Source organism: Dysgonomonas sp. HGC4 (genome assembly GCF_001261715.1).
Taxonomy (GTDB): domain Bacteria; phylum Bacteroidota; class Bacteroidia; order Bacteroidales; family Dysgonomonadaceae; genus Dysgonomonas_A.
Window position 1 is genome coordinate 1 of record NZ_CVRU01000015.1, and the last position, 49,509, is coordinate 49,509.

The window sequence follows — 49,509 nt, forward strand, 5'->3', positions numbered from 1 at the left end:
GTAGTGTAAGAATATAATCAAACCAACAACGATGTTTACCACCTAAAGTAGATATGGTTATTGGGGCTTGTAGAAATGATATAATATAGATTCTGAATAGTTTATAATAGTTTAATATAGATTTAGATAGATATGAAAATAGCACTTATTGGTTACGGAAAAATGGGTAAAGAAATTGAACGAATTGCCCAAGATCGTGGACACTCTATAGTTTCAATTGTAGATGAGAATAATCTTGCGGAATTTGATTCGCCTGCATTTAAGAGTGCAGATGTTGCAATTGAGTTTACAACTCCTGCAAGTGCTATGAATAATTACAGAAAGTGTTTTGCTGCCCAGGTTCCTGTTGTTGCTGGTACTACCGGATGGCTTGAGCACTTACCTGAAGTAAAAGAGGCTTGTGAGAAAAATAGTCAAACATTCTTTTATGCTTCAAATTATAGTTTGGGTGTTAATATCTTTTTTGCTGTAAATAAGTACCTTGCGAAGATTATGAATCAGTTTCCTGATTATACAGTGAGAATGGAGGAAACTCATCATATCCACAAATTGGATGCACCTAGTGGAACTGCTATTACTCTAGCCGAAGGTATTATCGAAAATGTCGATAGAAAGAGCGATTGGCACCTGGAAACGGAAATGAAACCAACTGATCTGGCAATACATTGTATTAGAGAAGGTGAAGTTCCTGGTATTCACGAAATATTTTACGAGTCGGAAGCCGATATAATCAGTATAAAGCACGATGCCAAAAACCGTAAAGGATTTGCTTTGGGCGCTGTTTTAGCCGCAGAATTTACATGTGGTAAAAAAGGATTTTTAGGAATGGAGGATATGCTTAATTTTTAAGGTCGGAGACCTTTTATTACTTTGGCAGAATATATTAACTAGTGATCTTGATCACGTAATAAATATTTTATATTGCTTAATATGGGAACAACAAGTAACCAGAATAACTCTTCAGCAAAGAAAAGTTTCAATGAGAGGCTTTCGGGTGCTACGCGGAAGCAATGGGTCAAATTTTTATTAATAACGCTATTTTGTATTGCCTTTACCATCTGGACTGGTTATTACCTTGTTTTGTTATTAATTCTCCTTTTCTTCGATAGTTACATTTTAAAGTATATTCCATGGGCTTTTTGGAAAACTAGTGGAAACGGACCTTTTCGTAAATTTATGGAATGGGCAGATGCTATTGGTTTTGCTTTAATTGCGGTGTATATTATTAATACATTCTTCTTTCAGAATTATCAGATTCCATCGTCTTCTTTAGAGAAGTCTCTTTTGGTTGGTGATTTTCTGTTTGTGAGCAAAATGAGCTACGGAACTCGTTCACCAATGACACCCTTGTCTTTTCCTTTAGCTCAACATACTTTACCTATTTTAAATTGTAAGTCTTATTTAGATAAGCCACAATTAAAATACCAACGCTTTGCCGGTTTTGGAACGATTGAAAGAGGCAATATTGTTGTTTTCAATTTTCCCGCAGGTGATACTGTGGCGTTGAATATGCAACAAGCCGATTATTATAGTTTGTGCAAATTAGATGCTAGGGGACGCGAGGGACTTTGGTCTGACAAAGCCAGATATGGAGAAATAGTTTATCGTCCTGTAGACAGGAGAGAAAATTATGTAAAACGGTGTATGGGACTTCCGGGCGAAACTTTAGAAATAAAGGATGATGAAGTTTATATCAATGGCGTAAAGGTAGCAGATCCTGAAGATATGCAATTGAGATATTTCGTTCAAACGGATGGTACTGCAATTTCTGAGCAGGTATTCGATGAATTAGGAATCAGTAAAGATGACTATGCTGTTATGAACGAAAGAGGTCAATTATCTGCAAACTATTTTGATCCATTAAATGAATTGAGAAGAGCTAATCCTCTTTTAAATAAAAGCCTTCCAGAGGAAATGAAATATACTTCGGATAGCTTACAATTAACTCAACTGGGTTTTGTGGCAAAAGGTAAAACTTTTGGTTTGGTTTATACATTACCTCTTACTAAACAAATGGTGGAAACTTTGAGATCGAAACCTTTTGTTATTAATATTTTCAAGGAGAAAGAGCGTATTGAAAGAAGAGAAACTGCTGATGGAAAGATTATAGATTATCCGTTTTATTATCCGATTAATTATCCTACAAGATGGACTCGTGATTCATTCGGACCTCTCTGGATTCCTAAAAAAGGCGAAACGATTACTTTCGATAAAGATGTAGATTATAAGGTGGCTGCTTATGAACGTGTAATTAAAAACTATGAAAATAATCAATTTGATTATAAGGATGGAAAAGTTTACATCAATGGTCAGCAAGCAGATTCTTACACCTTCAAGTTTGATTATTATTTTATGATGGGCGATAATCGTCATAATTCTGCGGATTCCCGTTCATGGGGTTTTGTTCCCGAAGATCATATTGTAGGGCAACCTTTGTTTGTTTGGTTATCTTTAGACAAAGATAAAGGCTGGTTCAATGGAAAAATCCGTTGGAATAGAATCTTTACAAGTGCCAAAAAGAAATAAGATATTAAGCTTATTTTATAGCTTTGACAATAAGGTCTAATAATTAGATTTATTGAAAAGGAAAAATTAATGGGCGAATATATATTCGCCCATATTCTAAGAGTCTGATATTATTTTATTTATAATTAAATTAGCGTATGTTCCAGAAGAAAGCACAGATATTGAAGTGGTGGGGCAAGGTATTCCTTATCGCTTTATTGATCGTTTTTATTATTAGGGCTTTCTTTATTCAGTCTTATACAGTCTCTTCTTCTCAGATGGAGACTGCTTTGCTTAGAGGCGACAGGGTTTTGGTTAATAAGGTTTCTTATGGTATAAGAATGCCAATGACTCTGTTATCTATACCTTTTACTTTTGATACATTTCTAGGATTTAAATCGTACTCCGATTTAGTCCAATTAGGATATCATCGTTTATTCAGTAAAATGGTTGATCGAAATGATGTTGTCTTATTTAATAATCCGTTGGAATCTGATAAACCTTTAGATAAACGAAGTTTGTATCTGAGTAGATGTGTAGCCGTGGCAGGCGATACCATCATAGTGAAGGGTTCCGATTTTTACTTGAATGGTATAAAATCGGTTTCTTCTCCCGATCTATTACAATCATTCCGATTCGAAAGAAGTTCAAGAGATACAATTCTAGCCGTTGTAAATTCATTGAAGATATCTCCACGTGATATTTCTATGGACTCACTTTCGGTATATTCTACTCTTAGCAGATATGAAGTATTTCTTATTAATCAGAAATTACCGGATAGCCTTCAATTAAAATTGAATGTTCAGGAGGTGTTGTCTTATGATTTAATTATTCCTGCTTCAGGTATGACTATTACCCTTACTGAATTTAATAGACCTTTATACAATCAGATAATTAATGATGAAGTGGGAGAGACGGTGAAGATCGAAGATCTGAAATCCTATACTTTTCTCTATAATTATTATTGGTTTTTGTCGGATAATGCTGATGATGCTATTGATTCTCGATCGTTAGGTTTTATCTCGGAAAGAAACATTATAGGAAAGGCTTCTGTTATCTGGTATAGTTCGAGTGATGAAGACGGTTCAAGATGGAATCGTTTATTCTCATGTGTAAAGTAGAACTATGATTATTATTTTGATTCTAATTGCACATAATTTTTATCGCTAGAAAAACCTCTGGCTTTTTATCTTCCAAAGCAACAAAAAAGCTTTGAAACCTCAATTACAAATGAGTATATATTTATCTACTGCCTATCTTGCTCCAATCGAATATTATTCGAAGCTGCTTAATGACGATGTTATTATCGAGCAACATGAGAATTATATTAAGCAGACTTACAGAAATAGGTGTACTATTCTTTCAGCAAATGGTCCTATGACTCTTTCCATCCCAATAGAGAGTTCTGGAGGCAAAAAATGCTTGATAAGGGATCTTTGTGTTGCTGAACATGGAAATTGGCGTCATTTGCACTGGAATGCGCTTATTTCGGCTTATAATTCGACTCCATTCTTCGAATATTATCAAGATGACTTTCGTCCCTTCTATGAAAAGAGCTATAAATACCTTTTTGATTTCAACGAAGAGTTGAGAGATCTTATATGTAGATTAATTGATATAGATACTTCTAATTTAAAATATACAGATGAATTTACATTAGAGTTGGGAAGTGAAGATTTCAGATCAAAAATTTCGCCAAAGATAGATTGGAGACGGGTTGATTCTGATTTTCAGTCCGTTCCTTATTATCAGATTTTCGATCAGCGATTTGGATTCACCGAAAATCTGAGTATTGTGGATCTACTTTTCAATATGGGTAATGAAAGTTTGATAGTATTGAATAAAAGTATAAAAAAAACCTCTTGAAATTTCAAGAGGTTTTTTTGTATTTGATTATATGATCAAATTAGAATTTGAAGTTAACTCCTAATTCAATGTTTCTCATGTCAAAATCAAAACCGAAGCTGTTAGTTTCATGTTTTACTGTTTCTCCATTAACCTCTGCAGGATAATCTTGTTTCTTATTTTGGTATCCTAAGAATCCAAATTTGCCAAGTAAAGCAACTTTGCTTGATACATTAAGAGCAATCCCTGGTCTTAAACCTACTTCTATACCAGATCCTTTAAGTCCTCCAGCAGTTCCTTTTGACCATTCATAAGCTACACCTCCATCAAAGAATAAACCTCCTAAATCACTTTTTAGAAAAGTATAACGAAGGAAAGGATTAACGATATATGAATTCAATGATCCCTCTGATGTAAGAGCGTTTCCATCAAAATCAAGAGTTGCACCATGAGTATGAGATCCACCAAGAGCGATACCAATACCTACGTTGTTATTTAATATATATCCGAATTCTGGCATAACTTTGAAGCTAAGTTGGCTGTCACCACCTTTTACTTTGCTAGACCAAATTCCTGCTGTTCCTCCAACCCACATGTTGCTTTGAGCGCTTACTGCAGTGAACATACCTAGAGCTACTGCAATTGTTAAGAATAATTTTTTCATAAACACTAAATTTTTAATTATTATTTTTCTATTAACCAAAAACGGCACAAATTTATCCTTAATTTTGAGATTTAGAGCCAAAACAAGAATTATTTATGTTAAATAATTAAAATAGTGTAAGAGGTTTAATGGTTTTATAGTTAAATAAGAGTTTTTATTTATTTAAAATGGTTGTTTGATAGCTTATTGGGTATCATTATGGTATTTTAACTAAAATGCAACTGTTAATTTATTTTTCTGTAACTTATCCCTCCAATTGATTACTGATAAATTAAAGAACTAAGCCTATCCCTATCAAAAACTTCGTTTGCAACTTCTAAAAGATCTGAAGCTGATATCTGTTCTATCTTTTTTATGGTCTCTTCCATATTATTGAAGTGGTTGTAATGCATGAAGCTTTTACCTAGACTCAATGCTAAATTTTCGTGACTATCACCCGAAATTGCAATTTGTCCGATCATTTGTTTTTTGGCAGCAGCCAGTTGAGATGTAGTCAATTTGTTATCTCGTAGATTTTTGAGTTCGGCATGTATTAGTTTCATACATTTTTCGGCATTGCGTTTATCGCAGCCAAAGTAAATGGAAAAAATTCCAGTGTCTGAATAACTGGTAACATTAGAATCTACATTGTACACATAGCCCCTTTTTTCGCGTAGAGATATATTTAACCTGCTATTCATGCCTGGTCCTCCAAGAATGTTATTTAGTAGGTGTAATGCTTTTCGTTTAGGATGATGTAGGTTGTAGCATTTACCTCCGATCAATGCATGCGTTTGTGAAGTTTCTTTTACTGTAATCTGCTCTATTCTGTCTATTGAATCGGGAGCTATTCTTATATGTTGGTGATTTGATATGTTTATATCTGCCAAATATTTTTCCGCCAGTTTTATGATTTTCTTTATGTCGGTATTTCCCAAAGAAAAGAATACCATATTCTCTGGAAGATAGTGTTGTTGTACAAAAGACCTGGCCTTAATTGTATCGAATTTAGTCAGCAATTCGGGTTCTCCGAGTATATTGTGACCTAGCTGAGAATTACGGAAGATGATATTTTCGAATTCATCGAATATCAATTCCGAAGGGCTATCTTCATATGAATTTATTTCATCGAGTATTACATCTATTTCCTTTTCTATTTCTCTCTCTGGAAAGACAGAATGAAAAGTCAAATCGGTAAGCAGTTCGAATGCACGCGTAAAATGTTCTTCGAGAAATATCGAATAAATCACTGTTTCTTCCTTATTCGTATAAGCATTGATTTCTCCGCCTACACTCTCCATGCGATTTATAATGTGATGCGAACGGCGTTTTTCTGTGCCTTTAAATAGCATATGCTCTACGAAATGAGCCATACCATATTCGGTTGACTGCTCGTCTCGTGTTCCCGCATTTACTATAAATCCGCAATATGAAACTTTTCCTGCTAAAGGTTTGTGTATAATACGTAAACCGTTTTTTAATGTATGCGATTGATATTCCTTCATCTACTGTTTTGGTGTAGCCTCTATCAGGCTAATAATAATTTCTGTTGATTCTAATTTACTTTTTACCGTATAGCCATCAGAGAGTTGTGTCGTATCATTAACTGATTGGACTAGGATGAACTGACCTATACTAGGGAGTTGCTCTTTTTTCTTAATTTCAAAAGGCAGATAATTTGTATTATCATTTGGTGAAAACAATAAATATTCTTTTCTGGGGAAAAGGATCGATAATTTAGCCAAGCTTGGATATGATTCTAAAGGAGCTATTACTTTAAGTGGCATATCTTTCGTTTGAATATATGATTTCATTTCAGCAAACTCTTTGTTTTGTGATATATAGTACGCTCTTTCCGAAAAAAGGCGGGCAATGCTCAATATTACGAGCATCACGAGTATTGCGATGATAATTGGTTTTGCCTTAGTCTTATATAATTCGACTCCATAAATAGATATTCCCAAGACTAGCGAACCTAGCATGCAGCTGGCATAACGCGGAACGCTAATTGGTTTTATGATAAATGTGATTGCAAAGGTAATGATTATTGTGGAGATGAAGATGAGAATGAAATATGAGGCGGCTCTTAGCTTTTTATTGGGTTTGTCTTCCATATGTAATCGTACGGTAAGAACAATTACACTTAGTATAAGCCCTAATGTTATTAGTAGTGTAGCCGACATGCTCCATATCGAGAAGATGGTGTAAGGATGCGATGGTTCTTTCGGAGAAAAGAAGTAATAGCAAAATAAAAGGATGTCTTTGGATGTTGGTATCTCAACCCAAAAACTTTGGTGGACATTGTATACTTGCGAAGCAAATATAGGTATCCAGGGGATATAAGCCAGTAATAAAATAATGGCAAAAAGAAGAGGTCTAACAATGGTTTTCTTTCTTCTTAACAAGTATATAATTAATATGAGGAATATAGAGAAAATAGCGATTAATGCATAGTAATGGGTATAGGCTGCACAAATTGCAAAGAATGTCATTTTTGAATAAGAGATAAGCATTTTTTTCTGAAAGGTTTCGTAACCATATATCGAACTTGCCAATACAAAAAACATAGCCCATGAATACATTCTTATTTCTACACCCAAATATTGATTAATAGGCATCAACACCATGAGGAGAATGAATGTGAATGATACCTTGTCTCCGAATAAACGTTTTATGGGAAATATTCCGAGAAGGTAACAAGCTATTATACCCAGGTTGGAAAATATACGCATTGTAAACAACGAATCACCGAATAGTTCGGTGAATAGCTTCAACATAAAATAATAGAGGGGGGGATGAACATCCATAGCTGTAATTTTCCAAATATCGGAAAACGAATGTTGCATCATTGCTATTGTATATGCTTCATCATACCAAAATGTTTGGTTGATAAAGTTGTTATATAATAGGCTGAGAAACCCGATAAGAATAAATGCTAAGGTTGCCAGCCTGCTTATATTTTTTGTAAATGTCATAAACAAAGTTTATTGAGATGATATTTAAACTATATTTAATAGCTTATTGTTTAGTGCGGATGAATAATTTATCACGAATCTCTCGCTATAATAATTATTCTACCTTGTAATCTGAGTTCAGAGAAGGTGCAGATTCTTCTTAATCTTTTTTCATATAATATGTTTTTTCTTCCGGCATTAGTTTTTCTATTGAATACCTAAGCATAGTTCGGGGCATTTCTCGATAATGTTTATCCAGAAAAGCTATAAGTACATCTTTATCTCTTTTTCCCGCTTCTCGCAGCATCCAGCCAGTTGCTTTGTGCATGAGGTCATGCTTATGAGCTAAAAGCTCTTCTGATAGGCGTAGAATGTCGTTAAAATCATTCTTTTTTATAAAAGCAAAAGTAGCTATTACTGCGATACGCTGATTCCATAGCAAATCGCTTTTAACTAGTCTATATAAAATACTACGGTCTTTCTTATCTAGTAAGTATTCTCCGAGAATATCTTTGGCACTCAAATCAACCAAATCCCAATTATTGATACGGTGTGAGTGGTCTAAGTAAAAATCAACTAATAATTTTCGATCTTCTTCTTTTGCTTTTTTGTATTGCTCAATCAATATAAATAAAGCACACATTCTGCACTCATGGTATTCGTTATTCAATAATTTGGTGACTTCGTCAAAAGAGAGCGTTTTATTTGCTTTTGCAATCTTTCGAATATCGGGTACTACTACTCCGATAAACTTATCACCCTCTCCGTATTGCCCTTTTCCTGTTTTAAAGAAATAAGGAAAGAAGTCCCTTTTTTCGGGGGAAAATACATTTTCAAGCTCCTTCTGTATATCTTTTGCAGTCATACATTTATTGGTCTGTTATTTTTTACAAACAAATATACAGATAAGTCGATTGCCTGCTATTAATTCTAAATATAATTGATGGTAAAATATTAAGCTCTTGGTAATTTTTCTCTTGGTTTTGGTATTTGCATTTTGGTAAATAAACCTCTTGAAAAGTACTGAAAGACTTTCTTTAGAATATAAAGAGTATATTTGTCTTGCCATTAGGCATAGTGCACTAACTAATTATTTAATTTTCTTGGACATGAAAAAAATGTTTTTAATCGGTTTATTAATGACCGGCTTGGCTACGACATATGCAAGTCGTACTTTTATTTCGGATAATACTTTAGAGCAAGATCAAGGGAGAAGATATAAGAAAGGGGATTATAAAGGAAATGTAACACTAGAAGATCTTCCTTCTTCAATTACTCAATATTTGAAGAAACATTATTCTGATTATGAAATTGTAATTTCGAAGAGAAAGGGAAATGGCTATTATTATCTGAAAATAGTTCATGGTGAAAATAGATACAGATCCAATTACAGAAGTTTAGTTTTTGATCAAGACGGAGATATTGTAAAAGGATAAAATAAAAGCCCTTAGCTTATTAGCTAAGGGCTTTTATTTTAGATTGTATAGAGGTATTTATATCACGCTCTTTGAATCACTATGAACTATAGTTTCAATTTCCATTCAGCACCGTCTTTGCCATCTTTTATATCGAATCCGATTTGATTAAGCTCATTCCGAATTTTATCAGAGGTTGCCCAATCTTTATTTGTTTTGGCTTCATCACGTATCTGAAGAAGCAAATCTACAGCCTTACCAAAAGCTTCTTGTCCGTTTTGGTTTGAAGTTGATTCGTTCTTAATTCCCAAAATCTGAAATAAAAACACATCAAACAAGTTTTTTATTTCATTAATATCGGCTTGGCTAAGACTTACAGTTCCTCCAATAGCCGAGTTTATAGTAGTTGCTACATCAAACAGATAAGATATTACTATTGCTGAATTCAGATCGTCATTCAGGGCATCGTAACATTTTTGACGTATTGCTGTTATATCAGTCGATGAAGTTTCCGATACAGGTATTTTCTCGATTCTCGCATATGCATCCAATAATCTGTTTAGTCCCTTTTCAGATGCTAATAAGGCTTCGTTACTAAAATCTACAGTACTGCGATAATGAGCCTGTAAAATAAAGAAACGAATAGTCATTGGCGAGAACGGTTGAGAAAGCAGTTTGTGCGATCCTGCGAAAAATTCGTCAAGTGTAATAAAGTTGCCTAACGATTTACCCATTTTCTGACCTCCAATGGTTATCATATTGTTATGCATCCAGTATTTTACTACCTGCTTCTTTTCGGCAGCTGTATTCTGTGCTATTTCGCATTCGTGATGAGGAAACATAAGATCGAGTCCACCTCCGTGAATATCGAATTCTGTTCCTAAATACTTCATACTCATAGATGAACATTCTATATGCCACCCAGGGAATCCATTGCTCCAAGGCGAAGGCCAACGCATGATATGTTCGGGTGATGCTTTTTTCCAGAGGGCGAAATCAACTTTGCTGTGTTTCTCGTCTTGTCCATCCAAATCGCGGGTGGTGTTGAGCATCTCTTCTATATTTCTGTGGGATAATATGCCGTAATTGTGATCTTTATTGTATTTCACAACGTCAAAGTAAACAGATCCGTTACTTTCATAAGCATATCCGTTTTTCAATATTTCTTTAATTGTTTCGATCTGCTCTATTATGTGACCAGAGGCATGAGGCTCGATAGATGGAGATAAAACATTCAAGTCATCCATTGCCTTATGGTACTTGTTGGTATAATATTGCACCACTTCCATAGGCTCAAGTTCTTCTAATCGTGCTTTTTTTGCAACTTTATCTTCTCCTTCATCAGCATCATTTTCTAAATGACCTACATCTGTAATATTGCGTACATATCTTACTTTATAACCTATATGAGTAAGATAGCGGAACAATAGATCGAAAGTTATTGCAGGGCGGGTATGTCCTAAATGGGCATCACCATATACTGTCGGACCACATACATACATCCCTACGTGTGGGGCATGAAGTGGTTCAAAAACTTCTTTTTCTCGTTTAAGTGTGTTGTAAATCACTAATTTTTGTTCCATATACAGACATTTTTAAGGTCGCAGACCTATTTTATTGAGTGAGTCAGCAAGATAAAAGAGTTGTTGACTTCGTTTCACAAAAATACAAATAAATGTTTAATGTGTATTCTGTTGTTTTTCTCTTTCTCTATGTATTGTTTTCATTAAGAAAATTTCTTTCCCTTCAAATTTCTGGGGGTGCGTTAGTTGTATTAACGAATCCGTAATAATGTAATTGGGTCTCACTCCGTCCATGAAATGATTATTGGCTCTCGTCTGTATTACATTCTCATCGAATGATTGAGTATAATGAAAGTCAAAATCGTGAGGTAAGGTGTTTACTTCTATTAATTTAAATGGTTGGTAGCTAACCGGTGTTTTCTTCTCGCTGTAGACAAAATATAAATTGTTGTCGTTCGGATACATTATAGAGAGCATGCCCAACCATCCACAAGCGCTGAATGTTGAGATAAAGACTGTTTTATCGGTGTTTTTGCCTTCAAAATATTTCTGGATTTCTGCATATTCGTTATTCGTTTTCTCCATGTGCTCTTTTTCTGAAAAAAAACGTGCAACAGAAAGAATTAATAACATCCAGATACTTGTGGTTATAAGTATTCTGGCTCTCTTAGCTCCTGATCCATACAATTCGGCCACTAATATTGATATTCCTAAGGCTAAACAACCTAGTAGGGTAGTCATATATCTGGGAATCATAATGGGTTTCATTATATAAGATATAATAATAGCTGAAATAACGGGAATGAAGAATGCAGCTATAAATGCCAAAGCGGTTATAACTTTAGTCCGATTTAGTTTTTTATATTCCTTTACTATTGCTCCCGCCAAAGCTGCTAATAATAGCAGCATGAACGATAATGCTACTGCCATTACAGGAAGTGTAAATATGGTGTAAGGGTGTGTAGGCTCTTTGGGAGAAAATAGATAATAAGAGAATAACAAAAGATCTTTCAATGTAAGTTTTGTAATCCAATAGTTATGATTAACGGCTGTTACTTGACTGATTAACTCAGGAATCCAAATAGCATATCCAATCATAAATGCAACAATAGCAACTATGGTGTAACTTAGTTTTTTCTTATTGATAATTAAAAAGAATAGGAGTATTCCAAATATGGTGGCAGATCCCATCAACGAATAGTAGTGAGTATAGGAAGCGCAAAGAGCTGTAAATAATAAAAGGAGATTATTTAAAAGGCTCGAGTTTTTAAATACTTTGTAGGCTGCCAGAGCATTTGCCAAAGTGAAAAACATGGTCCATGAATACATGCGTATTTCATCGGCTAAATATTGTGTGACAGGTAGTAAGGTAACTATCACGATAAAGACCAGAGAAACGCTTGCTCCAAAATATCGTCGAATAGGGAACATTGCTAATAAGAAGACTCCTAATATTCCCAACACTGAAAATATCCTGAGAGTGAGTAAAGAGTTACCAAATAGAAAGGCAAAGCTCTTCAACATAAAGTAATAGAGTGGGGGATGAACATCGGCGGCTGTTATTTTCCATATTTCAAAAAATGAATGTTGTATCATAGCCATTGAGTATGCTTCATCAAAAACGAACGAATCGTTATAAGCGGCAATAAATAGGAACAAAGAGATAGCCATTAAAGCGATCATAATGCTGGTCATTCTCTTTGTCGATGAACAGAAGGCTGCTAATCGGTTTTTAAAATCCATAATTTATGTAGTCTGTTTATTAGAGATATATGCTAGTTATTAATTTATATTATACGATCATAAATATAAATTGGTTTGAATACAAAACTAATTGAAAAAAGAGAAAGAAACTATGGTTAAAATTATTATTTAGAAACTATTTATAACTTATTCTATGTAAACTTAGACTTTTAATGTTTCTATTTTTGCTAAATTCATAAATTTAGCCTTAAATATGTATAGATATCAGCCTTTAAATTGTGTATTATGAGAAAATCGATGTTCAGAGAAGTTACACCACTTTCAGAGGGAGATTGCTTCGTGGTTTTTTCACGTATTAAATCCGAATTTTCATTTCCTATACATGCACATACAGAATATGAGTTGAATTTTATTGAAAATGGAAAGAATGCTCAACGCGTTGTGGGTGATAGTGTTGAGCTAATTGATGATCTGGAGTTAACTCTCATAACAGGACCTGATCTTGAACACGCATGGTTGAACCATGAATGTACTTCCCGAAAAATAACAGAGATTACAATACAGTTTCACCCCGATTTGTTGAGTGATCAGCTATTGATGCGAAATCAGTTTAAGTCGGTGAAGGAGATGTTTCAAAAAGCCATTCATGGAGTAACCTTTTCACGTGATATTATCTGCCAGATTATGCCACGTCTCAAAATGTTGGCAGAGAAGCCTCAGGGAGCACACTCAGTCTTACAATTGTTTTCTATACTTTACGATTTATCTCTGTCATTAGATATGAGGGTTCTTTCGAATGAGTCTTTCTCGGTAAATTCTCAACATTTTGATAGTAGGAGAATCGAAAAGGCATATGTTTATATGCATAAGAATTATGACCAACAAATAATGCTTGCTGATGTAGCATCGCATATTGGAATGAGTGAAGTTGCATTTAGCCGGTTTATGAAGAAATGCACAGGCAAAAATTTTGTAGATGCACTCAATGATATTCGTTTAGGTATTGCCTGCCAAAAGTTGGTAGATACAACTCATAGTGTTTCCGAAATCTGTTTTGCCAGTGGTTTCAATAATTTGTCGAACTTTAATAGAATATTTCATCGAAAGAAAGGGTGTACTCCCAGAGACTTCAGAGCCAGCTACTGGAAGAATCGTATTATGTTATGAAACACATTTCTTGTAAGCCTCAATAATGATACTTTTCATACTTTCCTTTATATTGTATCTTGTTTTTAATGAGATGAATATACAAATTTTTACAAATGTTATATTTTTTAATGGTACAAAAAGTATCATTATTGAGTAAAATACTACTTGTTTCCTCTTCTTGACTCCTCTACTTTTACCTCCGTCAACCAAAGTCTTATTTTAAAATAATTTATACTGCGAAGTGTGATTTTTTAATTATTTAAAGACCACAATCTTGGTGAAAACCTAATACCATTTATTTGTATGAAAAACAAGATCATTATTTCATTAGTATTTTTTGTGACTTCCTTTTCTTTATTATTTGCTCAAGGGACAATGGTAACTGGAAATGTGAAGGAAGCATCAACAAGCGATCCTATGCCTGGCGTAACGGTACAGCTGAAAGGCAAAAATCTGGCTACTTCTACTGATTTGGATGGTAATTATTCTATTGCCGCTCAAAAAGGTGATGTCTTAGTATTTTCTTTTTTAGGTATGAAACCCCTGTCGGTTACTGTAACGTCTGACTCTCCTCTTAACGTAAAACTCGAAGACGACAATGTGAGTCTCGATCAAGTAGTAGTTATTGGATACGGTACTGTCAAGAAAAGTGATTTGACAGGAGCTGTTTCCTCTATTTCGGCTAAAGATATGCAAGCTGATATTGCGCAGAATACGGCAAGTGCTTTGCAAGGCCGTATACCGGGAGTATCGGTTTCGAATACAAGTGGTCGTCCCGGAGCAGGGATGAATATTAATGTCAGAGGAGTATCGTCTCTGACCAATAATACACCTCTTTATGTGATTGATGGTGTGTATGGAGACATTAATATGCTTGATCCTGCTGATATAGCTTCTATAGAAGTATTGAAGGATGCCTCGGCTGCTGCGATATATGGATCGAGGGCTGCCAGTGGGGTAGTAATCATCACAACTATTGCTGGACGAAAAGATACACCTAGTAAAATAAGACTAAATGTATATGCCGGTATTCAGCAATTACCCAAGAAAATGGATGTTTTGAATGGACCTGAATGGCTTTCTGTGGTGAATGCTCCTTCTGATTCAAAATATGCAGCAAATCTTTCTGGCAATGGTACCGATTGGCAAGATGAAGTGTATAGAACCGGAACTATTTATAAAGCGAATCTTGGAATAAGTGGAGGTTCTAAAACATCTGTTTACAGTACATCTTTAGGCTATATAAGTCAAGAAGGTATTATGATTAATAGTAAGTACGAAGCCTTCAACATGAGAACCAAAAATCAGTACTCTTTCTTGAACAATAAGCTGAGACTTGGAGAATCTTTGATTTTAAAAATAGCCAAAGATAAAGGTGTCGATAATCCGGCAGTCGTAACACAAACATTACGTATGTCTCCAATTGTTCCGGTGCATGATGAAACAAGATTGGGAGGATGGGCGTCTACTGAAAGCTGGATGACAAATGTGGCGAATCCTGTAGGAGATATTCATGCCAATAGTAGTTGGGATAATAATTTTTCACGACTAACTCAAATCCTGATAAATGCTTATGCTGAGGCAGATCTTTATAAAGGCTTGCGTTATAAACTGAATTTGGGTATAAACCAAGATAATGGAACAACTAAAGCATTCCGAGATATATATAATTTCGGTAATGCGGGTATGAACGAACTTCCTGACTTGAAAGAGGGTTCATCGGAATCACATTCATGGCTTTTAGAGAATACTTTAAACTATGACAATACATTTGGCAAACACACTGTTTCCGGATTATTAGGATATTCGGCTCAACGATATAGATACCGTGTTATTTCAGCCGGTCGTGAAGAATTACCTATTGGTGTAAGTACAATAAACGGAGGTAGTGCCGATAGTCAATCTGCAAGTGGTTCTGCTAACGAAAACTCGATAGTGTCTGCATTCGGGCGACTTATGTATAGTTATGATTCTCGTTATATGTTTTCGTTCTCTGTTCGTCGTGATGGATCTTCACGTTTTGCAGACGGTCATCGTTACGGAACATTCCCTTCAGCTTCTGCCGGATGGAATATCCAGAATGAAAAATTTGCCGAACCTTTGAAAAAGGTTTTCGATGAGCTTAAATTAAGAGCCAGTTATGGTAAATTGGGTAATCAGGAAATCGGAAATTACCTGACTCAAAGTACGGTTAGAAGAGGTATAAACTATGTACAAGGGTCTTCTTGGTGGATGGGTGGAATGCCCGGAATCAATTGGGTATCTCCACAGGATTTGACATGGGAAGAAACGGCTACTTCAAATATCGGACTCGATGCTAGTCTTTTCAATGGCAAATTAGCTTTTACAGCAGATGCATTTATACAAACAACTGATGGTGTATTGTTGGGTATAAATATGCCTTCATCAACAGGTCTTACTGGTAGCCCTATTTTGAATGCCGGTCAAATAGAGAATAAAGGATTAGAATTATCTCTTACTCATCGCAACTCTGTAGGTAAAGTATATTATAGCTTAACCGGTAATATCTCGACTATACAGAATAAGGTGAAAAAGATTACAATCGGAAATCAGCAAGAATTTCCCGGATATAGCCCTCAAGGATTGGGTACAGTTACATGGGCAAAAGTTGGAGATCCTATAGGCTCTTTCTATTTGGTGAAAACAGACGGAATTTTCCAAAGCAAAGAAGAAATTCAGGCTTATAAAGATAAGAATGGTAATCTTATTCAACCCAATGCCGAGCCCGGAGATATTCGTTTTGTAGATGCAAATGGCGATGGTTCTATTACAGATGGCGATGCGCGTTATGCAGGAAGTCCTTTCCCCGATTTTAGCTTTGGATTTAGAGCCAATGCCGAGTGGAATAATTTTGATATAAGTTTCTTCTTTGACGGAATGTCGGGTAATAAAATCTTCAACTTTACCCGTTATAGAATGGAGTCAATGATTGATATTACAAATTATGGAAGCAGAGTATTAGATGCGTGGACTCCTACCAATACACATACAAGCATGCCTCGTTTCGAGATTACAGACCCGAATAAAAACTCACGCGTGGCAAGTGATCGCTGGCTCGAAGATGGTTCTTTCATTCGTTTGAAGACTTTCGAATTTGGTTATACTCTGCCTAAAGCCATGTTGAGTAAATTAAATATTGAGCATTTAAGAATCTTCTCCGCTTGCGAAAACCTATTTACTATTACAGGCTATAAAGGTTATACACCTGATTTAGGAGAAAATAATCATAGTAATACGGGAACAAGCTCTGCTTTAACCAGAGGAACAGACCATGGACGTTATCCTATACCTCGAGTTATATCTTTCGGTATACAGTTCTATCTCTAAAACAATATTTCCCTATCTATTTAATAAATAGAAATACATAATGATATATTTCAGAGTTATAGCATTTTATAGATGTTATACTCACCTAAATTTTAAATAGGTCTGAGACCTTAACTGATAAAATAACATAGAATGAAAGCAAATATATTGACAAAAATAGCCTTATCTGCATTATTGGGATGTTCGGTTATTGCCTGCGATGAAGCAAGTTTTCTGGATACATCAAATCCCAATGAAGTAACTAATGATAACTTCTGGCGGGATGAGGCAGACGCCAATTCGGCTATGGCTACAATCTATTCTCCTATCAGGGGACAGATGTATGGTTACTTTGGAGCTTTTACTGGTTTTCAGAACCAAAATGTAAGAGCTGACGATGTGTGGACAATTTATGATGACCTGCAAACATGGGATATCGCTGTATTTCAAAATGATCCGAATACAGACCGTTATGATTTTGGAAGTTTTTATTCATCCATAAACAGAGCAAATGTCTTTTTGGAAAATATTGACAGAGTTCCTATGGACGATGCCAAAAAAGACCAAATGATTGGAGAGGCACATTTTCTTCGTGGATTTAATTACTTCTTATTGGTAACCAATTATGGTGAAGCTCCCTTACGCCTAAAACCAGTTGTATTTACTGCAGATGCTATGGCGCCTAGCGCTTCGTCTGAAGAGTTGTGGAAGCAAGTGATGGCTGATATGACCGAAGCTAAAAACAGACTACCTATCGATCGTCCCGCAGAAGAAGCAGGACGTGTAACAAAAGGTGCTGCAATTGCTTATCTGGGCAAATCGTATATCTATCAGAAACAGTATAAAGAAGGAAAACAAGAGCTTGAAATCATAATGAAAAGCCCCTATAAGTATGACCTGATGGCTAATTATGAGGATAACTTTACTCCCAACTTTAAGTTTAATAAAGAATCGATCTTTGAGCTTAATTACGCCAAATATGGTAGTGGAAGTTGGGGCGCAGAAGGTGCAAACGATACTCAGGGAATGGTATTACCCAACTTTATAGGTGCTCCGCTTACAGGAGGTTGGTTTAAGATGATGCCTACTGCATCGGTCATCGATGAATTTCTGGTAGAAAAACGTCCTAATGGATCAGAATCACTTTTCGATAAGCGAATATATACCAACTTCTTCTTTAAATATTCGGATTACGGAGATGTGAAAGCAGACGAAAAATGGTATGGAAATCGTTATAGCTTCGATCAGCTATGGAAATCGACTGAGGGTAAAAGATCGGGAGGAAAACAACCCATCTATTCTGAAATTAATGGAAAAGAAGGACGCTTTTTGCCTAAAAAATTTACAGCTTTCTGGCTTGATAAGGAAAATGGCGATAGCATGTATAATCCTGAGCCAATAGATAATAATTACCGAGTTATGCGTTTTGCCGAAATTCTATTACTGCATGCAGAAGCTGCAATCAATAGTGGAAATTTAGCAGAAGCTGCAACAGATCTTAACCGCATAAGAAATCGAGCAGGCTTACCCAATAAAACATGGGGTGGAGCAAGTGAGCTAATGGCAGAAATACAACATCAAAATTTACTTGAGTTTTGGTTTGAAGGACATCGTTTCTTCGACTTACAACGCTGGCATACAGCTCCCGAAATCAAAGATATTTTCGTGAAAAACAAAAAGCAAGGAGCCGATAAATTCAAAGAAAAATATACGGTATACCCACTACCTCAATCAGAATTAAATACTAATACAGAAATCCAACAACACCCGTTGTGGAGATAATATGAAAAACACGCATATTTGGGAATAGAAGGGGAGAGGATGATTCCTTCATCCCTCCCTTCTCTATTAAAGGGAATGATTGAATTTTAAATTGGATAGTATGAAAAATACAAGAATGAAAATTACTAAACAACTATTTAGTAAGATATTAATATTCATATTGGTTACAGTGTTTGTTTATTCTTGTGATAAAGATGATCATTCAGGTGGTTTACCAACTTCGCCTTCTGGTGAAGTTTTGAAATCGCTTATTTTGGAAGGCAGCTTGCTTATAGAAGCTTCAAAGCAAGGGGATAAAACTCATTTTGTTTTTGAGACTGATACTTTAGATATTCCTTCAGTTGAAATACGGTCATTGGAGATGGATAAGGAGAAGTGGAATACCAAACTAACTTTTTCTGATAATTCGGTTCTGGAAATTCCGACTCTCGGAAATGCTATAAAGATTGATAAAAGTCAGGTAAAGCTTAATCCTACGGGTTATGCACCGCTTTCGGCTCAGTTAACTTACTCGGCACCGGTTGAGGGAAAGATTAAGATGAGAATAAAGAGTAAGAATAAAAACGTTGAAGATATAACACATCTTTTTACAAAATACGGATATAATCATCAAGTCTACTTACATGGGTTATATGCCGACTATAACAATACAGTTTATATATCGCTTACAGATAAAAAAGGAAATGAACGAGCTACAGATTCTGTAACAATAAAAACAGAACCTATATCTATTGCTATGCCCGAAATAAGGGTTAGTAAATCCGATGCTTCTAAAATGGAGGCAGGGCTCACATTAGTCAGTTATATTGGAGATCATGAGTATGATACATCTCGTCCTTTTATGATAGATGCAGTAGGTGAAGTTAGGTGGTTTCTGTCGTTGAAAGGTCATCCTTTATTACAATATTTTGCTGCTTGCTCGGGGCTTAAACGTCTAAAAGATGGTAATTTTTTAACTGCTGGATTAGCTTCTGGTTTGATATATGAACTGAATATGGTAGGTGAAGTTATCAAAACATGGGACATCGGAGCAAAAGGGTATGATTTCCATCGCGATATTATAGAGATTCCCAATGGTAACTTTATTCTTGCAGCAACCAACAAAAATAGTGTTGGTGGTTATGTTTTCGATGAAATGATTGAAGTAAACCGCGAAACAGGGGCTATTGTTACTGTATGGGATTTCAAGCAATCTTTGGATGAAAACAGAAAAGAATATACCGACCATTTTAGTCCGAAAGATTGGGCTCATCAAAACGGTATTGCATATTCAGAAAGCGATGATGCAGTTATAGTTTCTCATCGTTTTCAAGGAGTAGCCAAGTTGGATCGTAATAATCGTGTGAAATGGATACTATCATCCCATAGAGGTTGGACTAAAAATAGAAGGAATGAAATGCTAGCTTCTTACTTGTTACAACCATTGGATGGTGCAGGCAATAAAATACAAGATGAGGATGTTAAAAATGGATACCGTGGCTCTGATTCGTTCGATTGGTCATGGGGACCTCACTGTCCTGTACTCCTCTCAGATGGTAAGTTATTACTTTTTGATAATGGATATTACAGACATTATGGTGTCGAAAAAGATAAACCGTATAGTAGAGCTGTTGAATATAAGATCAATGAATCGGGAATGACAATACAGCAAACCTGGGAATTTGGTAAAGAACTCGGAAAGAATGGCTATTCATCCATTGTTTCTTCTGCTCAATATTTGCCTCAGACCGATCATATATTATTCGGATCGGGAGCAATAGGCTTCGTAGGTAAAGAGGTAAATGCACAAGGGGGAGGACGCATTGTTGAGGTTGACTATAAAACAAAACAGATAGTGTTTGATGTAGAAATGCAAGTGCCTAACTTTTATGTTTTCCATCGAGTGATGCGTATAGCTTTGTATCCCGACAATGAATAAATAGAATATTATATTTTAAAACAACTATAACTGGCAAACTTAACAAGGAATATTATGGCAGATTTTTTTAATAACAGACTAGATGTTATAAATGAGCGATATAGAGAATTAATTGAACGTAAGAATGAAAAAATATTACCGGGCAATGGAATTTTCGAACGCTACAAATACCCTATATTAACAGCAGAACACACTCCGGTTTTTTGGCGTTATGATATGAATCGCGAAACAAACCCTTACTTTATGGAGCGTTTTGGGATTAATGCGGTCTTTAATGCAGGTGCTATTAAATGGCAGGGAAAATATCTGATAATAGCCCGTGTTGAAGGATATGATAGAAAATCATTTTTTGCAATAGCAGAAAGTCCTAATGGTGTCGATAACTTTCGATTCTGGGATTATCCTATTTTATTGCCCGAAACGGAAAATTTGGGAACAAATGTCTATGATATGCGTTTAACTGCACATGAAGATGGCTGGATATATGGTATTTTCTGTGTTGAAAGAAGAGACCCATTAGTAGCAAAAGGTGATTTATCCTCTGCTATGGCAACAGCGGGAATTGTAAGAACCAGAGATCTTAAAGAGTGGGAGCGCTTACCCGACCTTATTTCTAACAGTCAGCAACGTAATGTGGTATTGCATCCTGAATTTGTCAACGGAAAATACGCTCTTTATACACGTCCGCAAGACAGCTTTATCGATGCCGGAAAGGGTGGAGGTATAGGTTGGGCATTGGTAGATGATATGACTCATGCAAAAGTAGAGGAAGAAAAAATTATCAATTATCGCTATTACCATACCATCAAGGAAGCCAAGAACGGAGAAGGGCCTCACCCGATTAAAACACCTAAGGGATGGTTACATTTGGCTCATGGGGTGAGAAATTGTGCTGCGGGCTTACGTTATGTTCTTTACCTGTATTTGACTGATCTTGAAGATCCGACGAAACTAATAGCCGAACCCGGTGGTTATTTTATGGCTCCCGTTGGAGAAGAGCGGGTAGGGGATGTCTCCAATGTGCTGTTTAGTAACGGATGGATAGTGGATGACGATGGAACCGTTTATATCTATTATGCATCATCGGATACTACTATGCATGTAGCAACTTCATCTATTAACAGGTTGTTGGATTATTGTTTGAATACAGCTCCCGATGGTTATAGGTCTTCTAAATCTGTTGAAACCTTGAATCAAATAATAGATAAGAATCGACAAATAAAGTCATAGTTTATAAAGATTTCAGACCTATTTATTGCCTAAGGTAAGAGTTACAGCAATAATTAGTTGTCACGATTATATATGTAGCAATAAATAGTTGAAATTACTTAAAATATATCTAATGAGTACAAGTACAGAGATAGTAAAATTAAAAGAGAAGATAGGTTACGGGCTTGGCGATGCAGCTTCATCAATGTTTTGGAAGTTGTTCACCATGTATTTACTGTTCTTTTATACCGATGTCTTTGGTATGGAAGCAGCAGTGGCCGGTACTATGTTTCTTATAACCCGTATTTGGGATTCTCTTCTAGATCCGGTAATTGGTGTAATGGCAGATCGTACCGAAAGCCGATGGGGAAAATTCAGACCCTACTTACTGTGGGTGGCAATACCCTTTGCCGTGATTGGGGTCTTTACTTTTACAACTCCTGATTTTGGGACTTCGGGCAAGATTGTTTATGCCTATGTTACTTACTCTTTGATGATGATGATTTATTCTTTAATTAACGTTCCGTACGCTTCTTTGCTGGGAGTGATGTCTCCTGATCCTAAGACTAGAACTGAACTTTCATCCTACCGCATGATTTTTGCTTTTATAGGCAGTATTTTGGTATTGCTTTTGGTAGAACCTTTGGTGGAGTTCTTTAGTAAAGGGTCTGGGGATGCGCTTCCTAATTTAAGGTTTGGATGGCAGATGGCTGGTGTTGTTTTTGGAGTAATAGCCGTTATCTTCTTTCTAGGGTGCTTTTTGTGGACAAAAGAACGGGTAAAACCTATTAATGAGTCAACTAATTCGTTGAAAGACGATGTAATGGATCTCTTGAAAAATAAGCCTTGGTGGATTTTGCTAGGAGCGGGTATAGCTACCTTGATATTCAATTCGATAAGAGATGGTGCTGCTGTTTACTATTTCAAGTATTATGTAGCCGACGTTCCCGGATTTTCTCTAGGTTTTATTGATTCATCTTTGTCTCTTACAACTATCTATCTGGTTTTGGGGCAAGCTGCCAATATAGTTGGGATTATTCTTGTAACACCTCTTTCAGGCAAAATAGGCAAGAAATTTACTTATCTTTTGGCTATGTCATGTGCTGCGGTATTCAGCGTTATTTTCTACTTTTTGAAAAGCACTGATGTTGCTCTAATTCTTGTTTTACAGGTTCTTATTAGTATTTGTGCTGGTGCTGTAACACCGTTGCTGTGGTCGATGTACGCTGATATCGCCGATTATTCGGAATGGAAAAGCGGACGAAGAGCCACAGGGCTTATATTCTCATCTTCTTCGATGTCTCAAAAATTCGGATGGTCTATTGGTGGTGCTTTAACAGGATGGCTACTGGCTTATTTTGGTTTTAAAGCAAATGTGGTACAAACCGAAGAGGCTCAATATGGAATCCGCTTGATGCTTAGTTTCCTTCCTGCCGCAGGTACGATTCTTTCCGTTATATTTATATCCTTTTATCCTCTTTCCGAAAAGAAGTTAGTGAATATAACTAAAGAGTTGAAAGCTCAACGAGACAATGCAGAGTAATAGAGGTACTAATAGTCTTGTTGCAAAATAGTTTGACTGATAATTAATATAAAAAGGGTTTCAAATTCGTATTTGAAACCCTTTTCTAATGTTTTCTATTTTATATTATTCGCCTCGGCTATAGTTAGGAGCCTCGCTTGTAATAGCTACATCATGAGGGTGACTTTCGGCAACACCTGCATTGGTGATACGAGTAAATTTGGCATTGTGTAGTGTTTTTATGTCCTTTGCTCCACAATATCCCATACCTGCACGTAATCCTCCTAGCATTTGGTAAACAACTTCAAACAAAGTACCCTTGAATGGTACGCGTGCAGCGATACCTTCGGGAACAAGTTTCTTTATATCTGCTTCCATATCTTGGAAATATCGGTCTTTTGAGCCTTTTTCCATGGCTTCCAATGAACCCATTCCACGATATGATTTGAATTTACGTCCGTTGAAAATAATGGTTTCACCCGGTGACTCTTCAACTCCTGCTAGTAACGATCCCATCATAACAGAGTATCCTCCTGCTGCAAGAGCTTTTACGATATCTCCCGAATAACGAAGTCCACCATCTGCAATCAAAGGAACACCTGTTCCTTCAAGAGCTTTTGCTACATCATATATAGCTGATAGTTGAGGTACACCTACTCCGGCTACTACACGTGTTGTACAGATTGATCCGGGACCTATACCTACTTTTACACCATCGGCTCCGGCTTCTACTAAATATTTAGCAGCTTCGCCCGTAGCTATATTTCCTACTACTACATCTACATCGGGGTATGTCTTTTTTACGAGTCTCAATACTTCGGTTACACCTTTTGAGTGCCCGTGTGCAGTATCAATAACAATAGCATCTACTCCGGCTTCCACTAAGGCTGTTACACGCTCTAAAGTATCGTGAGTAACACCAACACCTGCGGCAACTCTAAGACGACCAAATTCGTCTTTACAAGCAAAAGGTTTGTCTTTCGCTTTGGTGATATCTTTATATGTAATAAGTCCTATTAATGTATTATTAGCATCCACCACAGGAAGTTTTTCAATCTTGTGGTGTTGTAAAATGTCAGCAGCAGCTTCAAGGTCAGTCGATTGTTTTGTAGTGATTAGGTTTTCACTAGTCATCACATCTGCAATCAGCTTACTCATGTCTCTTTGGAAACGAAGGTCGCGATTGGTTACAATACCTACCAGTTTGTTTGCTGTGTCAACAACGGGGATACCTCCAATTTTGTACTCAGCCATCAGTGCCAAGGCAGCTCCTACAGTTTTGTCTTTTTCGATACTCACCGGATTAGAGATCATACCATTCTCAGCTCTCTTTACGTATTTCACCTGCTGAGCTTGCTCCTGTATAGTCATATTCTTGTGAATAACACCTATACCACCTTCACGGGCAATAGCAATAGCTAGCTTAGCTTCTGTAACAGTATCCATTGCCGCTGAGACAAAAGGGATATTCAATGTTATGTTTTTTGAAAACTTTGTCGAGAGGTCGACATTTCGAGGAAGAACATCGGAGTAGGCAGGTATCAACAGTACATCGTCGAAAGTGAGCCCATCCATAACTATTTTATCTGCAATAAATGACATAAGACTATACCTTAAATTTTTATTGCATGCAAATATACTTATTTTTAATTGTTCTAAACTAATAGTTTTATAAAAAATAGCAAAGAGTCTGTTTTTTTATTGAAGAATGACATTTATCAATAAAAAAGTCCCCAATTTAATCAATTTGGGGACTTATAGAATTTTTTATTTTATACTTTGTTTTGAATTTTCTTAGAATGGATATCCAATTGCAAAGTGCCATGCTGTTCTGTTGAGAGCGGGCTTGAAAATAACCCAGCGATCGTTTACTGCTCGTCCGGGGTCGTAGGCTCTGATACCATAGTCAAAACGGAGAAGTAAGAATCCTAAGTCGAAACGAACACCGGCACCATAAGATAACGCTATCTCTTTATAGAATTTGTTGAATCTGAATTGTCCGTTAGGCTGAGATTCTTTATAGTTCTTCATTGTCCAGATATTACCTGCATCAATAAATCCTGCAAGTTCAATATATTCTGATACTTTGCTTCGGTATTCAATATTCATATCGAGTTTGATATCCCCAACTTGATTTACGAAATCGTTTACTCCGGAGCTGTCTGCAACATAAGATCCTGGACCAAGGTCACGGGTAGCCCATCCTCTGACACTATTTGCTCCCCCTGCAAAATATCTTGTTTCGAAAGGTAGTACTGCTGAATTACCAAAGGGAGAGGCAACACCTATTCCTATATGGTATGCGATTCTATTTTTGGTATTTAGTGTATGTGTTTGCGCAAAGCTTAAGTCTCCTTTTATGTACTCGGCAAAACGGATTCCTAATATTTTTTTAGCTCCTAAACTGTCTCTTGGTGCATCATAAAATGCTGTTACCAAACGAGGTAAAAGACCACTGACATCTATTCCCGCTCTTATGCTGAATATATTTTTGGGAACTCTTCTGCCTACTCTACTATTAGCATTAGTATATGTGATGTTATATGTTGTACGCGAAATCAATTGATCTTTGTAACTTTCTTTTAAAATGGGATTACTGTTAGCTAACCGTTCTTTAAAATCGTTAGATATCCAAGGCATGCGTATATAATTTATATCCCAAAGGTTTACGCTATGAGCAAATTTATTTTGATTGGATGTCCATCTATAAGTAAGTGTTGCATTAAAGAACTGTCGGGTGTACTCTTGGCGATGTTGGTTATTAATACCTAAAGAGACCTGTGTACTGGCAGAGGGTTGTTCTCTCCACTTTGGTTTTAACCAAGGGAATAAAAATTGAGGAAAGGCTAGAGAAGCATCGGCTCCAATCTCAAAAAAGTTTTGGTTTGCCATTTCAGGGTTGCTCGAATTAGAAATAAACTCATAAGCTCCTCTTAGTTTCAACCTTAAAATCTCGGCTCCATTAAATAAATTTTGGTGTTGATAGGTAATACTTGGTGCAATACCTAAATCTCCTGCCGAGTTTGTTCCCTGTATTTCTGTTTGAAAGAAGTGAGTATTTCCGGGTGCAATAGTTATAAGTGCGTCTATATACTGTACACTGTCGTTTGGGTGGCTAACTTCGGTAAACTGTATGTTGGTTTGTTTAACGACTCCAATGCCATTAAAAGCTCCGGTAGTACGTGTAAATGCCATATCGGAATAATATTTTCCGGGACGTATAGCATTATTCCTGTAAAGAGTCGATTTTCTTAAGAATCTATTTTTTCCATAAATCACATTTATTCCTTTATAATTGACTGTGTCAACTTCTGAGAATAGCTTTTCATTTCCTCTTGCCATCGGATCGAATCCGCTTAATATACTAACGTTCCTTATTTTAAACTTTTTAAATGAAGTGCTGTCTCTAGGTGGATAAAGCGACAAGAAAAGGTCTACCTGATGTGCATTTAGAGTGGTATCAGCCTTGTAATAAAGTAATTCTTTTGAGAATTTATAATATCCTATATTTCTTAGATAGGATGTTAGGTTTACTCTAGAGTCTTCGAGGTCAATCTGGTTAAATGTAATTCCTGGTTGTATGCTTGTATATTTTTTTGCGGGAGCAAGACTTTTTGCAATAGTAGGATTAGCAAGGGTGTAATCGTAGCTGCGTATTTTGTATACTCCGTTGTTATGTATATCATAAGTAACTGTGACTTTTTTCTTTTGTACTTTGAGAAGAGTATCAACCTCTGCTCTCAAGTATCCCAGATTACTCAACTCTTTAGCTACTTGATTTGCCGAAGTTTTAGTCTGTTGAGGGTTGTATAAAACGGGTGCTTGTCCCATCTTTTTTATAATGCGATTGAGCCATTTACTTGTATCCTGACCCGCTATGTTATAAATAGCTAACCTTATTTTATTATTGGGTTGCTGACGGATAAAGCTTTCGAAATAAGCGCCATCAATTGCTTTTGAATCTGCATCGATATTATATCCCTTTAGCAGATAGCTCCCTTCGGGAACGTGTTTTGTAGAATTACATGACCATATAGAAAAAAGGATCAGTAGACAATATATTGTTTTTTTCATTCGTACTCAAATTGCGGTTCCACACCTGTTTATTTATTTTTATAAGCACATCTTATATAAAATTTACCAGAGTTCTATAATCCAAGAGTATTTTAGAAAACTCAAATGAAAATATGTGTTATTCTCTGTTACTATTTACAAAAGTAACAAATTGAACTATTTAATTAAAAAAAGATTCTTTTATCTCACTATAACGGATAAAAGAATCTCTATGTTTTCGAGTATTCGTATTAATTTGATTTAAATTCTAATTGTACTGGAGTAAAATAGACTAAATGAATTAATTAACGACCATTATTTTTGTTACCACTCCTTCCGATCCATCCTCCGAAGAACCAAATACTAAATATACCCCAGTATCTACACGTCTGCCTCTTGCATTTTGTAAATTCCATGAATATTGTCCTCCAAGAGATCTACCTTCATTTATGAGATTTCCTTTCAAGTCGGTAATTTTTATTCTCGAATTAGATTGTAGTCCTGTTATAGTAACCGATCCTTCATAGCCCGGGCGTATAGGATTAGGATAAGCGTATACATCAGAGAAGCTGTCTGCTCCCGTTGTGGCTAAACCTTTATATGCCATAATACCTCTTTCTGTTCCAAAATATACAGTTCCATTATTGGGGTCGATAGCTAAAGACATTACGTTATTGGAGGGTAGGGGGCTATCTTCTAAAGTAAAATGTTCAAGGGTTTCTTTATTATCGGAACTTATAAGATAAACACCCGATGTTTGGGTTGCTATCCATTTTCGGTTAGCTCCATCTATGGCAATTGCGCTGATGGCTACATTCTCTAGTAAGCCAGTTACCGAATTTGATCCACTTCCGCTCTCTACTTTTATCTTATTAAAAATAATTTCTTTGGTAAAGATATTACTTGAAGTATATACTTGAAATGGACCAATGTCTGTTCCCAGCCAGAAATGTCCGTTAATATCTTCAGCAATTGTATTTATGTCAGATATATTGAGTCTCTTTCTATCTTGATCCATGAAGTAGTTTTTATCTCCATCGGTACTTAAGTATATATATTTATCATCGGAGGTGTTGTTAATAGTTCCGTTATCATTAAATATAAAGAGATAGTTGTCTCCTCCAAAAGAGGTGACCCATTTGTTAGAATATCTATCAATTACAATGTTTCTAGGATTAGTAGCTGCGTTTGCAATATCAGAATAATGAACTTGTGTCCATTCTCCACTCTTTAAACGTACTTTAATTATGTTTTTGACTCTCGAATTTAGTAACCATAAATTACTGTTTTTGTCGAAAACCATTCCACTAACACGTGTTGTTTTGTAGTCTTCTAAAATAATGGGCTCTATGGTACTATTCGATTCGTTGTATATGTTCTGAAATTTAGCTCCTTCGAATTCATACAAGCCTTCGCCCCAGCTACTAGCGAATATGCGATTCTGATTGGTGGGGTCGCTCACTGCATATACTAAATCTTGTGCATTAATACCACTTGCATTGCTTATATCACTTGGGTAAATATTTGTCCATCTAGAATCTTTGTAGATGGATATACTTGCAGGCTTATTCATCCTTACAGACTTATCTACTCCGTTTAGAAAGTAGCCTCCACCGGAAACTATTAATTGCTTGTTTTGGAAGGTGAGTGAGAATGGATAGTTAGATACAGGTCCCCGAGGGGCAATCCATCGTTTCACATATTCAGGGCTATTACCATTAGCTTTAATTAGTGATAAGTTGTTTCCGGATGATCCTAGCCAATATTCGCTAGTAGTATTGCCATTTGGAATTACACTAGTAAGTTTATCGATATCTATTTTTGTATTTTTATCTAAATCCTCGTAATCCCAAAATGCATTGTCAGCCATTACAATCATATGATCGTTCTGAGAATGCTGTATGGACTGTAAATCTTTTCTGGCTAATACCGTTTTTAGAGATGTGGGGCTATCCATTCTGTAAATTGCTTTTTGAGGAACAAGAAAATGGAGCTGGTTTTTGAATACGAGGATATCTCGAATCTCGTTATCTTCAAATGTATTATTAGGATCAGTATTGTGTGTACTCACCTCAAGATTTTTCCAAGAAGCAATATCCTGGGCATTGTCGGTAATGTCTATGTATAAAATCCCTTTTTGTGTAGCTGCATATAGCTTTTTGTCATAAACGAGTATAGAATAAAAAGGGATGTTGAATATTCCTGATTCCTTGACCTCTTTGTCTGTCAGATTAATTATTAGAAAGCCAAAATCGGTTGCTAAATATGCAAAATCTTCATAAATAAATACTTTGTTGATCGTTTTCTCCAGATTCTGAGTTGAGTTCTTCAAATCAGAAATGTTGATGTGAGATTTATCTTCAAACCAAAGTTCTATGTTAGCATCAGCACGAGTGATAAGTAGGCATTTATGTTTGCTACTGTATACTATGTGTTTAATATCAGTATTTCCCCCTTCTTTTTTGATGTATTCATTCAAGCTTCCATCCGAATGATTGTAGCTAAAAAGCTTTCCATCAGTTACTGCATAGATAGTATTTCCATTTTTTTCTAGCTCTTTTATATCAGCAGAGTAAGATATCTGAGAAGCCCACTGGTCTGTCTTTTGTGCCACTACTGCAATAAAAGACAAACAAAAAATAATAAAAAACGAGTAACTCCGTTTATTAACCATGACCTTGTATATTGTTGAAGGTTATTGATCTAAATTATGAATAATTGACAAAGATAAAATAATACTTTATTAGATAAGGATCAGAGTTTATATATTCCGTTAAATATCATATCTGATATGGTTTATTAAAATTTTGTTTTCTTTCTTAAGTATTATTATTATACTTTTGTTTGCTGCTATTTCGAAATAGGGCTTATATTGATTTATGGAGATTGCAATTGTTGGAACCGGATATGTTGGTTTAGTAACGGGTACTTGTTTTTCGGAAATGGGTATGCACGTTCGTTGTGTCGATACGGATTCCAATAAAATAGAAAACCTGAAAAAAGGAATTATTCCAATTTACGAACCGGGCTTGGAGGATATGGTTATTCGCAATTATCAAGCAGGACGTTTGCAATTTTCAACAGATTTGAGTGCTATACTTAATGATGTTGATATTGTTTTTAGTGCAGTCGGCACACCCTCGGATGAGGATGGCAGTGCAGATTTAAAATATGTATTGGAAGTTGCTCGAACTATAGGTCGTTATTTGACAAAATATGTACTTGTAGTTACAAAAAGCACTGTTCCTGTTGGTACAGCTAAACTTGTAAAAGAAACAATTCAAAAAGAATTGGATAAAAGAGGTCTTACTGATCTTATATTTGATGTTGCTTCTAATCCCGAATTCTTGAAGGAGGGAACAGCCATCACCGATTTTATGCACCCCGATCGTGTTGTTGTTGGTGTAGACTCAGATCGAGCCAAAGAAGTAATGGATCGTTTATATAAACCATTTACTATAAACAATTATAGGATGATTTATACAGATATCTCATCTGCAGAGATGATTAAATACGCCGCTAATGCAATGTTGGCTACACGGATTAGCTTTATGAATGATATAGCTAATTTGTGCGAAATAGTTGGAGCAGATGTCAATATGGTGAGAGCCGGCATTGGTTCGGATAATCGTATAGGTAAGAAGTTTTTGTATTCAGGTTGTGGTTATGGCGGTAGCTGTTTCCCTAAAGATGTAAAAGCTTTAGTGAAAACAGCAGAAGACAGCGGCTATACGATGCAAGTTTTGAAGGCTGTAGATGCTGTTAATGAGTATCAAAAAACAGTTCTATTTAAAAAACTGAACGATTATTATAATGGTGACTTGAAAGGAAAAACGGTGGCTCTTTGGGGGCTCTCTTTTAAGCCTAAAACAGATGATTTGCGTGAGGCCCCATCTTTAGTTTTAATAGAAAAACTATTGGAGGTTGGCGTTAAGATAAAAGCATATGACCCAATAGCTATAGATGAAGCAAAAAAACATATTGGAAATAAAATAGAATATGCAAAAGATATTTACGATGCAACGTTAGATACTGATGCAATTCTTTTGGTTACGGAATGGAATGAATTTAGATTGCCTTCTTGGTCAGCTATAAAAAAACTGGTAAAAAAACCGTTAGTTATTGATGGACGTAATATTTATAATGGAAATGATTTACGTGAGATTGGGTTTGAATATATAAGCATTGGATCAAAATAGAATTAATTACAATCATATAAGCTATTTAAAAGTGTACATGAACCGCATGAAGAAGATTATTTTTTGTTTATTCCTTTTTTTACTCTCTAGCAATATGATGTTTGCTCAAATGTCAGATGATCAAATAATTAATTATGTGAAGCAAGAGGTCGACAAGGGTACTTCACAACAAATTATTGCGACAAACTTGATGAAACAAGGCGTCACAAAAGCTCAATTGGAGAGAATAAAACAACAACAGGAACAAAAGCAAACCTCAGGAACTACTAGTACTAAGAGTAGTACTGAGCTGAGAAGAGATAGAAAAGAGAGTGTAGATGATGAATTGAATGCCGGCGATTTAGATCAGGTAAATAGTAATATCAGTCCTGTTGTAGTTGAAGATTCAGATACAATCGTTATTTTCGGTAAAAATATATTCAATGCAAAGAACTTGACGTTTAGCCCAAATGTCAATATTCCTACTCCTATTGACTATCGATTAGGTCCGGGTGATGAGGTTGTTATAGATATATGGGGTGCTTCTCAGACTTCGGTTAGACAAGTTATTTCAGCAGAAGGAAGTATTACAGTTGATCGTTTGGGGCCAATATTTCTGAATGGAATGAGTGTTAAGGAAGCAAATGATTATGTACAACGAAAATTTGGAGATATTTACTCTGGTTTAGATAATGGCGGAGGATCTACACAAATAAAGCTAACATTAGGTCAAATAAGAACTATACAGATAAATGTAATGGGAGAAGTGGTTGCTCCCGGAACGTATGCACTTTCTTCTTTATCATCTGTATTTCATGCTTTATACAGAGCAGGTGGTGTAAATAAAATCGGATCTCTACGTGCAATCAAACTTTATAGAAACGGAAAGCTTCTTCGAGTTTTAGATGTTTACAAATATATATTAGAAGGTAAGATGAATGATGATATCCGAATGACTGATGGGGATGTTATTATTGTTCCAACTTACATATCTCTTGTAAATATTTCGGGAAAAGTTAAACGTCCAATGTTCTATGAAATGTCTTCAAAAGAAACACTAAAGGACTTACTTGCTTATGCAGGAGGCTTTACAGGTGATGCTTATACTAAAAGTATTAGGGTTGTCCGTGAAACTGGAGGAGAGAATAAAATATTCACATTAACTGAGGATGAATACCAAGATTTTATCTTAGGCGACAAAGATGCTGTCACAATTGGTTCTGGACTCGATCTTTATGAAAATAGAGTGGAAATAAAAGGAGCTATCTACAGAACAGGATATTATGAGATAGGCAAAAATATAACTACAGTAAAACAACTTATAGCAGCAGCAGATGGACTTCGAGGAGATGCTTTTCTTAATAGAGCTATTTTGACTCGAGAAAGGGATGATTATACTTTAGAAACATTGCCTGTTGATATTCGTGAATTATTGTATGGAAATGGAAATGATATTGTATTGAGAAAAAATGATATTCTCTATATTCCATCCATCAATGATTTAAAAGAATTTGGTGATTTTATGGTACATGGAGAAGTAGCACGTCCAGGTACTTATAAATACTCGGATAATACAACTTTAGAGGATTTAATAATCCAGGCTGGCGGACTCTTGGAGTCAGCATCTATTGTTCGCGTTGATATTGCTCGAAGAATTATTGATCCCCATAGTCAAACTATAAACAGAACATTAGCTGAAAATTATACATTTAGCTTAAAAGATGGATATATTGTAAATGGAGATCCAGGGTTTGTATTAAAACCTTACGATGAAGTGTATGTACGACGGAGCCCTGGATATCATGAGCAACAGAATGTCTTTGTAAATGGAGAATTATTATTTCCCGGTGCATATGCTCTGAATCGGAAAACAGAAAGAATTTCAGACATAGTAAAAAGAGCTGGTAATCTTACAGCTGATGCTTATGCAAAAGGAGCTAGACTTCTTCGAATGCGTTCGGAAGAGGAAATATTTAGATCGCAAGCTGCTCTAAAAGTCGCAAATCAGGGAGGTAAAGATTCTATTTCTGTAAGAACATTAGATTTAGCAGATGCATATAGTGTCGGAATAGAGCTTGATAAAGCATTATTGAATCCTGGGTCGGATTATGATTTGGTTTTAAGAGCTGGTGATAGATTAATTATCCCTGAATATGACAATACCGTTAAAATAAATGGCGCAGTAATGTATCCTAATACAGTTGTTTTTAAACAAGGAGAAAAATTAGCTCATTATATAAATCAAGCTGGAGGATACTCTGATAATGCTAAAAAGAATAGGTCATTCGTCATTTACATGAATGGTACAGTTAGTAAGGTCAAAGGGGGAGATAGGAATGCTATTCAGCCAGGTAGTGAAATAATAATTCCTAGTAAGGAACAAGCACGAAAATTATCATTGCCAGAAATTCTTAGTTTGAGTACAAGTGTTGTCTCTATGGCTAGTCTTATTGGAGTACTAATTAACACAATGAAATAAGCATGGAGACTAATATAGAAAAAGTATCAAATCAAGAAAAAGAGATTGATTTGATAGATTTAGGGAAAAAACTTTGGGTAAAACGAAAGTTTATTTTAAAAAGCTCTATTGTTGGATTAGTTGTGGGTGTTATGGTTGCATTTAGTATTCCTAAAGAATATGTAACAACTGTAGTTTTCGCTCCAGAAACTAGTTCTTCAACAAGCGCAGGAAGTGTTGGAGCACTAGCTGTAATGGCTGGTTTTAACTTAGGAGGTGGAGCTGTGAATGAAGGTCAAATGTCTCCAGAATTATATCCGTCTATAGCTGAATCAACACCTTTTATTTTAGGACTTTTTAACGTGAGAGTAAAAGACCTTAATAGAGAAGTAGATTCTACTTTATATTATTATATGAAGGAGAAACAAAGAGGAGTTTGGTGGTCTAAAATTTTGAATCTTCCTGGAAGTATAATCGGATTATTTTCAAGTGAAGGCTCAAATAATACCCCAACAAAGATTAACTCTTTTGCCTTGACCCGTGAGCAGACTAACATCTTTAATAATCTAAAGAGTAGGATTATAATAATAGTTGATAAGAAGACTGGGGTTATTTATTTGTCATCTACAATGCAGAGTCCTGAAATATCAGCTAGTCTTGCTGATACGTTAACTACTTATTTACAATCCTATATAATAAGTTATAGAACTCAAAAAGCGAGGCAGGATTTATCTTTTACTGAAAAACTTTACATAGAGGCTAAGAAAGATTATTCAGAGGCTCAGCAAAAATACGCGAAATATTTGGATGAAAATCAGAATATTATTTTAGCTAGTTATAGAGTAAATCAAGAAAAATTACAAAATGAAGTGGCTTTAACTTATAGTGTATACAATCAGATGGCGCAGCAATTACAATTGGCTAAAGTTAAAGTACAAGATACAACACCTGTATACACTATTATCCAGCCTGCAATTGTTCCTTTGGTACCTGTAAGACCAAATAAGAAATTAATTGTAGTCGGATTTATTATCTTAGGAATAATCTTATCTTCTGGTTTTATTTTAGGAAAAGAAATCTGGACTGAAATGAGTAATAATTATAATTAATATACTATGCAAAAAGTACTAGTGACAGGAGCCGATGGTTTTATAGGATCGCATCTAACGGAGATGTTACTTGAAGAAGGATATAATGTGACAGCATTATCTTGTTATAATTCTTTCAATTATTGGGGATGGCTTGAAGGGATTCAACATCCGAACTTAACAGTTATTAGTGGAGATATTAGAGATCCACATTTTTGTAAGCATATAACTAAGGATATTGATGTAGTTTATCATTTGGCAGCCCTTATTGCTATACCTTATTCGTATGTTGCACCTGATAGTTATGTGGATACAAATGTAAAAGGCACACTAAATATATGTCAAGCAGCAAAGGAAAATAACGTAAAAAGAATTTTGGTTACATCTACATCTGAAGTTTATGGAACTGCTCAATATGTACCGATAGATGAAAAGCATCCTAAACAGCCTCAGTCTCCTTATTCTGCAACTAAGATTGGTGCAGATGCTATGGCTATGAGTTTCTACAATGCCTTTGAACTTCCTGTGGTTATTGTAAGGCCTTTTAATACTTATGGTCCACGCCAATCTGCAAGAGCAATCATTCCAACTATCATTGCTCAAATCGCAAATGGTCTGAAAGAGATAAAACTAGGAGACTTATCTCCTACTCGAGATTTTAATTTTGTAAGAGATACATGTAGAGGTTTTATTGAGCTTTCTAAATGTGATAAGGCAATAGGACAAGAAGTTAATATTGCAAGTAATTATGAAATTTCTATGAGAGATACATTAGAGTTAATTGCTAAAATAATGAAATCTGATGTAAAATTTGTTGAAGATGAGCAACGGTTGCGCCCTCAGAAATCTGAAGTTTTTAGATTATGGGGTGATAATACGAAGATTATGGCCTTAACAGGCTTTTCTCCTAAATATGATATTGAAGCAGGTCTAAAAGAAACTATTGAATGGTTTACTAAACCTGAGAATTTGAAAAGATATAAAGCAAATATTTACAATGTATAACGATTTCGTAAAATTTATAAGGAGTATTTATAACACGAATGACTTTGTTCCTCTTCATGCTCCTTATCTTCATGGAAATGAAAAAAAATATTTAGAAGAGTGCATTGATTCTACATTTGTGTCGAGTGTAGGTAAATTTGTTGATCGCTTTGAGGAGATGATGCAGGACTATACTAAGTCTAATAAGGCTGTGGTATGCGTAAATGGGACTAATGCGTTATTTTTGGCTCTTAAATTGGTAGGAGTAGAGCGTGATGATGAGATTTTGACTCAGGCATTGACTTTTATTGCTACTGCTAACGCTATAAGTTATATTTCTGCCCATCCTGTTTTTTTGGATGTTGATAGAGAGACTATGGGACTTTCGCCCGAGAGCGTTAAAGCTTGGCTCTCTGAAAATGCAGAAATACGCTCAGGTAGTTGCTTTAATAAAAAAACAGAACGTCGAATAAAGGCTTGTGTACCTATGCATACATTTGGTCATCCTGTTAAAATAGAGCAATTGGTTGAGATTTGTAAAGAATACCATATTGAACTAGTTGAAGACGCAGCTGAAAGTTTGGGTAGCTTTTATAAAGGGCAGCACACTGGTACTTTTGGAAGAGTTGGTGTATTAAGCTTCAATGGAAATAAAACAATAACTACCGGTGGAGGTGGAATGCTTTTGTTTCAAGATGAAGCTTTAGGTAACTATGCAAAACATTTGTCAACTCAGGCAAAAGTACCTCATAGGTGGGAATTTGTACATGATGATATAGGATATAATTATAGAATGCCTAATATCAATGCGGCCTTAGGCTGTGCCCAAATGGAAAATTTGGATATGATATTGGCGAATAAATATGAAACTGCTCAGAAATATAAAGAATATTTCAAAAATAACACTGATATTACTTATTTTGAAGAACCTTGTGAGTCCAAATCAAATTATTGGCTAAATGCTGTTTTGTTGAAAGATAGAGTTAGCCAGAATCAATTTTTAGAATATACTAATGATAATGCTATTATGACTCGTCCAATCTGGGCTTTGATGAGCAAGTTAGATATGTTTAAAGATTGCCAAACAGATGGCCTGACGAATACCATTTGGTTTGAAGAAAGAGTGGTAAATATACCAAGTAGTGTAAGATTTTAAAAAAAAGATAATTATGGAATTAAATCAATTTATTGCTCTTTTTGCAGAGCAGTTTGAAGATACTGATACATCAGTTTTTACTAAAGATACTTTATTTCAAGAGATCGATGAATGGAGTTCTTTAATGGCTCTCAGTGTTATTGGCTTGGCTGATGAAGAATTTGGAGTAAGAATTAAAGGAGATGAAATTAGTCAGGTTAAAACGATTAATGGCTTGTTCGAGTTAATTAAATCAAAAAAATAAATTAGCTATGTATAATCCTTTTTCATTAGAAGGTAAAACTATTTTGGTGACAGGAGCATCATCCGGAATAGGTAGAGCAATTGCTATTGAATGTTCAAAGATGGGGGCTAGAGTTATTCTTACAGCTCGCAACAAAGAACGTTTAGAAGAAACTTTATTGATGCTTGATAATGAAGGGGAGTTATATGTTGCAGATTTGTCTAATTTGGATGATCGGAATACTCTTCTAATTCATTTGTCTCATATAGATGGGGTTGTCCATTCGGCAGGAATTACAGATCCTGTTCCATTTCAATTTATAACAAAAGAGAGATTGGATACTATCTTTGATATTAATTATTTTTCTCCTGTTTTCTTAACAAAAGAACTTCTTAAGAAAAAGATATTAAGAAATAATAGTTCTATTGTTTTTGTATCGTCAATTGCTGGGCTTCTATGTTCTTCTGTTGGAGGAAGTGCATATTCGGCAACAAAAAGTGCTATAAACGGAATGGTGAAGGGGATAGCTTTAGATTTGGCTAATAAACAAATCAGAGTTAATACCGTTTGCCCTGGTATGATTGATACAGGTATTTTTGATAATAGTGGTATTACACAAGAGCAATTGGTTGAGGATTCAAAAAAATATCCGCTGAAACGATATGGTAAGCCCGAAGAGGTTGCTCATTCGGTGGTTTATTTATTGTCGGAGGCATCATCTTGGGTTACAGGTACTAACTTAGTTATTGATGGAGGTTATACATTATTATGATACAAGCATATATTAAAGCAATTTCATATTATCTACCTGAAAAAAATGTTTCAAATGAGGAACTCATTGAAAAATTTCCTGAGTGGACGGTTGGTAAAATAGCAAGTAAAGTTGGGATTAATCATCGCCATGTTGTTGCGGAAGACGAAACATCTGGAGATATGGCTGAAAAAGCTGCAAAGAACCTCTTTGCAGAGTATAATATTTCACCTGAATCCATTGATTTCGTAATACTGTGTACACAAAGTCCGGATTATTTCCTGCCTACTACTGCTTGTGTTTTACAAGAACGATTGGGAGTTCCGACTTCGTCAGGGGCTTTTGATTTTAATTTGGGATGTTCGGGCTATATATACGGATTGGCTGTTGCCAAAGGATTAGTGACTGCCGAAATTGCCAAAAATGTGTTATTTCTAACAGCGGAAACATATAGTAAACATATTCATGCCAAAGATAAGGGTAATAGGACTATTTTTGGAGATGCTGCCTCGGCTACTATTATTTCCAATGAAGGTTTTGCCGAGATAATGAATTTTGATCTGGGTACAGATGGCAAGGGTGCTGAAAATTTGATTGTGAAAACAGGAGGCTTTCGTCAAAAAGAGAAAGCAAATGATATTGTTTTTGATGATAATGGTAATCCTCAGTCTTCAGATTTTCTATATATGAACGGAGCTGAAATATTTAATTTTACTCTTGACATAGTACCCAATTTGGTAGCTCAAACTTTGATGAAGAATAGTCTAACAAAAAAAGATATTGATCTTTGCGTTTTTCATCAAGCAAATAGATACATGCTCGATTTTCTTCGAAAAAAGCTTAAAATAGATCCTGACAGATTTTTCTATTATATGAGTGAGGTGGGCAACACAGTTTCGTCAACAATACCAATTGCGATAAAAGAAGCGATAAAAGAAGGGAAACTTAGCGGGAATGTCCTTTTGGCTGGGTTTGGTGTTGGTTACTCTTGGGGAGGAACAGTCTTAAAAGTTGACAAATGATTTATACCATAAGAAATTGTCAAAAACAGGAGCTTTCATTATTGCAAGAATTTATACATAAATATTGGAAAGCCGATCATTGTTTGTCCAATACTGAAATTTTAATGAGATTTCAGCATTGGGATAATCAATATGAGAGTTATAATTTTTTAATTGCTATAAATAAAGAAACAAAAGAGATAGAGGGTATAATGGGGTATATCCCCACTTCTCAATATGATGAATCTCTATCTATTAATGGTGATTATTGGGGTGCTATTTGGAAAATTCGAGAAGATGTAAATAACGAAGAAATTAAGTTATTGGGGCTTTTTCTTTGGGAGGAACTAACCAATAAGGAAGGGTTCATGTCTTTTGCTGCTATTGGCATTAGTGGTGTTGCAAAACAATTTTATAAACTTGCAAGGTTAAAATTAGGAACTCTTAATCAGTATTATATTTTAAAGGATGGGCTTTCTTCTTATAAAGTAGCTAAAAACGTTGCCTCAGAAAGACCATATTCTGCTTTAGATTCAGACGGATCGAAAATCAAACAAGTATCTTTACAGGATAGTGAGTTATCTTTTATTGAGCCTAAATATAAACCTTTAAAATCGATAGAATATCTAATTCGTAGATATTTAAATCATCCCGTTTATAACTATTCGTTTTGGACATTATCAAACGTATTAGGGGTTCAAGCCTTAATTGTGATAAGAAAGATAGAATCAAATGGAGCTTCTATTTTAAGGATTGTTGATTGCTTGGGTAATTTAGAATCCTTGCCAAACTTGTATAATGATTTTCAGTCTTTACTCGAATTGGAAAATGCCGAGTATATTGATTGTTTAAATTCTGGAATTCCGGAAAATATTTTCTTGCAAATGGGATTTACATCATTGGATTTTGATAATGAAAATGTAATTATTCCAACTTATTTTGAGCCTTTTCTTCAGAAAAATGTAAAAATTGAATTTGCTTATAAAGCTCCCTATGATAATTATGTTATATTCAAGGGGGATTCAGATCAGGATAGACCTAATATTATAAAATGAGACAATGAAAGAACAAAAATTGACAATCATAATGTATCATTATGTTCGAGATTTGAAAAATTCTCGTTATCCCTCCATAAAAGGGCTTGATACGGAGTTGTTTAGAGGGCAGGTCGAGTATCTTTATAAACATTATAATTTTGTAACTGTTGAGCAGATAATTGCTGCTTTTGACAAAGAAGAACAGCTCCCCTCTAAAGCCGTTTTATTGACATTTGATGATGCATATATTGATCATTTTACTAATGTTTTTCCGATTTTACATAAAAAGAACATTCAAGGGGCATTCTTCCCTCCAGTTAAGGCAATAACCCAGCATAGAGTTTTGGATGTGAATAAAATTCATTTCATCCTTGCATCTATTGAAAATACATCGGTGTTATTAGATAATATTAAATTATTACTAAATGAATATCAAAGCGAATATAATTTAGAGCCTTATGATTATTATTTTGAAAAATTAGCTCAAGCTAATAGATTTGATGCAAAAGAGGTAATCTTCGTAAAAAGGCTTCTACAAGTCGAGCTTGATGAATCATTGAGGCTGATATTTACAGATAGGCTATTCTCTAAATTTGTATCTTCTGATGAAGAGGCATTCAGTAGAGAGTTGTATATGAGTGAAGACCAAATTGAATGTATGGTTAATTCTGGTATGCATATTGGAAGTCATGGGTATGACCATTATTGGCTTGGTTCTCTTTCGAAAGAAAAGCAGGAATTAGAAATTCAAGAATCAATAAAATTTATTCAGAAAGTTGGAGGTGATATTGATAATTGGACTATTGGTTATCCTTATGGAAACTATAATGAAGATACAATATCTTTACTGAAAAAATATAACTGTAAGTTAGGTTTTACTACAAAAGTTGATGTTGCGACGCTTAGTGAATTAAGTGATGATATAAAGTATAAGCTTCCTCGTCTAGATACAAATGATCTACCTAAGAATAAAGATTCAAACACGAATGAGTGGTTTAGGGAAGGTTAAGTTCTATACAATAAACTATACTCAAATTCGTTAAGTTAGTAGAATATATTTAATTGATGATAAAAAAACTTATTTTAGTTGGCGGAGGTGGTCATTGTAAATCTGTAATTGATGTTGCGGAGAGTAATGGCTATGCAATATTAGGAATTTTGGATACAGCGGATAATATTGGTAAAAAAGTTCTAGATTACACTATTATTGGTACAGATGATGATATTATTAAATATGTGGAAGAAGTTAAGTTTATTGTTACTGTAGGACAGGTCAAGAATGTTTTATTACGTATGGAATTGCATGATAGAATAATAACAGCCGGGGGAAGCTTAGCTACTTTAGTTGCTTCTTCTGCATATGTTTCAAAATATTCATCAATTGAAGCAGGGACAGTTGTATTGCATCAAGCGATGGTAAATGCCGATGCTGTCATTGGTAAAGGATGTATTATTAATACCTATGCTAATATAGAGCATGATGCTATTATTGGAGATTATACGCACATATCTACAGGTTCAATGGTAAATGGTGCTTGTAAGGTTGGGAGTGGCGTTTTTTTAGGTAGTCAGAGTGTATTGGCGCAAGGTGTTTGTATTGCTGATAACACTATCATTGGAGCAGGAACTTTTGTCAATAAGAATATATCTGATGTAGGAATATATGCGGGAAATCCAATGCGAAAATTTAGATAAGATGAATAAAACGATTATAATCGCAGAAGCGGGGGTTAATCATAATGGCTCCATTGAGTTAGCAAAGAAGTTGATTGATGCAGCATCAGCTGCTGGAGTTGATTACATTAAATTTCAGACATTCGATGCTAAGAAATTAGCTTCGAAAAATGCCCCAAAGGCCAATTACCAGGATAAAAATATGAAAGAGAGTGGTAGCTCTCAGCAGGAGATGCTTCAAAAATTAGAGCTTAGCCCTGAAGATCATTATGAACTGATAGCTTATTGCAAGCAGAAGAACATACACTTTTTCTCTACTGCTTTTGATTTGGATAGTTTAGATTTTTTAGCTAGTTTAAAATTGGGGTTATGGAAAGTTCCTTCAGGGGAAATAACAAATTACCCTTATTTAAAACGTATGGCAGAAACAAGTGATCCTATCATCCTATCAACGGGAATGTCGAATATGAATGATATAAGAAATGCTATTGATGCTTTTGTTTCTAACGGGGTCTCTAAAGATAACATAACCGTTTTACACTGCAACACGGAATATCCGACACCAATGGATGATGTTAATTTGAAAGCTATGAATTTTATTGGCAGAGAATTAGATGTCAGAATAGGATACTCTGATCACACATTAGGCATAGAGGTGCCTATTGCAGCAGTAGCTTTGGGTGCCACCATAATTGAAAAGCATTTCACACTAGATCGAAACATGGATGGACCTGACCATAAAGCTTCGTTAGAACCTCACGAGTTAAAAGAAATGGTTAAAGCTATTCGAAATATTGAGAAAGCTTTGGGTGTTGAGGAGAAGAAAATATCACCATCTGAGCAAAAAAATATGTTTGTTGCGAGAAAGAGTATTGTCGCGGCAAAAGATATTAAAAAAGGAGATCTTTTTACAGAGGAAAACATTACTGTAAAAAGACCTGGTACAGGAATCTCTCCTATGGAATGGGAAAATGTTCTAGGCAAAGTTGCTGTGTCTGATTTTATGGAAGACGATTTAATATCCTTTTAATCACGAATATGAGAAAAATTTGTGTTGTTACAGGAACAAGGGCTGAATATGGTATCTTAAGTCATTTAATGTCTCTGATAGAAGATAGTAATGACCTGCAGTTGCAAATTATTGCTACTAATATGCATTTATCTCCTGAATTTGGTCTTACGTATAAGGAAATAGAGAATGATGGCTTTATTATAAATAAAAAGGTACAGATGTTGGTCTCTTCTGATACTGAGAGTGCTACTGTTAAATCAATTGGGCTTGCTTGTATCGGTTTGGCTGATGCTTATGAAGATTTAATGCCTGATTTAATACTTATACTTGGAGATCGTTATGAGATGTTAGCAGCTGCTACAGCCGCTTTAATTTACAAAATACCTGTTGCCCATCTCCATGGAGGAGAAATCACTGAAGGAGCCTATGACGATGCTATTCGCCACGCAATAACAAAAATGAGCCATCTACACTTTACGTCTACTGAAGAGTATCGAGAAAGAGTAATTCAATTAGGAGAGACTCCTACTAGAGTATTTAATGTTGGAGCTTTGGGGGTGGAGAATATTCTAAGTACTCCTTTTTTATCCAAAAAAGATCTAGAAGATAGCATTGGTTTTGATTTGGGAGAGAAATCATTATTAATTACATTTCATCCAGTAACTTTAGGTAATAGTTCATCAGAAGAACAATTTAACAATTTATTATACGTTCTTAATGAGTATATAGATAAATATAGGATAATATTTACTATGCCTAATTCTGATACAGATGGAAGAGTTATTATGCAGTTAATTAATCAATTTGTATCGAAAAGCAACGGTTACGCGTCAGTATATTCCTCATTGGGTAGGCTTCGATATTTTTCAGCTTTAAAGTATGTGGATGCTGTAATAGGTAATTCTTCAAGTGGAATTATTGAGGTGCCTAGCTTTGGTATACCAACCCTTAATATAGGAGACCGTCAAAAAGGACGTATTGCGGCTTCAAGTGTTCTTGATTGTAGGACTACTATTGACGATATAAGAAAGGGAATGACTATACTTCTATCTTCTAAGATGAAAGAAAAAGCATTGTTGAAGAAAAATCCTTATATGAAAGAGCATACTTCGCAAAATATTTTGAATACTTTAAGTAACTATCCTCTAGATAATATAATTCGAAAAATTTTTTATGATGACAAACTATGATCAATAACCATTCTAATTATGTCATTTCAGATCAAGTAACAATTCTAGAAGCTTTGGTTGCCCTGAATAAGTTATCGAGCGATACTTTGACTTTGTTTGTTGTTGATGATAAGAATGTGATGCAGGGTACATTAACGGATGGAGATATTAGGAGAAAGCTAATAGAGGGGGCTACCCTTCAAGACTCTGTTTCAGGAGCTATTAATCGAGAATTTCATTCTATAAATAAAGGAGAGAGTAACGTTTTTCTTATAAAAAATCTTAAAGAAAAAGGTATTACATTAGTTCCTGTTTTAAACGAAAAAGGAGAAATTTTTGAAGTTTATAATTTAAAAAAGAAAAAATCTATTTTACCTGTTGATGCAGTCCTTATGGCTGGAGGAAAAGGTGAGAGATTGAGGCCCCTTACAGAGAAAACACCTAAACCGTTATTAATGGTTGGTAATAAACCTATTATAGATCATAATATTGATCGATTGATTGATTACGGTGTTAGTAATGTATTTGTAACTGTAAATTACTTAAAAGAACAGTTAATAGCTCATTTTAAAAATGACAGAAATGGGGTTACTGTAAAATGTGTATCAGAACCATGTTTTTTAGGAACTATGGGGTCTGTAAAATTTGTTGAGAATTTCTTTAATAATTATATCTTGGTAATGAATTCTGATTTATTTACTAATATAGATTATGAAGAATTTTTTCTTCATTTTATGGAACACGATGCAGATATGTCTGTTGTTGCTGTTCCTTATACGATATCTATACCTTATGGGGTGTTTGATTTAGAGGGACGTGTGATTAAAGGTATTCGAGAGAAACCGATTCTTAATTATTATGCAAATGCAGGAATATATTTATTTAAGAAAGAATTTTTAGATTTGATTCCTAATGGCAAGTTTTTTAATGCGACAGACCTTATTGATATATTAGTTGGAAAAGGACATAAAGTTATTCGATTTCCCCTTACTGGGTATTGGATTGATATTGGAAAGCATGAAGAATATAAAAAAGCGCAAGAATTAATAAAACATTTATAGAGTGATATGAGAAAAATATTAGTTATTATTCCTGCTAGAGGTGGGAGTAAAGGTATTCCTCATAAGAATATAAAATTAATGAATGGAAAACCATTAATTTTATATTCTATAGATGTTGCTAGAGAGCTTGTCCATGATATTGACATTTGTGTATCTACGGATGAGGATGAGATAATAGATATTGTTGAAAGGTATGGACTTGAGGTCCCTTTTAAAAGGCCAGAAATACTTGCTACTGATACAGCAACAACCAACGATGTATTACTTCATGCTATAAATTACTATAGATCAATAGGTGCTTGTTATGAGTTAATAGTTTTATTACAACCTACATCTCCACTTCGAAAAATAAATCATCTTAGGGAAGCTCTTGCTTTATATAAAGATTCTGTTGACATGGTTGTATCTGTTAAAGAATCTTCTGTGGGAGGTGTTTTGTGTGTTGAAGATGAACTCGGATATCTCGAACCTGTTTTTAATAAAAGAGGAGGAAGGAGGCAAGATATGCAATCTTTTTATGAATATAATGGAGCAATTTATATAATAAATATAAATGCTTTAGAAAGAAAGGGATTACAAGCTCTTGACAAAAAAATTAAGTATATAATGCCAATAGAGGATTCTATTGATATTGATAACCAATATGATTGGGATATTGCTGAGTATTTGCTTATGAAACAATGAGATTATGAAAATTGTTAAGTTATTATTTATACCTTTAGTACTATTTCTCTCCTGTTCTAGTGTAGATGATTCTATATATGATACTCTCCTAGACATGAATAGTTTTAACTCTCAGAACGTCTCTCAAATAACGAAAAATATAATATTTAAGGAAGACGATTTGCCGAATAAAAAGTATAGTCGGATTCCAACTGTTATTATTGCTAATAATGGGAGTATTTTAGCTGCTTGTGAAAAAAGAAATCAGTTTGAAGATAAAGGAGATATGGATATATTATTAGCTGTTAGTTCAAATAAGGGAAAGTCTTATCATAAAGAGATTTTATTTCAAAATGACATTAAGAATGGGCGTAAAATGAATCCGAGTTTTGTTGTTGATAGGTTTGGTTATCATGGAGCTGTTGGTCGAATATATTGTTTTGTTTTAAGTGTTCTAAATCCTAATAAATATGGAAACCAATTAAGTAAAGGAGAATCGAACACATTATATAAATATTCGGATGATAATGGCTTAACTTGGAGTCACGAATTTGAACTAAATGCAAAATTTCCTAAAAATTGTATTGTGTTTGGTTCTTCTCCGGCTAACGGAATCCAATTGAAAAATGGAACCCTTGTTATTCCTGCCTTTGTGGCTTTTGAGGATAATTCATATAGAAGTGGAATTGTATTTAAAACACCCAAAGGAGATTGGGAATTCAGTTACATTAATTTAGGGTATAGTTATACAGATAATGAATGTACGATCTTACCTTCAATAGATGGAAATTCTGTGATTGTGAATTCTCGAGCAGAAAGTATGCCTCATCGAAATATTTATCAGAGTAGTGAAATTGTAGAAGGTGTTAAAGGACCTTCGATTACTTGGACAAATCATACTTCAAATGCTTTATTTAAGGTTCCTGGTCCTTGTCAGGCTAGCTTGGAGGTAATTCCAGGAAACAGCCCTACATACTTGTTTTCTAATCCTGCTGAGAACCCAAGAAAATATATTTGTATTTGGTCTTCTTCCGATATCTATATGTGGACACCACGTTATTTGGTTACAAGAAATCTTTCGGCAGGCTACTCTGTTCTTACATATTATAAGAATAGACTTTTAGTTATTTATGAAAGTAATTCTAAGGTGACGGAATGTGAGATACAAGATATATCACCACTTTTAAATTACTTAAAGAATAATGTATATGATAATGAGGGTATTGGTAAATAATAAACTATTTAGAAATGGAGCATTATTTTCTATTTTTTCATTTTTGAATAGTGGGATTTCTTTTTTACTCCTTTTTGTTTTAGCTAATTATTTCTCTCCAGAGGAATATGGTTATTTGAATTTGTTTACAACTATAACGACTGTATTCTCATTGCTAGTCACATTAAATACAAATGGTTTTTTTTCTATTTCCTATTTTAGAGTTTCTGAAGAAACTCTAAAACGTATTATAAGTTGTGTTTTAGTTGTTTCATTCATAGTGTCATTCTTTTTTGGGGTACTGATTATTTGCTTTTCGAGTATCTCTTCTAAGATTATTGGAATAGGATTTCAATATCAGCTTATCGCTTTAATTATATGTTTTTTTCAGGTTTTTATTACTTTAAAATTAGAAATTTGGAGATTAGAAGAAAGGCCTATTAGTTATGGTGTATTTACCTTTGGAATTGCAGTATTTAGTGCCATATTTGCGCTGTATTTTGTGATTAAGTTGGATATGGGCTGGCTAGGAAGGGTTTATTCACAACTTCTAATTATAGTAAGCTTCTTTATTATATCTGCCACTCTATTAATTAAAGAAGGTTATATAACAAGGCTAGAGCCAACAAAAAAAATAATGAAAGAGGCTTTATTATATGGAGTCCCTCTTGTTCCACACAGCTTATCTACTTGGATTAGACAAGGACTTGATAGATATATAATCAATTTATATTTAGGAGTAACAGAAGTTGGTTATTTTAGCTTTGCATTTAATATATATAATATTATATTAATGATTGGAACAGCTTTTAATGCTACAAATTCTGTTCATCTTTTTAAAATTTTGTCTGAAGTTAATAAAGATGAAGCAGAAGTTAAACGTAAGTTGAGGAAGCAAATTAAATTAATGTGTGTGTTTTTTCTTGCGATAGCATTAATTATTATTATGTGTAGCTATATCTTCATCCCTATTGTTTTTCCTCAATATAATCCTTCCATTCCTTATTTATTTCCTCTAGTGGCAGCGGGTTTCTTCCAATGTTTGTATTTTTTATTTGTGAATTTTTTATTCTTCTATAAGAAGACTAAAAAATTAATGATTATAACAATTTCAGTCTCTGTATTCCATTTACTATTATCATTAGCTTTTACACGTTTTGGGATGATATATACAGCATATATATCACTTTTTAGTAATTTTCTTATTTGTTTATTTGTGATAATCTATTCAAATCGCTATCTTAATTTTAATCTTAGAAAAGTAGTATGAAGTTATTTATAGGAAACCTTTTTTTATTATTATCTCTATTACGTCAATTCTTTAAAAGAAATCTTTCTTTTAAAATTAAGATGCCCATTGCGGAAACAAATGAAATTATTATTTTGGGTAATGGGCCTTCTTTGACAGAGTCCCTAACGAAATATGAGGATCTATTAAAGCAGAAGGATATTGCTGTTGTGAATTTCTTTCCTTTAAGTCCTTCTTTTTGCTTGTTAACTCCTAAGTTTTTAGTATTGACAGATTCTGCATTCTGGGAAAATGATTTATCTGAAGATGTATTGAGAAAAATAGATCGAATGGGCCAAATCCTAATTGAACAAGTTGATTGGCATCTAACAATTTTTCTCCCTTATATTAGTCATCGAGCTAGTCGTTTCAAAAATATAATACTGCAAAATTCAAGAATATCTTTAAAATATTATAATTCGGCCTCATCCCCTCATGGACATAAATATTTACAGCACTTTTTTTATAAAAAGAATATATTGATGCCTGTCGCTCAAAATGTTCTTATTGCTGCCATTTTTCTTTCTATTCAAATGAGATATCCTATTGTGGAAATTCTTGGAGCAGATCATTCTTGGCTGAGTGAATTAAGTGTTTTGCCTGATAATATTTTGTATATAAGAGATACCCACTTTTATGATAAGGAGATAAATTATACTCCATTTTATAGTAATAAAATTAAAGGTGAGACGTTTAAAGTTAATGAGGTATTGTCTATTCTATCCATAACATTTAGCTCTTACTGGAAACTGAACGCTTATGCTAAAGACCAGAATATAACAATTTATAATTGTACGGAAAATAGTTTTATTGATGCGTTTGAAAGAAAAAGATTATGATAAATTATATTAGAAGCTTTCCTTTTTTCTCTTGGTTAGTTTGGTATTTAAAAACAAAATTATTTCTGTTCAAAAATAGAAATAAACGAATAACTATAGGAACTAATGCTCGAATATATAAAACATCTATTGCTGGTTATAATCGTTTATATAATGATGTATTAG

General features: G+C 34.7%; 38 protein-coding genes. 29 read left to right on the top strand and 9 right to left on the bottom strand.

From position 1 onward, the window contains the following. The first annotated feature begins 132 nt into the window (after window positions 1–132). The 4 genes from dapB to HGC4_RS01005 all read left to right on the top strand — a co-directional run bounded on the left by dapB (window position 133) and on the right by HGC4_RS01005 (window position 4,371). The gene (gene dapB / locus HGC4_RS00990) at window positions 133–849 is read left to right on the top strand and encodes a 4-hydroxy-tetrahydrodipicolinate reductase (protein WP_050708249.1); all 717 of its coding nucleotides are present in this window, start codon (window positions 133–135) and stop codon (window positions 847–849) included. 81 nt (window positions 850–930) lie between these two features. Then, window positions 931–2,526 carry a signal peptidase I gene (gene lepB, locus HGC4_RS00995; protein WP_082204026.1) on the top strand — a complete coding sequence of 532 codons (1,596 nt, stop codon included), beginning with the start codon at window positions 931–933 and terminating at the stop codon, window positions 2,524–2,526. A 137-nt stretch (window positions 2,527–2,663) separates the two neighbouring features. Beyond that, window positions 2,664–3,626 (top strand): signal peptidase I, encoded by a 963-nt coding sequence (gene lepB / locus HGC4_RS01000; RefSeq protein ID WP_050708250.1) that lies wholly within the window; start codon window positions 2,664–2,666, stop codon window positions 3,624–3,626. 109 nt (window positions 3,627–3,735) lie between these two features. Then, entirely contained in the window at window positions 3,736–4,371 is a 636-nt protein-coding gene (locus tag HGC4_RS01005) for a WbqC family protein (protein WP_050708251.1), read from the top strand. A gap of 40 nt (window positions 4,372–4,411) precedes the next feature. Here HGC4_RS01005 and HGC4_RS01010 read toward each other — a convergent pair whose 3' ends face one another. The 4 genes from HGC4_RS01010 to HGC4_RS01025 form a co-directional block, all read right to left on the bottom strand. Next, window positions 4,412–5,014: an outer membrane beta-barrel protein gene (locus HGC4_RS01010; RefSeq protein WP_050708252.1), complete on the bottom strand. Its 603-nt coding sequence runs from the start codon at window positions 5,012–5,014 to the stop codon at window positions 4,412–4,414. A gap of 260 nt (window positions 5,015–5,274) precedes the next feature. Further along, window positions 5,275–6,498 (bottom strand): M16 family metallopeptidase, encoded by a 1,224-nt coding sequence (locus HGC4_RS01015; RefSeq protein WP_050708253.1) that lies wholly within the window; start codon window positions 6,496–6,498, stop codon window positions 5,275–5,277. Next, a complete protein-coding gene (locus tag HGC4_RS01020) occupies window positions 6,499–7,968 on the bottom strand; it encodes a glycosyltransferase family 39 protein (protein ID WP_050708254.1) in 1,470 nt (489 codons plus the stop codon). Window positions 7,969–8,107: 139 nt separating this feature from the next. After that, window positions 8,108–8,812, bottom strand: coding sequence for a DNA alkylation repair protein (locus HGC4_RS01025; protein WP_050708255.1), 705 nt, complete (start codon window positions 8,810–8,812; stop codon window positions 8,108–8,110). A gap of 244 nt (window positions 8,813–9,056) precedes the next feature. On the opposite strand from HGC4_RS01025, the gene HGC4_RS01030 reads away from it, so the two are divergent. Then, entirely contained in the window at window positions 9,057–9,383 is a 327-nt protein-coding gene (locus tag HGC4_RS01030) for a hypothetical protein (RefSeq protein ID WP_157258054.1), read from the top strand. Between the two features lie 86 nt (window positions 9,384–9,469). On the opposite strand, the gene cysS is transcribed toward HGC4_RS01030, so the two are convergent. Beyond that, window positions 9,470–10,945 carry a cysteine--tRNA ligase gene (gene cysS, locus HGC4_RS01035; protein WP_050708257.1) on the bottom strand — a complete coding sequence of 492 codons (1,476 nt, stop codon included), beginning with the start codon at window positions 10,943–10,945 and terminating at the stop codon, window positions 9,470–9,472. A gap of 96 nt (window positions 10,946–11,041) precedes the next feature. Further along, entirely contained in the window at window positions 11,042–12,628 is a 1,587-nt protein-coding gene (locus HGC4_RS01040; protein ID WP_082204027.1) for a glycosyltransferase family 39 protein, read from the bottom strand. Window positions 12,629–12,874: 246 nt separating this feature from the next. Here HGC4_RS01040 and HGC4_RS01045 point away from each other — a divergent pair, with 246 nt between their 5' ends. From HGC4_RS01045 to HGC4_RS01070, 6 genes are all read left to right on the top strand, one after another. Next, window positions 12,875–13,756, top strand: a complete 882-nt coding sequence (locus HGC4_RS01045; protein WP_050708259.1) for an AraC family transcriptional regulator — start codon at window positions 12,875–12,877, stop codon at window positions 13,754–13,756. A gap of 285 nt (window positions 13,757–14,041) precedes the next feature. Next, a complete protein-coding gene (locus HGC4_RS01050) occupies window positions 14,042–17,086 on the top strand; it encodes a SusC/RagA family TonB-linked outer membrane protein (RefSeq protein WP_050708260.1) in 3,045 nt (1,014 codons plus the stop codon). 132 nt (window positions 17,087–17,218) lie between these two features. Further along, entirely contained in the window at window positions 17,219–18,847 is a 1,629-nt protein-coding gene (locus HGC4_RS01055; RefSeq protein ID WP_050708261.1) for a RagB/SusD family nutrient uptake outer membrane protein, read from the top strand. 100 nt (window positions 18,848–18,947) lie between these two features. Continuing rightward, entirely contained in the window at window positions 18,948–20,765 is a 1,818-nt protein-coding gene (locus HGC4_RS01060; protein ID WP_082204028.1) for an aryl-sulfate sulfotransferase, read from the top strand. Window positions 20,766–20,819: 54 nt separating this feature from the next. Beyond that, complete coding sequence (locus HGC4_RS01065) at window positions 20,820–21,995, top strand: glycoside hydrolase family 130 protein (protein ID WP_050708263.1); 1,176 nt, start codon at window positions 20,820–20,822, stop codon at window positions 21,993–21,995. 112 nt (window positions 21,996–22,107) lie between these two features. Further along, a complete protein-coding gene (locus tag HGC4_RS01070) occupies window positions 22,108–23,517 on the top strand; it encodes an MFS transporter (RefSeq protein ID WP_199327768.1) in 1,410 nt (469 codons plus the stop codon). A 105-nt stretch (window positions 23,518–23,622) separates the two neighbouring features. On the opposite strand, the gene guaB is transcribed toward HGC4_RS01070, so the two are convergent. The 3 genes from guaB to HGC4_RS01085 all read right to left on the bottom strand — a co-directional run bounded on the left by guaB (window position 23,623) and on the right by HGC4_RS01085 (window position 30,163). Further along, entirely contained in the window at window positions 23,623–25,098 is a 1,476-nt protein-coding gene (guaB, locus tag HGC4_RS01075; RefSeq protein WP_050708264.1) for an IMP dehydrogenase, read from the bottom strand. Window positions 25,099–25,290: 192 nt separating this feature from the next. Then, a complete protein-coding gene (locus HGC4_RS01080) occupies window positions 25,291–27,570 on the bottom strand; it encodes a translocation and assembly module lipoprotein TamL (RefSeq protein ID WP_050708265.1) in 2,280 nt (759 codons plus the stop codon). A gap of 280 nt (window positions 27,571–27,850) precedes the next feature. Continuing rightward, window positions 27,851–30,163, bottom strand: coding sequence for a type IX secretion system anionic LPS delivery protein PorZ (locus HGC4_RS01085; RefSeq protein WP_157258056.1), 2,313 nt, complete (start codon window positions 30,161–30,163; stop codon window positions 27,851–27,853). A 265-nt stretch (window positions 30,164–30,428) separates the two neighbouring features. Here HGC4_RS01085 and HGC4_RS01090 point away from each other — a divergent pair, with 265 nt between their 5' ends. From HGC4_RS01090 to HGC4_RS01175, 18 genes are all read left to right on the top strand, one after another. Continuing rightward, a complete protein-coding gene (locus tag HGC4_RS01090) occupies window positions 30,429–31,748 on the top strand; it encodes a UDP-glucose dehydrogenase family protein (RefSeq protein WP_050708267.1) in 1,320 nt (439 codons plus the stop codon). A gap of 46 nt (window positions 31,749–31,794) precedes the next feature. Continuing rightward, window positions 31,795–34,206, top strand: a complete 2,412-nt coding sequence (locus tag HGC4_RS01095; RefSeq protein ID WP_050708284.1) for an SLBB domain-containing protein — start codon at window positions 31,795–31,797, stop codon at window positions 34,204–34,206. A 2-nt stretch (window positions 34,207–34,208) separates the two neighbouring features. Continuing rightward, window positions 34,209–35,294 carry a GNVR domain-containing protein gene (locus HGC4_RS01100; protein ID WP_082204029.1) on the top strand — a complete coding sequence of 362 codons (1,086 nt, stop codon included), beginning with the start codon at window positions 34,209–34,211 and terminating at the stop codon, window positions 35,292–35,294. Window positions 35,295–35,300: 6 nt separating this feature from the next. Next, window positions 35,301–36,278: an NAD-dependent 4,6-dehydratase LegB gene (locus HGC4_RS01105; RefSeq protein ID WP_050708269.1), complete on the top strand. Its 978-nt coding sequence runs from the start codon at window positions 35,301–35,303 to the stop codon at window positions 36,276–36,278. After that, on the top strand, window positions 36,271–37,413 hold the full coding sequence (locus HGC4_RS01110) for a LegC family aminotransferase (protein ID WP_050708270.1): 1,143 nt from the start codon (window positions 36,271–36,273) through the stop codon (window positions 37,411–37,413). Before HGC4_RS01105 ends, HGC4_RS01110 begins: the two co-directional genes overlap by 8 nt. A 13-nt stretch (window positions 37,414–37,426) precedes the next feature. Next, window positions 37,427–37,657 carry an acyl carrier protein gene (locus tag HGC4_RS01115; protein WP_050708271.1) on the top strand — a complete coding sequence of 77 codons (231 nt, stop codon included), beginning with the start codon at window positions 37,427–37,429 and terminating at the stop codon, window positions 37,655–37,657. A 7-nt stretch (window positions 37,658–37,664) separates the two neighbouring features. Next, entirely contained in the window at window positions 37,665–38,408 is a 744-nt protein-coding gene (locus tag HGC4_RS01120; RefSeq protein ID WP_050708272.1) for an SDR family NAD(P)-dependent oxidoreductase, read from the top strand. Continuing rightward, window positions 38,408–39,409 carry a 3-oxoacyl-ACP synthase III family protein gene (locus HGC4_RS01125; RefSeq protein ID WP_050708285.1) on the top strand — a complete coding sequence of 334 codons (1,002 nt, stop codon included), beginning with the start codon at window positions 38,408–38,410 and terminating at the stop codon, window positions 39,407–39,409. The genes HGC4_RS01120 and HGC4_RS01125 overlap by 1 nt, the downstream gene beginning before the upstream one ends. Next, window positions 39,406–40,443: a hypothetical protein gene (locus HGC4_RS01130; RefSeq protein WP_050708273.1), complete on the top strand. Its 1,038-nt coding sequence runs from the start codon at window positions 39,406–39,408 to the stop codon at window positions 40,441–40,443. Before HGC4_RS01125 ends, HGC4_RS01130 begins: the two co-directional genes overlap by 4 nt. Before the next feature lie 4 nt (window positions 40,444–40,447). Next, the gene (locus HGC4_RS01135) at window positions 40,448–41,434 is read left to right on the top strand and encodes a polysaccharide deacetylase family protein (RefSeq protein WP_050708274.1); all 987 of its coding nucleotides are present in this window, start codon (window positions 40,448–40,450) and stop codon (window positions 41,432–41,434) included. Window positions 41,435–41,490: 56 nt separating this feature from the next. After that, window positions 41,491–42,120: an acetyltransferase gene (locus tag HGC4_RS01140; RefSeq protein ID WP_185099931.1), complete on the top strand. Its 630-nt coding sequence runs from the start codon at window positions 41,491–41,493 to the stop codon at window positions 42,118–42,120. A 1-nt stretch (window position 42,121) separates the two neighbouring features. Then, on the top strand, window positions 42,122–43,129 hold the full coding sequence (neuB, locus tag HGC4_RS01145; RefSeq protein WP_050708275.1) for an N-acetylneuraminate synthase: 1,008 nt from the start codon (window positions 42,122–42,124) through the stop codon (window positions 43,127–43,129). Between the two features lie 8 nt (window positions 43,130–43,137). Next, entirely contained in the window at window positions 43,138–44,301 is a 1,164-nt protein-coding gene (neuC, locus tag HGC4_RS01150; RefSeq protein ID WP_050708276.1) for a UDP-N-acetylglucosamine 2-epimerase, read from the top strand. Further along, window positions 44,298–45,341 (top strand): nucleotidyltransferase family protein, encoded by a 1,044-nt coding sequence (locus tag HGC4_RS01155; RefSeq protein WP_050708277.1) that lies wholly within the window; start codon window positions 44,298–44,300, stop codon window positions 45,339–45,341. Before neuC ends, HGC4_RS01155 begins: the two co-directional genes overlap by 4 nt. Window positions 45,342–45,347: 6 nt before the next feature. Continuing rightward, window positions 45,348–46,025, top strand: a complete 678-nt coding sequence (locus HGC4_RS01160; protein ID WP_050708278.1) for an acylneuraminate cytidylyltransferase family protein — start codon at window positions 45,348–45,350, stop codon at window positions 46,023–46,025. A 94-nt stretch (window positions 46,026–46,119) separates the two neighbouring features. Further along, on the top strand, window positions 46,120–47,238 hold the full coding sequence (locus tag HGC4_RS01165; protein ID WP_157258058.1) for a sialidase family protein: 1,119 nt from the start codon (window positions 46,120–46,122) through the stop codon (window positions 47,236–47,238). Further along, complete coding sequence (locus HGC4_RS01170; protein WP_157258060.1) at window positions 47,219–48,487, top strand: lipopolysaccharide biosynthesis protein; 1,269 nt, start codon at window positions 47,219–47,221, stop codon at window positions 48,485–48,487. Before HGC4_RS01165 ends, HGC4_RS01170 begins: the two co-directional genes overlap by 20 nt. Beyond that, on the top strand, window positions 48,484–49,344 hold the full coding sequence (locus HGC4_RS01175) for a hypothetical protein (protein ID WP_050708281.1): 861 nt from the start codon (window positions 48,484–48,486) through the stop codon (window positions 49,342–49,344). The genes HGC4_RS01170 and HGC4_RS01175 overlap by 4 nt, the downstream gene beginning before the upstream one ends. The last annotated feature ends 165 nt before the right edge of the window (window positions 49,345–49,509 follow it).

Coding starts and splice junctions, on each gene's coding strand:
- HGC4_RS01055 (WP_050708261.1), top strand. CDS start 17,219: ATGAAAGCAAATATATTGACAAAAATAGCCTTATCTGCATTATTGGGA.
- HGC4_RS01120 (WP_050708272.1), top strand. CDS start 37,665: ATGTATAATCCTTTTTCATTAGAAGGTAAAACTATTTTGGTGACAGGA.
- HGC4_RS01060 (WP_082204028.1), top strand. CDS start 18,948: ATGAAAAATACAAGAATGAAAATTACTAAACAACTATTTAGTAAGATA.
- HGC4_RS01005 (WP_050708251.1), top strand. CDS start 3,736: ATGAGTATATATTTATCTACTGCCTATCTTGCTCCAATCGAATATTAT.
- neuB (WP_050708275.1), top strand. CDS start 42,122: ATGAATAAAACGATTATAATCGCAGAAGCGGGGGTTAATCATAATGGC.
- HGC4_RS01095 (WP_050708284.1), top strand. CDS start 31,795: ATGAAGAAGATTATTTTTTGTTTATTCCTTTTTTTACTCTCTAGCAAT.
- guaB (WP_050708264.1), bottom strand. CDS start 25,098: ATGTCATTTATTGCAGATAAAATAGTTATGGATGGGCTCACTTTCGAC.
- HGC4_RS01115 (WP_050708271.1), top strand. CDS start 37,427: ATGGAATTAAATCAATTTATTGCTCTTTTTGCAGAGCAGTTTGAAGAT.
- HGC4_RS01040 (WP_082204027.1), bottom strand. CDS start 12,628: ATGGATTTTAAAAACCGATTAGCAGCCTTCTGTTCATCGACAAAGAGA.
- HGC4_RS01160 (WP_050708278.1), top strand. CDS start 45,348: ATGAGAAAAATATTAGTTATTATTCCTGCTAGAGGTGGGAGTAAAGGT.
- HGC4_RS01030 (WP_157258054.1), top strand. CDS start 9,057: ATGAAAAAAATGTTTTTAATCGGTTTATTAATGACCGGCTTGGCTACG.
- lepB (WP_050708250.1), top strand. CDS start 2,664: ATGTTCCAGAAGAAAGCACAGATATTGAAGTGGTGGGGCAAGGTATTC.
- HGC4_RS01170 (WP_157258060.1), top strand. CDS start 47,219: ATGAGGGTATTGGTAAATAATAAACTATTTAGAAATGGAGCATTATTT.
- HGC4_RS01010 (WP_050708252.1), bottom strand. CDS start 5,014: ATGAAAAAATTATTCTTAACAATTGCAGTAGCTCTAGGTATGTTCACT.
- HGC4_RS01015 (WP_050708253.1), bottom strand. CDS start 6,498: ATGAAGGAATATCAATCGCATACATTAAAAAACGGTTTACGTATTATA.
- cysS (WP_050708257.1), bottom strand. CDS start 10,945: ATGGAACAAAAATTAGTGATTTACAACACACTTAAACGAGAAAAAGAA.
- HGC4_RS01100 (WP_082204029.1), top strand. CDS start 34,209: ATGGAGACTAATATAGAAAAAGTATCAAATCAAGAAAAAGAGATTGAT.
- neuC (WP_050708276.1), top strand. CDS start 43,138: ATGAGAAAAATTTGTGTTGTTACAGGAACAAGGGCTGAATATGGTATC.
- HGC4_RS01050 (WP_050708260.1), top strand. CDS start 14,042: ATGAAAAACAAGATCATTATTTCATTAGTATTTTTTGTGACTTCCTTT.
- HGC4_RS01090 (WP_050708267.1), top strand. CDS start 30,429: ATGGAGATTGCAATTGTTGGAACCGGATATGTTGGTTTAGTAACGGGT.
- HGC4_RS01020 (WP_050708254.1), bottom strand. CDS start 7,968: ATGACATTTACAAAAAATATAAGCAGGCTGGCAACCTTAGCATTTATT.
- HGC4_RS01070 (WP_199327768.1), top strand. CDS start 22,108: ATGAGTACAAGTACAGAGATAGTAAAATTAAAAGAGAAGATAGGTTAC.
- HGC4_RS01140 (WP_185099931.1), top strand. CDS start 41,491: ATGATAAAAAAACTTATTTTAGTTGGCGGAGGTGGTCATTGTAAATCT.
- dapB (WP_050708249.1), top strand. CDS start 133: ATGAAAATAGCACTTATTGGTTACGGAAAAATGGGTAAAGAAATTGAA.
- HGC4_RS01080 (WP_050708265.1), bottom strand. CDS start 27,570: ATGAAAAAAACAATATATTGTCTACTGATCCTTTTTTCTATATGGTCA.
- HGC4_RS01135 (WP_050708274.1), top strand. CDS start 40,448: ATGAAAGAACAAAAATTGACAATCATAATGTATCATTATGTTCGAGAT.
- HGC4_RS01025 (WP_050708255.1), bottom strand. CDS start 8,812: ATGACTGCAAAAGATATACAGAAGGAGCTTGAAAATGTATTTTCCCCC.
- HGC4_RS01045 (WP_050708259.1), top strand. CDS start 12,875: ATGAGAAAATCGATGTTCAGAGAAGTTACACCACTTTCAGAGGGAGAT.
- HGC4_RS01105 (WP_050708269.1), top strand. CDS start 35,301: ATGCAAAAAGTACTAGTGACAGGAGCCGATGGTTTTATAGGATCGCAT.
- HGC4_RS01110 (WP_050708270.1), top strand. CDS start 36,271: ATGTATAACGATTTCGTAAAATTTATAAGGAGTATTTATAACACGAAT.
- HGC4_RS01130 (WP_050708273.1), top strand. CDS start 39,406: ATGATTTATACCATAAGAAATTGTCAAAAACAGGAGCTTTCATTATTG.
- HGC4_RS01165 (WP_157258058.1), top strand. CDS start 46,120: ATGAATAGTTTTAACTCTCAGAACGTCTCTCAAATAACGAAAAATATA.
- lepB (WP_082204026.1), top strand. CDS start 931: ATGGGAACAACAAGTAACCAGAATAACTCTTCAGCAAAGAAAAGTTTC.
- HGC4_RS01175 (WP_050708281.1), top strand. CDS start 48,484: ATGAAGTTATTTATAGGAAACCTTTTTTTATTATTATCTCTATTACGT.
- HGC4_RS01155 (WP_050708277.1), top strand. CDS start 44,298: ATGATCAATAACCATTCTAATTATGTCATTTCAGATCAAGTAACAATT.
- HGC4_RS01065 (WP_050708263.1), top strand. CDS start 20,820: ATGGCAGATTTTTTTAATAACAGACTAGATGTTATAAATGAGCGATAT.